Consider the following 57,671-nt stretch of genomic DNA (forward strand, 5'->3'; position numbering starts at 1 on the left):
GGCACTTCGTACCGCTCTCCCGACGCGGCCGCGCCCATCAGCGCGTGCATGTGTGCCGGCTTGGCCCCACAGCGGATCATCGTTTCCACCGTCGCTTTGACGATCCCGTTGCGCGCGCCCAATCGGCCAGCGTGAACGGCGGCAACAATGCCGGATACGTCGTCGGAGAGAAGCAACGGCACACAGTCCGCAGTGAGTACAACTAAGGCTAAGTCACGTTCGGTCGTGACCATCGCATCCGTTGCTTCGATTGGGCTTGTCATCGAACCATTGACGACGGTGACCGTCGGGGAATGAATCTGTTCCATGTAGAGAACACGATCCATGGGAAGCCCCAGAACCCGAGCAAAGTGCTCGCGGTTCTCGGCGACGGCAGCTGGGTCATCGCCGACGTGATCGCCGAGATTGAATGATTCATAGGGCGCACGGGAAACCCCGCCGGCTCGCGTAGTCATGACTTTGCGAACGCGACGGGGTTCTGGAGTGGGATTGTTAATCGTCACGCCATCCTTCTGTTTCTTTACGACTTCTTTCCGATGACCCGGATTCTTCACACTGGCCCGAATTCTTTTTAGGAGAAGGGCAGATCCAGATCGTCATCGTCGTCGTCATAGTCGTTACGGGAGTCATTCCCCCGCTGCGGCTGCGTCCCACCACGCTGCAGATCGGATTGCTCCTCGGAGAAGCTATGCCGACTACCGGAGGTAAAAAGTCCGCGGTTCGCCGCAGACTGGTAGGAGCCACCGTTGCTCTGGGAACGTCCGTTCGATCCGTCGGCCTGTCCATAAGGCTGCCGGGAACCGCTCTCCCCTGAGCCACCGATCGGTTGCGATCCGGCGGACGCTCCAAAACCGCGGTCCGCAGAGCTGTGCTCACGGCGCTGGAAGGAGGACGTCATCTGCTCACGAGCACCCGCGGAACCCGACGATGACGCGCTCGCCGGCTGGCCGGAAAACACGTCGCGAGCATTCGATTCCCGTGGCGCAGGTGTCGTTTGGGAATTCGCCGGCTGGGCAGCATGAGCACCGCTTGACTGCTCGGTGCTGTCGTCGAACCCGGTAGCGATCACAGTGACTCGGACTTCGTCGCCGAGGTTTTCGTCGATAATCGTTCCGAAAATGATGTTGGCGTCGTCAGAGGCCAAGTTGGCAACGACATTGGCTGCATCGTTGACCTCGAAGAGGCCGATGTCAGAGCCACCCGCGAAGGACAACAAGACACCGTGGGCGCCCTCCATGGTGTTTTCCAACAGAGGGGAGCTAATGGCCAGTTCGGTCGCTTGAGCAGCACGCCCTTCACCACGAGCAGCACCGATTCCCATCAAGGCCGAACCAGCATCCGACATGACTGAGCGAACGTCGGCAAAGTCAACGTTAATGACGCCTGGGGTGGTAATCAGGTCGGTGATGCCTCGGACACCATTGTGGAGAACTTCGTCAGCCTGGCGGAAGGCTTCCATCATGGAGACGTTCTTGTCGCCCATCTGAAGCAAGCGGTCATTCGGAATGACAATCAACGTGTCACACACTTCGCGCAAAGCTTCGATGCCCTCAAGAGCCTGCTTCGTACGACGCGGCCCTTCGAAGGTAAATGGACGGGTCACAACGCCGACGGTCAACGCGCCTTGCTTCTTCGCGATGCTCGCGACCACCGGGGCGGCACCCGTTCCGGTTCCACCACCTTCACCTGCGGTGACGAAGACCATATCCGCACCCTGCAGGGTGGATTCAATCTGGTCACGATGATCCTCGGCAGACTTCCGGCCTACCTCAGGGTTGGCGCCAGCCCCCAGGCCACGGGTCGCTTCGCGGCCGATGTCAAGCTTGACGTCCGCGTCAGTGAACATAAGCGCCTGAGAGTCGGTGTTCACGGCGATGAACTCGACTCCCTTGAGGCCATCTTCAATCATGCGATTGACAGCGTTGACGCCGCCGCCGCCAACGCCAACCACTTTGATGATGGCGAGGTAGTTATCCGATGTCGTCATGGTTGTAGGGCTCGCCTTTCGTTACACGATCTATCGCTATCGAACTGTACGGTCTGCGCAAAGACTACAGGATGTTGCCACCTTTATTGCAGAGGCGCAGCGGCCCGTAGCAAAGAATTTTATTTTTTACGTTTCTATAATGCTTGTGAACAGACCAAACACGTGGTGACTAATCCATTCGGCGTGTCGCAAGTCTAAACCTCAACTTTAGGCTTTACCTGCAGTTATGGTTCACACTATTCCTTGACTGAGACCTGAGCCGGGTTGGAAACATCCCATACACGTCCTTCTCGCTGAAGCACGGCCTTCGTCGCTTCTGCTTTAGACGACGCATTATTACTCGTTCCCCATTTCACTGTTTTCTCGTCTTTGAAAACTAACGAAATATTATTTTCATTCTGGGCATCAATATGGTCAATATCGCCGACGATACCCGGCGCGTGCTCGTGAACAGCCTGGGCGACGTGTGCCACTGCACGTGCAGTCTCCTCATCGGGAGAAGTGTTCCCATCCAGCTTCAACGCCCCGTCCGGGTGCGGAGAAACGTCGAACTCTCGCCCGTTATCGTCGAAAAGATGATCGCCATCATCGTCCACATAAAACGCGACGGTTGCTTCCTTCACCGAAATCGAGATAGTCCGCGGCCAGGAGCGCTCCACCGTGGCCTTCGTCACCCACGGCAATCCGACAACGTGTGACGCTGCGGCATGAGTATCAATCCGGGTCATATTCTGACCCTCGTGGATCCCCGAGGCGGCAATGATGTCCTCTTTCGAGGTCTGCTCATTACCTTTGACGGAAAATGAGGACACGGTCAAGATGGGAGCGATCCGGAGAACCACCGCGCCGACCACAAGGAGAAGCACGATGATGAGAGTTGCTCCCCACCACCGGCGTCGACGTCGGCGACGGCTCTCACCCTGTGATTCTTTACGGCCACCGGAATGAATGACACGTGAGTGCTCCCTCTCTTCGTCAGAGTCGACGGGGGAACCAAAGTTGTCGATGGGTACGCTGCGCCCCGGCTGTCTGCCTTTAGCGCCAGCGTTTTTACGCGACGCTTTTCGTGAGCCTCTCACTAGTTCTTCCTACTTACCTCTCACCCAGGTCACGTTGTAACCTACTGCACCGGTTCATGCAGTGCCGCAACAATTGGATCTGCCAGCATAGTCACGGTTCCTGCGCCCATAGTCAAGATGATGTCCCCCGGCCCAGCGATGGTGCTCACCATGCGAGGAACCTCGTCGACTCGATGGGCGGCGTGCGTCGGAATAGTCATCTGATCAATGATCAGGTCACTCGTCACTCCCGGAATGGGCTTTTCACGGGCACCATAAATGTCCATCACGATGGCCTCGTCGGCGAGGGACAAAGCCTCAGCAAATTCCGAAGCGAATTCCTCAGTTCGGGAATACATGTGGGGTTGGAAGACGACAATCACCCTGCGGTGGTGGCCTTCCACAGAATCCATCGCCTGAATCTTGTCCCGCGCCGCGGTCAACACCGCCCGCACTTCGGTCGGGTGATGGGCATAATCGTCGTAAACAGAGGCTCCCTCGTAATAACCATGCACGATGGTCCCATGTGATTCGAACCGACGACGCACGCCCTGGAAGCCGTTCACGCCACTCACGGCGCGCTCACGGTCAGCTCCGACAAGAACCGACGAGACAATTGCAGCGACAGCATTGAGAACCATGTGTTTCCCGGGGATATGCATCGCAACGCGGTGCGTGCTCGTGTCCGCCTCATTCGGCTCGCCACCTGGGTTCTCAGCCGACGCATGCGTGGGCAGAGAAATACGGATCAGCGCATCCGTGCGGTCAGGCTTCGGGGTGATCTCCGTAATTTCGGCACCCACCGGGATCGACGGATGACGCGTACACGCATCACTCGTTCCATAACCAATAACGTTTATTCTGTCCCCTTGCTGCACAATCCGCTCACCCAGTGCCGCAGCGTGCGGGTCATCCACGCAGACGACCAAATATCCACCGTCGACAATGCGGTCCGCAAATTCGTCGAAAACGTGAACATACGATTCTTCGGAACCATAAAAATCGAGGTGGTCCGCCTCAATGTTGGTCACCACCGCAACATTGGGTGAATAGGTCAACAACGACGCGTCGGACTCATCTGCTTCAGCAACGAACACTGAGCCCGTGCCATGATGCGCATTCGTCCCGGTCGTGGAGAGCTGCCCTCCCACGGCGAAACTGGGATCCATGCCCGCCTGTTGCAGCGCGATAACTGCCAGCGACGTCGTCGAGGTTTTCCCGTGAGTCCCGGCAATGAGTAAAGCATCGTGGTCAAGCAGAAGTGCGCCTAAAACGTCGGACCGCGTGACCACGGGGATTCCGCGTTCACGAGCGCTCACCAGTTCCGGATTGTCCTGGGGAATAGCAGCAAACGAGGTCACCACACATGTCGGCGTATCGCCCGTCAAGTCCAGGTTTTCCGCCTTATGTTCCGTGGCAATCACAGCTCCGGCGGCTCGTAAAGCCAGGATGGTGAGCGAGTCTTTCATGTCCGACCCGGTGACCGTATATCCGCGGTCTAACAAGATCCGGGCCACCCCAGACATGCCCACACCGCCGATGCCCACCATGTGGACATGGCGAAGTTCATCGGGGGTTATTGCATGTGCCGGATTGACACGTCGGGCATGACGCTCTAAGTGCATGGTGTGCCCAGCGTCCTTCGTCTGCCCGCTGGTTTCGTCGCTATGTGCCACTACTTCGCTCCTTGACTGTGAACAGGTAATTAGGGGAACAGCTACATGGACGTCATCGAGCTGCTGCAATAACGCGTTGAGCTATGTCATCGGCGGCATTGGGGTTGCTGCTTTTGGCCGTTTGCTCCGCCATCACCGTTAAGGCATCAGGGTTCGTGATCATGGGAATCACCTTGTCGACGATGGTCTGGCTGGTGAGGCCGTCGTCGTTAATGAGTATGGCCCCTGAATTGTCGACGACGGGCTGGGCGTTCAACGCCTGCTCACCATTGCCATGCGGGAGTGGCACATACACGGCCGGGAGTCCGACAGCGGACACTTCTGCGACGGTCATTGCCCCCGACCGGCAGAGAATCATGTCTGCGGCGCTCAAGGCCAGATCCATCCGCGAGATATAGGGGACGCCGATATAGGGCGGAGTTCCATCTTGGTGATCAACGTCTATTGAGTTTTTCTTCCCATAGGCGTGGAGTACCGAGACCCCCGCCTCACCGAGTTCGCGTGATGCACCGGATACGGCGTTATTGATGGACCGTGCCCCCTGGGAACCACCTGTGACCAGCAAAACTGGCGCATCGGGATCCAAACCGAAATACTCACGGGCCTCTGCACGAAGTCCTGACCGGTCGAGCGAGCTGATCTCTGAGCGGACCGGGATCCCCACGATCTCCGCGGAAATACCTGATCCTTCGACGGCAGCTAGCCCCTGTCCCCCTAAGCGAATTCCCAGCTTATTGGCCATACCGGCTCGCGCGTTCGCCTCATGCACGAAGAAGGGGATGTGGAGGGATTTGGCCGCGAGGTACGCGGGGGCCGACACATAGCCACCGAAGCCGATAAGAACGTCGGCGTTGACGTCGCGCAAAATGTCTTTTGTTTGGGTGACCGCCCGACGAACACGGTGTGGAACAGAAAAAAGTGCTTTATTAATTTTGCGTGGGATTGGTACTGGGTCAATCATCCGCAGGTCATAACCACGTTCGGGGACCAGAGTTCCTTCGAGCCCCTTCGTCGTCCCTAATGCTGTGATCCGTGCAGAGGGCACACTGCGACGAACCGCGTCAGCAACTGCCATCGCAGGCTCGATATGACCGGCAGTGCCACCACCCGCAACAACAACGGAAAGCTCTCCGTCCGTATCCTGTGACCTCTTCATACACCCACCTAGGAATAGCGCTACATCATCGACGTAGCCTTATTTGTGCCTTAAAAACGTGTCTCATTCATATTAACGACGAGTCCCGTCGTCGAATGGCCCAAAGGAACCATTCGACGTACCGTAATCAGATTGATATGTACGCCGGCTGCCGTTTCGGGACCGCCGACGAGGCGCACGGTCATGGGCCCGGTCTCGTCGTTGGCTGGCGGATCCCGAGCTTGGCTGCCTATTGACCTCATTACGTCGACTGCGGGGCGATCCGTTCCGACGAGTCACCGGCTCTCCGAACCTTTGGACCTCGTGGTGTCTGTCAGAGAGCGAACCGCGGCGCGACGACCCCGAACGACCACCGGATCTCCCTCGCGGACCGGCACCCTTCCGAGAACCGTTGCCATTCCGCGATCGCGGATCGTCGTCGTCAACCCACGGGCCTCGACGCAACGTTGAAGGATCAAACGCACGCGGTTCCGGGAAACCTAATAATTTATCGACGACGGGGCGGCCGTAGGTCTGCATCGACGACACTGTCTCAGGCTCATGTCGGGCGCAGTTAAGAAGCAACCCCATCGATACCAATGTGATGATGGCCGACGTTCCGCCGGATGAAATCAACGGCAGCTGAATACCGGTGACGGGAAGAAGCCCGGTCACGTAACCAATGTTGATAAACGCCTGGATGACAATGCCTGTGGTGACCGTCGCAGCCATGAGGCGAAGGAAAGGATCCGCCTGGTTTAACGCGATGCGCATTCCTACCCAGCCCAAGAGGGCGAAGAGAAGGATGACGATGCTGGCACCGAGGAATCCCATTTCTTCACCGACAACGGCGAAGATGAAGTCGTTTTTCGCCTCGGGGAGGTAAAACCACTTGGCACGCGATTGGCCTAGACCTTGCCCCAGGAAAGAGCCGTCGCCTAGAGACAAAAAACCCTGGTAGCTCTGGTAGGCCGTGCCTTGTGTATTGGGGAACTTACCGAAAAGGGTTTCTCTAAACACTTCGACGCGGTTGGACCGATATCCGGCCGTCAAGGTCAGAAGAACAGCGAGGCCCAAGCCGCCGGCGATAATCGTCGTCGTGACCCACTTGGGCACACCCACAAACCAAGCCAGAGCGAGGAAAACGATCATGACCGACGCGACCATGCCGAGGTCACGTTCAAGGGCAACAAGAACGATCACGAGCACCACGATCGCGGTGAAAAATCCCAAGACCTGGCGGATTGAACGTGCGTATAGCGCCCGCTCGGACAGAACTGCAGAACCCCAGACCGCGATGGCTAGCTTGGCAACCTCTGACGGCTGAATGGTGACAGGGCCCAGGACGAGCCATGATTGGGATCCCATCTGCTGGAGACCAGTTCCCAGGCCTGGAATCAGAACCAAAATCAACAGAATGACCGCAAGGCCCATAGCCCAGGGCGAAATTTTCTTAATGGTGGCCGGGGACATTCGGATGGCGAAATACAGACCGACGAGGCCAACCACGACCATCCCGGCTTGTTTGAAGAAATCCGTCCACACACTGTTGGAATCTGCCAGCGACGATGCCATCGAGCTGGACAGCACCATCAAGAGCCCCACACCGGTCAGAATCGCTGTGATCGCGGCAAGGATGTAGTAGTCAAACTTCGGCGTTGATGTCGCAGCATCAATTTTGCCGACGACTCCTTCCCACCATGATCGTGCACGGCGGGATTTCGTTCCTTGGTCAGATTTCACTGTCACGATCCCTATCCTTCTTTACCGCGCCCATAACGACGAGCAGCTTCAGCGAAGAGGTCGCCACGCTGGCTCATCCCCGTGTACATGTCCAAGCTAGCGGCAGCGGGCGCGAGAAGCACCGTGTCACCAGGTTGTGCCAACCGGGAGGCTGCCTGGACGGCTTCATTCATCGCGATCACTGGATCAGTCGACGTAATGACGGTCAAGGGAATGCGGGGATGAATGGTAGCGAGACTCTGGCGAATGATCTCTCTATCCTGCCCCAAAACAACCGCGGCCGAAATACGGTCGGCATTCTTGTGAATGAGATCATCAATCTGGGCGCCTTTAAGCTGCCCACCTGCAATCCACACACATGACTCCACCGCACTTAAAGCTGCGTCCGTCGCGTGAGGGTTGGTCGCCTTCGAGTTGTCGATCCATCGGATGTCTCCAGCTTCAAAAACGACTTGTCCACGGTGCTTTTCGACGACAAAGGAAGAGAGCGCGCGAGCTATGGCGTCTGGCTCCACGCCCTGTGACCGGGCGATGGCTGTGGCTGCGAGCGCGTCTGCGACGCCAGCCGGACCGGGGGGAGAAATTCTTGTCGCATCTGCAATATCCACGCCCTCCGAGTGAGCGGGGACGCATGCACGATCAACGATCTTGCCGTCGATCACCCCAACTTGCCCTGCGCCGGGCTCCCCCATCGTGAATTCGATAACACGACGAGCCGGAGTGTCACCGCTAGAAGAGGTTGAAGAAAGTTCCATGTACCGCTCAGCTTCGCGGCACACACGCTCATCATCCGCATTGACGACGATGACTGACCCTCGGTACACCCGCGCTTTATCCGCCGCGTAGGCATCCATCGAGCCATGCCAATCAATATGGTCTTCTGCAAGATTTAAGACGACACCGGCATCAGGGGTGAGCGTCGGCGACCAGTGAAGCTGGAAACTGGAAAGCTCCGCGACCATGACACTGACCCGCGGAGTCTGTGTTAGCGCAGTCCCGACCGCTACCCCAATGTTCCCCACTGCCTCAGCCGCTGCTCCGGATTCGACCATCATCGATGCGAGCATCGACGTGGCGGTTGTTTTACCATTCGTCCCGGTGACGGCTAACCAGGTGCGTGGTTCTCCAAAACGGCCATCACGATCGGCACACCACGCCAGTTCAACGTCACCAATGACCGGAATTCCTTGCTCCTGCGCGTCGCGTAGCAGGGGCGTGTCTGGCCGCCATCCTGGCGACGTCACGATCAGCGAGGCTTCGTCGAGACGAGAATGAGCCTCCTCGACGGTCATGGCAGATCCGCCGTGGCGGTCTGCAAGCTCACTTGCTGCAGTGAAGTTGCTATCGATGATGCACACCGACCATCCGAGTTGTGTGGCTAGGTCAGCTGCGCCTCGGCCCGATACCCCAGCGCCAGCAATCCACACTGGACCTTGAGGTTGAGGAAGATATGACGATGATGTCTGGACGTGAGACATAATGATGTTCTCTTTCCGTATGGGGTCTCGGGTTTGATTAGGTCCACCCTAACCAGTCAGCGTAAAACATACTCACCCCAGCGACGGCGAACATCGCCGTGAGCAGCCAGAAGCGGACGACCACGGTCGTTTCCGCCCATCCTCCGTTTTCGAAATGGTGGTGGATGGGTGCCATGCGGAATGGCCGTTTACCTGTTGACCGGAAACTGACAAGTTGAATAACAACGGAGATCGTTTCCGCGACGAACAAAGCGCCAATAACGATCATCAGCAATTCGGTCCGCGAGGTCACAGACAAGCCAGCAACCAGTCCACCCAGGGCCAGCGACCCGGTGTCACCCATGAAGATTTTCGCCGGGGCCGCATTCCACCACAGGAAACCAAGGCACGCGCCCAATCCGCACGCAGCCAAAATGGAGAGGTCTAGGGGGTCTCGCACCTGGTAGCACGCGACCGACGCGTTAGAGGCACACGAGTTACGGAATTGCCAAAAGGTCATGATGGAATACGCGGCCATCACGATCGCAGTTGTTCCTGCAGCGAGGCCATCGAGACCGTCGGTAAGGTTCACGGCATTCGACCAGGCGGTCACCAAAATGTAGATGAACAGCAGGAATATGAGGGTCCCGATGATGCCGCCGCCAATCGCAATATCAAAGGTATCGATATCGCGGACGAAGGATAGCTTGGTCGAGGCAGGCTTCAGACCATGCTCATTGAGGAACAGGAGACACAGCACCCCGAAACCGATGGCGAGAACGGCTTGGCCCAGCAGCTTTCCTTTTTTGTTCAGGCCAAGGTTCCGCGCCTTCGCCAATTTGATGTAGTCATCAAGGAAACCGAGGAAGCCCATCCCCACTGTCAGGCCGAGAACTAACAAACCTGACGCTGTGGGTTTGTAGCTCGACTGGGTAAACACAGAGGCTAGGTGCGCAAGAAAATACCCACCGACGATGGCGACGATGATGGCGATACCACCCATCGTGGGAGTTCCGCGCTTGCGCAAATGCGATCGCGGGCCTTCCTCACGGATTTCCTGTCCCAGGCCTTCGTCGGAAAAACGACGAATCAAAATTGGGGTAAAAAGTATTGCAATAATAAAAGAAACGGCGCCGCCGATGATGATATGAACCATTACTCTCCGTTCCCTTCATCCTGACCGGACAAAAGCCCTTCCGTGACTCTCCACAGTCCATCTGAGTATGAAGCCTTGATGAGGACAACATCGTCCGGACGGACTGACGACCACACATTATCGACAGCTGCATCGACGTCGTCCACATGGGTGACATCAACGCCCGACTCCTTAGCTCCGTGCGCTAAAGCCCGCTGGTTAACACCATTGCCGACGACAACAACGTGGTTGATCTTGTGTCGGCCCAACTCTTCGCCGATCGAGTAGTGCTCGTCGGTGGCGGAGGCTCCCAGTTCGCCCATCTGACCTAGGACCGCCCAGGATTGGGCATCTTCGCGTGCCTGAACAGTGGACGCCAATGCGGCAATTCCTGCCCGCATCGAGTCAGGGTTCGCGTTGTACGAATCGTTGATGATGGTTACTCCGTCACGCCGGTTGCGCACATCCATCCGATTGGCGCTCGCGGCGGTGTGGTGCGACAGCGCAGTGGAGATCTCATCCACGGACATCCCGACGGCAAATCCCACGGCTGCGGCTGCGAGAGCATTCGCAACTTGGTGCTGCCCATAAACCTGCAGTTGTACGGGGGCGGGCTCCCCCGTCGGCATGGTCAAGGTGAAGGACGCACGGGCAGAGCTATCGAGAACAACATCAGTGGCGATGACAGCGTCATGTCCATCGGCTGGGTTATCACCAGCTTCGCCAGACTTCACCGAAAAAGTGATCACACGGGCCGAGGTCCGTGGTGCCATGCCCGATACCAAACGATCATCGGCGTTAAGTATGGCAACGCCACCGTCGTCAGCTGACGGCAACGCTTCGACGAGTTCACCTTTGGCTTGGGCAATGGCCTCGCGGGATCCAAATTCGCCCAGATGAGCGGTACCAACGTTAAGGACTGCACCAATCGTCGGAGGCGCAATCCGCGCCAAGTGAGCGATGTGGCCGATTCCGCGGGCACTCATTTCAGCGACTAAGAATCGCGTCGATTCGGTGCATCGCAAGGCGGTGTAGGGGTGCCCAATTTCGTTATTAAAGGACCCGGGTGGTGCCACCGTCTCCCCTTGCGTCCGAAGGATCGTCGCAATCATGTCCTTTGTCGATGTTTTCCCGGCGGAACCCGTCACACCGATCACACGTAGGCCATGGTGAGCGACTAATTCGGTGACCGTGTGGTGGGCAAGCTTGCTGAGGGCAGCCAATGCCGCCTCGCCTTCCCCATCGCGGTCATATTCCAGCGCAGTGGCATTAGTTTCCACGTGCTCAACGTGAGGAATGATGACGGCAGGTACACCCATATCACGTGATAGCAGGGCGAGGGTAGCACCGTCTTTAATGGCTTGGGCGGCGAAATCGTGGCCATTGACTCGGGCACCCGGCAATGCCAGAAATACTGAACCAGGGGCAATCTTCCGCGAATCGAATTCGACGGGCCCTGGTACTACCGCGTCGGGGTCAATATTGACAAGATATCCGCCGGTAATATCCGCGAGACGCCCCGCCGTCATGGGAATCATGGTTGGCTACCTCTTTCACTACGCCCGTACATGTGATGGCACATAACTACTTTTATTTCTCCACCGAGCTATTGAGTTTATCGTCGATGCTTCGCCGCGTTTCGACCCGATCGTCAAATGGATGAGTTGTATCACCAATCAGCTGACCAGTTTCATGCCCTTTACCTGAGACAATAACTGCGTCACCGGGCTGGGCCCATTGGATCGCTGCACGGATCGCTTCTCTGCGATCACCGATCTCACGGATGGTAGGCCGATGCTCCGAACCCTCTGTTTTTACTTTATTGTGAGGTTCGTCCGCACGGTCAACACTTGCATGGTCAGCAACTTCCTGCGCCCCTGCCACGACTTGTTGCCGTATGGAAGCTGGATCTTCACTACGCGGATTATCATCGGTGACAATAACTAGATCGCTACGTAGCGCTGCTTCACGTCCCATGATGGGGCGTTTCGAATGATCCCGATCTCCGCCGGCCCCCACGACAATGGCAATCCGGCCCCGCACATGTGCACGAAGCGTATCCAAGACGGCCGCAATCGCCCCCGGCTTATGGGCGTAATCCACGACGGCCATATAATCCTGGCCACAATCAATACGTTCTAATCGGCCGGGCACGGTCACCGTCGAGAGCCCTTCAATGGCGTCCTCGGCTTTCATCCCGGTCTTCACGAGAAGCCCCATCGCCAACATCGCATTAGCGACGTTAAAACGGCCGGGCATCGGTATATGTAACGTCATCTCATTCGCGCCGAAGCCATACAGCTCGGCGGTCTGCACACCGTTATCCATGACGGAGGAAGGCCCAGCCCACACATCCGGCTGAAGCGATGCGTCATGTTTCGACGCAGCTTCCGTCGACACTGTGAAAGGATGAGGCAGCATCGTCGCTAATCTCTGCCCCCACGCATCATCAATACATACGACGGCGGTCTCCGCATGCAGAGGCGAATCCTCCTTGAAGAGCCGAGCCTTGGTCTGGAAATAATCCTCCATCGTGGGGTGGAAATCGAGGTGATCCTGGGACAAATTAGTAAATCCCGCGACGGAGAAATGGGTTCCCAAAACACGACCCAACGCAATCGCGTGACTGGAAACCTCCATGACCACGTGCGTCACGCCTCGCTTTTTCATCATCGCGAAAAGTGCTTGAAGATTAGGAGCTTCGGGGGTGGTGAGAGTCGAAGGAACCTTCTCCCCATTAATCCTGGTACCCGTGGTACCGATCAGCCCGGTTGAAATGCCGTGATGAAGGAGGGCAGCTTCGACCATATAACTCGTCGTGGTCTTACCTGCTGTCCCGGTAATACCGATCACCGTCAAGTCGCGGGAAGGATGATCATAAACAGCCGACGACACCGCCCCGAGCACGGCGCGAACATCATCAACGACGATAATCGGCAGGTCCTCACGCGTGACCTTTTCTACCCCATCGTGATCAGTCAAGACTGCTGCTGCTGATGAGGAGTCCGCAAATTGTGCGCCATGGACATGGAGTCCAGGTACTCCGGCAAAGAGCCCACCCTCTGGCAAAGCTTGAGCATTAAGCCCAATATCCGTGACGACGAGGTCCGGGTCATCAGCTCGAATGAGGCGGCCACCCGATATTTCCGCAAGTTCTTGCAGCGTTGCCATGACAATCTCCTTGATCACGATCTAGACGGCGAAGGATAACGCGATAAACGATGTTTCCGACAGTAGAAATCTTGAGCTACCCTGCCTGCAACAAGAGGGTGTCACCTGGTTCTTTCGACGGCGGAACGTTGTAGCGGTTAAGCGCCCACGATGCGATGTCGTGGAACAGCGGCGCTGCCGACTGACCACCTTCACCATGAACGCCACGGGCCGGGTTATTCAGCATGATGGCAACGACGAAGCGTGGGTCGTCGGCCGGGGCAATCCCGGCGAATGTGATCCAGTACTTCGAATTGGAATATGCACCGGTGTCCGGGTCAACCTGTTGGGCCGTTCCGGTCTTACCTGCAATTTGATACCCATCGATGGCCGCGCCGGGTCCTGTCCCCTGCTGGTTTCCGCTGTCCTTCTGGACAACCCCGCGGAACATGTTGCGGACCGTTCGTGCCGTCTGGGCACTCACCACCCGCGTTTCGGCGGGAGCGTCAGTGGATACTTCTTTTCCGTCGGGGTCTTTAATGCTCTTCACGATTCGGGGTTCTATGCGCACCCCGTCATTGGCGATGGTTTGGTAGATGCTCGCCATCTGAAGGAGGGATGTTGAAAAGCCCTGGCCGATGGGGAGGTTCGCAAATGTACCGGCGGCCCACTGGGAGCGCGGAGGCAGAAATCCGCTGGTCTCGTTGGGCAGTTCGACTCCCGTTGCCTGTCCAATCCCGAATTTATTCAGGTAATTATTAAACGAATCTGGCCCGACCCGCTGCGCAAGCATCAAAGTTCCGACGTTCGACGACTTGCTGAAAATACCTGTCGTGGTGTACGGAGTGACGCCGTGATCCCACGCATCCTTGACAGTGACGCCGGAATCGTTAATTGAGCCTGGCACCTGCAGTACTTCGTCGGGCGTGGTTTTTTTATCCTCGATCGACGCGGCGGCGGTGATGACCTTGCCGACCGATCCCGGTTCGAAGGGATTGCTTATCGTCCGATCACCAAACTGCTTGCCTTCTTTCAGCTGCTTCTCGATGTCGCCGTTCGGGTCAATCGTTCCCGTCGTAGCCATGGACAATACGTGGCCTGACTTGGCGTCGAGCACCACCGCACTAGCGTCCTCTGCACCGGAATTGGCCTTGGCTTGTTCCAGACTCTGCTGCACGAAAGTCTGCATGTCGTTATCCAAGGTCAGCTGATAGCTATCGCCATCAATCGCCGGGTGTTCATCGCGACGAGAACCAGGGATTGCCATCCCTTGGGCGGCTATATCGACGGTGTAACTCCCGTTCGTCCCCTGGAGGTCAGAGTCCTGCGAGAGCTCTAACCCGAACTGTCCCGATCCGTCCTGGCTTATCTTGCCGAGAACATTTTCGCCGATAGCGCCATTCGGGTACTGGCGGACGTCTTGTCGCTCCGCAGTGATCTCTGGATACTTCTTAACGATTTTTTCCGCTTTATCAGGATCCACGTTGCGGACCAGAACGGAATAATCATCATCGGAGGTTAATTTCTTCTCAATATCCTCCGACTTCACATCATCCGCTTTGCCGTCGTCACCAATCATCCGAGGAAGATCGTCGGCAATATCCTTCATCCGCTGGTCAGGATCTGGGTAACTATCGGGGTTAATCTCATGCCGCTTCTCCATGAAGCTGCGCAGTTCATTCGGATGCACGGACAGCAGTGACGATTCCATGGTGTAGGCAAGATCCTCACCATTGGTGTCGGTGATAGTCCCTCGTCGGGCCGGTTCGGCGATTTTTACCCGACGCTGTTCTTGGGCCTGCGACGACAAGTTCGGTCCGATGATGAGCTGGACCCATACAAGCCGCAAAATAAGGACGATCAGTAAAGCGATAATGATCGCCCGAAGAAGATTGAGGCGCCGCATGGCTGCCTTGGCGCCTGTTATTAACGATGTCCCCGCCATGCTGTTACGTAGCGGTGCATCAGGAGAGCTCCCTGTTCTGGGATTCCGGGGCCGACGAGATGAACTGTTACTCATGGATTCTCCGGTCCCCCTTCTCATGCCTCATTTACCTGATCACCACATACTTTCTACAGATTACTGCCGCCACCTCAAGGTGGGCGATGTTCCGCACTCGCATCCGGAGCCCTCGCAAAATAGTACACAAGCAACCTGACACATCCGGTTCACCTCACACCGCCCAGTCTGACCTGCGACGATCCACAGATCAGATCATGTCCGGACAGTCCTAGGGAGTCGGCGCGGCAGCCTCGCCAGCCGGTGCAGCTTCCGGCGCAGGGTTGGCGCCTTCCGCCTGGCCTGCAGGCAATGGGGCTTCGCGATCAAGTCCTTCACCCTGACTAGCAGCCTGGTTATCGCCCCGCGCCGCTACTGCCCCAGCCGTATTGTCCTGGTACGGAGCCAATTGCGCTGGTCGATTGTTGTCACGGCCTGACGAGGAAGAAGACGTAGCAGACCTTGACGTATTTTTCGTTTTCTCGGGATCCGACGAGGCCTTCGCCTTGGGATCCGCACCGCTATTAATGTCGTGAATCTCATGAGTCTTTGAGGGATCGGCGGCTCTATTCTCAACCACGGAACCGTCGGGATTGACGGTCATAATCCCCGGCTGATCAGGAACAACCATGCCGTCCTCCGAGGCCTTCTTGGCGACTTCTGAGTCCGAGCTCGCGTTCTTGACGTCGCGATGCAGTCCTTCCAACTCGTTATCCAGAGTTGTCTTCTGGTCTTTCGCTTTCTGAATGGCGAACGACTGCTGCGTCGTCACTCCGGAAAGGTACATCGTGACACCCACGCCGACGCCGATAAACAAGATACATACGACGATGAACTGGATCGTGGTCCTCTTGACTCGTCGTTCTTCGGAAACGACGCGTCGGCCTCGGACGGAAATGACCTGACGAGATCCCATTCTCTTCGCGGCGCTCGTCCTCTTTTTCCGTGCTACGGACGTACTCGAGGAGCGGAGGCTATTTCCTTCCCGACGCGACCGAACCGGCGTTTCTGCTCGTCGGTCACGTGAGGTGGTCCGCGTCAACATCGCCGTAGAGGCACGCCCCGCGGTATCGACGTCATGATCGTGGCTTGCCCGTCGAGCTGCTGTTCCAGCCCCTGTCAAGGTAGTCATTGTTCTCCTTCGACGTCTTCGCGGTGTGAAATGCTCTGTTGTGCGGAAGAGACCAGCTGTTCTCTTCCCATTAGGCGGGCCTCGTGCCGGAATTCTGGTCGAGCTGAATATGTGGTGGATGATCCCGAAGCCCTCGCTGGAGTACTGCCCGGCGGCGGGCTCGAGTGCGAGTAGCCCGTTCTCTCTACGGCACGGACGCGGACCGAATGTGCGCGCGGATTCTTATCATTCTCCTGCTCATCGGCCTTTTCCGAACCCCGCGTTACCAAGTGAAAATCGGGGGCACTGTTGGGCAGATCGATAGGAAGTCCCGGAGGGGTCTTCGATTCTGTCAGCTCCGCCAGTTCCCTCTTTACAATTTTGTCTTCAAGGCTTTGGTAGCTCATGAACACTGCCCGTCCACCAAGGTGGAGGTAGGAGCAGACTTTCGGAATGACGCGACGCAAAGCATCCAGCTCAGCATTGACCTCAACGCGCAAAGCTTGAAAGGTCCTCTTCGCCGGATGGCCCCCATGACGGCGGGCCGACGCCGGAATTGTTGCGTAGATCAGTTCCACTAACCGCTGCGACGTGGTCCAGGGTTCCTTCTCACGTTCACGAACAATGGCGCGAGCAAGAGGCCCAGCAAAGCGTTCATCGCCATATGTTTTTAAGATGCGAGCCAGCTCGCCGTGGCTATACGTATTAAGGACATCGGCAGCGGTTTTGCCCGTCGACGTATCCATCCGCATGTCCAGCGGACCGTCGTCGCGGTAGGTAAAACCCCGGTCCACCTGATCTAGTTGCATCGACGACACCCCAAGATCAAAGAAACCGGCGCTAAGACCGTGAGCGTGAAAAGCGTCGACAACTGGGTGATGAGCATCGTCTAATGCCTCATCGAAGTTGTCGAAACGGGCATGCACTGGGTAGAACCGGCCCTGGAATCGAGACAGCCGCTCAGTGGTTCGGGATAGTTCCTTCTTGTCTCGGTCAACCCCGATGACCATTGCCGACGGGAAACGCTCCAGGAAAGATTCGGTGTGCCCGCCAGCTCCGAGGGTGCCGTCGAGAATGACGGATGGTGCCGACTTCTCTGATGGTTCTGTGACCGTGGGAGCTATCAGCTCAACCATGCGTTCCAGCATGACGGGAACGTGACCATGCGTACCAGTGTGGCGGTCGGCCATTGTCCCCTCTTTCATCGTCGCGGTCAGAATATTGGGTGGTCGTGGTGATGGAGAGGAATGTAAACAGGGCCCTACCCGCTCAGTGCCTGGTGTTGGGGAAGTACATCAGGATCTAAACGGGCAGAGGCCTGCACACATTCCTTACACTCGCTGTAGATCATTGCGACGGTCGACCATGTGGGTGGTGAACTCAAGGAGTCCTTAGAGGAAGTCCATGAAGGCAGCGTCGCCACCGTTGGCGTAGCTTTCTTCATGTTCGGCTTGGTACCGATTCCACGACTCCGCATTCCAGATTTCGACGAAGTCAACAGAACCAATCACGACGCATTCTTTGCTTAACCCTGCGTAGCGACGATGATCAGGCGAAATCGTTATTCGCCCATGACCATCAACAGATTGTTCATCCGCGCTGGCCGCTAAGTTACGCACAAATGCGCGAGCCTCCGGGTTCGTTCGAGATGCAGCAGCAGCTTTACGAGCGCGTTCGAGGAACACGTCCCGCGGGTAGATGGCTAGTGAATGGTCTTGGCCTTTCGTCACCATCAAGCCGTCTGCTAACTCATCACGAAACTTGGCCGGAAGAGTCAAGCGTCCTTTGTCGTCCATCTTGGGGGTGAAAGTACCGAAGAACATGACCTTCGGACTCCTTCCCTCAACATCGACGATCCACATCCAGTCGAGTGCCATGTCGTTATCAGCGCCGGCCGCCAACAACGACAGTCATCTACAGAATTAGTGCGACGGACTTACCTTGTCCGCCAATGGCACCCACTTTAACCCACTCTGCCCCACAACGCACCATTGGCACGACGCTTTCAGCAAATCTTTAGCTTTTTTTCATTATGACAACACGACCCAATCACGAGCCGCACTGTTGATACTACGCTATTTTACTCCGTTGACGTGCATAAACCCGTGATAGATTGGTATAACAGCCGACGCTAGGAACGTCGATCAAACCTCTTCGCAGGGAGTCGCCATTCAACCCCGACGAGGGCACACCCGCGCCGACCGCACGCAATGTGCAGCCGAAAAACATACCTGAGTCGTGCCACTTCCAGCACATAAGTCCATTCATTCCCCATCAGTCAGAGAAATAACGACATTTTTAGCGAAAAGCTGAGAATCAGCGAGCCAGAGTGGGGCAAAGTGGGGGAATTCTAATTACTGAACCGAACATACGGGTTATACGACAAAACTGTTGGTGGTGGATGTGATCTGCTCAAGACAGAGCACACCGTCGGATAGGAGGATCGGCTCGATAAGCTGCCGGTAGTCACTGGTGGTTTCGCGTGCGCATCACCACCAGGTGATGGCGTGGTCGATTCTTGAACAGGGAACCACGACATCATTGCCTCGTAACACAGGTCGGGTGCAGCACCGTGTATTTCTGGTCAAAAGAGGCGGATATATGGTTGCCGGGCACATATTTTTCATTTCTGCCTAGATCACAGGCCAGAAATCACCGGGCTCGAATACACTTTCTGTCGTATTACCCGAACATACGAAAAAGCCCTGGTGGTGAGCTTGTACACTCACCACCAGGGCTGCAGTGTCTTGTTAGACAGTTTTACGTTGTATGGGAAGCCTTGCGCCGAAGCTTCGACCCCCATACGCAAAACTCAGTTCACATATGGGAATCACAATGAGTTTTAGCGCTCGAAACGTCGACGGAAATTCTCTTCCATGCCGCCCGGTCGGCTACTCAAAGACGACTTACGAGCTTTCCGCTGCTTCTTCGCCGTTTTGTCGGAACGATCCCCCACTGTGAGTTTCGACGAGCGGTCACCACGTAATCCGATCACGCCGGCGGCGAACATCACCAAGAACCCGGCAACCGACATCACAACAAACCACAGGCTCGCTTGCGATAGAGCTATTCCGCCTACAAGTAAGACGAGGCCAAGGACCAGCAGAGCAACGACTTTGACGAAGGCGCCACCACGCTGGATTGACCCGACGTTTTTACCAAAGTCTGGGTCTTCCTGATACAGAGCATTCTCGATTTCGTCGAGGACACGCTGCTCTTGCTCTGAGAGGGCCACAACTCCTCCATCTTCCATGAAAGTACCGTTTTCTACCTGGCATAACGCAACAGGTGCCAAAACAGTTCCGTTTATAACCTCATTGTAACCACCATGTACCCCCATTTCTCCACCCCGGTGCACGCAACAATGAATGCCGTCATTTTCAATCCCCGGAAGGCGCTACCCACACCCCTTTTGAGTCAACTTCGTTAAGCCCTCCAGGCTTTAAGCTGCAGCCGGTATCCATGCATACCGATCATTCACAGCAGCGCGGAAATCCAAGACGAGCTGCTCAAAATGCTCGATATAAGCAACCGTCAGGGAGGGGGATAATCCCAACCGGACTCGTTCCTTGATAGGCGAATACTTTCGGAAGACATCTGCCCACGGGCTCAGCTGTCCGCCATAACGTGCAAGCAGAGTCCACGCATCACCCTTGGGCTTCCTTTTACGGCTCGCGATAGCATCTTCAATAACAGCTCCAGCGAGTCGGAGCGCTGCGTAATAAGAGTCCAGCAAGCGTCGTTCCAATTCATCCTGGCTGACGTCGTCAGTCTTGTTAGCCAGTAATGCATCCGCTTTCCTGAGAAAACTTACCGTTGCCGCGTTCATCATCATCCACTCCTTGGAGCCGTCGTCTCTACACTTTCGAGCAAGCACTGCAGTTACCGAACAGCGTCGCTACCCAGCGATGTCTTTTTCGAGCGCCTATTTCCTTGTTGACACTTGACACACTACGAAGAGGTGCGGACATAAGAGTCGAACAAAACTAGAAAATTCGCACATACATTCGAAATCGACAGCAGGTAACTCCCCGCTTCTCCCGGTTAACTCCCCCACCCCGGTTCGCGCATGGTTTCATTAAAGAATGCCCATCACTTTCACGACGTTGACCGCAGCGCAATTTCGTCGACGAGTCCCCGAAATGGTCTCTATTTATATCCGTGCGATGGGCTACAGCTCCACTATCTCGGGCGCGCGACAATCGGCATGGAACACACACTCGCGATATCTTGGCTTCCACTCCGTGGCTGCTATCGAGCATCCCGCAGGAGAGGAACCAAATCCTAAAGATCCCACACAGCCTATCCGTGGTTTTATCTACGGTTATCGGGGCGGCAACGGACAATGGTGGAATACGCAGGTCAAAGCAGCTCTCATGGTTGCCGGAGTTCCGCCGTCTCTACGCATTCAGCTCCTGGACAACTACACGGAACTCACCGAAATTCACGTGGACCCGTCGTGGCAAGGTAACAATATTGGCCGACGATTGTTGACTATCTTTGCGGACAGCCTCACGAGCCAGCGGCTGCTCCTGTCCACCCCCGAAGTCACCAGTGAAAACAACCGCGCATTCCACCTCTACCGACGACTAGGATTCACCGACGTCGTTCGGAATATGCACTTCCCCGGTGATCCGCGTCCGTTTGCAATCCTTGGCAGCCGGCTACCCCTTGGGGACAACTCATCACTGATTTAACAACGCACTGTAGAGGTCATCGAACCGCATCATGACCGTGATCAGTCCCCCACGCCGGAGCCATCCCTAAATTGTGCAGCACTTCCTGCGTCGCACGCGCAAAGTTCAACGTCATAAAGTGCAGGTCAGGCGCACCTTCACTAATCAGACGCTCCGCCATCGCCGTCGTATGAGCAATCCCGATCTTCCGAATTTCCTGGCGGACGCGCGGATCAGAAGGATCACCAGTGGCAGTAGCTTTTTCCAGCCGTTCCTCAAGATCTGCCGGAACACGGCACCCCGCCAATTCACGCTGCCTGCGAAGAGACTTCAGCGAGGTGATCGGCATGAGCCCAGGAATCACCGGTTTAGCACCGTGAACCGGATCCGCCGCAGCGAGTCGATCCCGAAGACGCAGGTAATACTCGACATCAAAGAACATTTGAGTAATGGAATAGCTCGCGCCGGCCCGAAGTTTCGCAATCGTATAGGCGGTGTCCGAATCCAGATCGGTGGCACGATAGTGCTTATCAGGAAACGACGCGATACCAATCTCAAATTGCCGCTGTGTATCGCACTCTTGAATGAGCTTGATCAGGTCGATGGTATATTCCAAACCACCCGGCGTGAGGACCCATTCACCCGTGGGATCTCCTGGCGGATCTCCGCGCAACGCCAAAATATTCGTTAGTCCGCATTCCTGATAGCTTGCGATAATCTCCTTCAACTCATCCACCGTGTGCTGCACCAACGTCAAATGAACGAGCGTCGTTAGGGGAGTATGTGCCAGCTCCTGACCGATCCGAATAGTACGGCTACGGCTCGAACCACCTGCTCCGTAGGTCACCGACACAAAGCTCGCACCAAGATCGTGGAATGTCGCCGCGGCATCATTGAGACGACGTTCCGCAGCGTCATCACGCGGGGGCATAAATTCCACGGAAAACGGCACAGGGCCCGGCGTCGGCAAGGAAATAGCCTGGGAAATCGGGACTTGTTGATAAATAGGCCGAGGTGGACGATTCGTGGGCGTATGCGCCGAGTTGGGCGAGGACATAAATAGGTATCTTAGAAAAAGAAAGGTGCGACAACCAGTAAAACTGTCAGGTAATGGCGCGACAAATACGTCGGTGTTGGATCCACGGTGTTGGTCATGGTGATCAACCGGGTTAGCTCGGCGCGTCCATGGTGTCGTGTAGTTTTACCTTTATGCTCCTCAACCGCCCATATCCCATACGTGAATCGTGAGTGAGTTCGCTATCGTGACTGATCAAATAGGTGCTACACCATCTATGCCGCGTTCTGTTGACGACGTACCCCGCTGTGTCGTCGCGCACCTTAATGAGTTCTTCATGGCGCGTCAGTCAGCCATGAAAGCCATTTCCCCCGTGGCAGACGAAGCAATGACCGCCCTCACCGATTTTACGATCAACGGCGGCAAACGGATCCGGCCAACATTTGCCTGGTTGGGGTGGATGGGATCCTTGCACTTGACGTTCTCGGACGCAGCAGATCATCCGGATGCTGACGCCGTCCTGCATGCGGTCTCCTCGTTGGAGCTCTTGCAGTCCTGTGCTCTGATCCACGACGACATCATCGATTCATCGGCAACACGACGCGGAATGCCCACCGTTCACGAGCACTTCAAGCAGTCACATTCAGCCCACGCGTGGCATGGTCGAGGAGAAAACTACGGGAATGCGGTCGCGATTCTCATCGGCGATCTAGCCCTGAGCTGGGCAGATGACATGTTCATGGAGGCTGCATTACCTCCCACCCAGCGCGATCGTGCGTGGCAGCCCTGGCAAGACATGCGCACGGAAGTGGTTTGTGGACAAATCATGGATGTCACTGCTGAGGCTCAGGGGGACGGTTCGTTGCGTACAGCAGAGCGGGTCAACCGATATAAGACGGCGGCATACACCGTGGAGCGTCCACTCCATATTGGAGCCGCTCTGGCGGGAGCACCGCAGGACACGGCGACAGCGCTGCGCACTTTTGGACGTGACATCGGTGTGGCGTTCCAGTTACGCGATGACCAGCTGGGTGTTTTCGGCGATCCTGAGGTCACTGGGAAACCTTCCGGAGATGACCTGCGCGAAGGAAAGCGCACCACCTTACTGGCTCTCACGCTGGACAATGTCTCGGAGTCGGATCGCGAGACAGTGGAATCTAGTTTGGGCCAGCCCTTAAGTGAGCGGGACGTTGATCATTTACGCGCGATTATCAAAAAATCCGGCGCCTATGACCGCGTTGAAAAGCAGATCGATAGCTTAGTGACATCCGCCGTCCACGCGCTCGCCGACGCGCGCATATCTGACGACGCACACCGCGCATTGAGGTCGATGGCTATTTTCTCGACGGAGCGCCGTCGATGAGCACATCTTTTCTTTCTCATTACTTGTCGACGCCCCGGCGCGCGGTATCAGGCCGAACCGACCGTGTAGTTGTGGTGGGGGCTGGGTTGTCTGGACTGGCTGCGGCGGTGTTGCTGGCTGGCTCCGGGCGTTCAGTAACGGTGGTGGAGAGAGAGGACCACGTGGGCGGACGCGCTGCAACCGAGACGGTCTCTACTCCCCTGGGAGATGTCCGCGTCGATACGGGAGCGACGGTGGTGACGATGCCGCGGCTCGTTGATGAGATTCTGGCATCTGTGGGGCTATCGACGGGTGACCTCGCGCCTGATTTTTCATATCAGCGTTTGTCTCCGGCGTATCATGCATTGTTTTCGTCGGGCCGACATCTCGACGTCTTCGCTGACGGAGTTGGTGAGGAGGACGCTCAGGAGGCAGCTGCCGGGAGCGATAGCCGGCTGGACGATGAGATCCGTCGGTTTGCCCGAGAGAAGTTTGACGACGTACCCCACCGCAGCAGCAATGCGAACCGCGATGAGTTCACTGAATCCCGTGTTACGGGTGTGCGGGGTTATCGCCTGTGGGCGCAGTCAATGTTCGACGCGTGCTTTTCGCACTTGATGAACGCCGATTTTGATTCAGTGTGGGACCTTGTTCGCACCCGCGAATCGACGCAGAGTTTGGCGCGAGTTGCGCGTCGTGGTGGCTTCGGCTCCTTGGGCCGGGCAGCAGAGCGCTACCTCTCTGATGATGAACTTCGGAAGGTGTTCTCATTTCAGGCTCTGTACGCGGGGGTTCCGCCCAAGAAGGCTCGTGCTGTGTACGCAACGATTTCCCATATGGATACCGGGATGGGGGTCTTCTATCCGACTCGTGGGCCACATGGTTCCGGGGTCGGCGCCCTATGCGACATTCTCGCAGCGGCACTCAAGCAGTCCGGCGGTGAGCTCATGCTCAACACACGGGTCACTTCATTGAGCCACGCCTCTCACGGAGCCGGATCCTCCACACCTCATTCCGACAGAATTCATGCGGTCGAGACAACTCAGGGCACGTTGCCTACCGACGTCGTTATTACGACATGTGACATCCCTGAGCTCGATACCATCTCGGGCCGACGGGGCCGTCGGACTATGAGGTGGTCTCCCTCCGCATTCGTGATGCACGGCGCCATCCCTCGTCAGGTCGCACGCCACTGGCCTGGTGGGCACCACACCATCTCTTTCGGGAAGGAGTGGGATCGTACATTTTCGGAGATCACGGCTCCTCACGGTCGTGGCCGCCTCATGTCCGATCCGTCGCTCTTGGTTACTCGTCCTGCCTGTTCAGCACCGGATTTAGTATCGACGTCGACGACGTCGCCTCATGTTCCTATTGAACCGGTCAGTGTTTTGGCACCGTGCCCCAACACTGAATCAGCCCACATCGACTGGTCGTCATTGGCTGCCTCCTATCAAGAGGATCTCCTATCCGTCCTGGAAGACCGCGGGTTCGAGGGCATCCGTGAGTCATTCGCCGTCGGGAAAGTGGATACACCCGAAACATGGTCTGCACTCGGGATGGGCGCAGGAACTCCTTTTGCCCCCGCTCATCTTTTCCGACAGACGGGGCCGTTTCGGTTCCGCAACTTCCCCGTACGTTCGTTTTCTAACCTGATTCACGCTGGTTCAAGTACGACACCTGGCGTTGGGGTCCCCACTGTTATCCTCTCAGGAGCGCTTGCAGCTGCTCGAATAACGCGAGGTGATCATCCATGAGCACCCCTTCACGCACGAACCCACTGCGTCGACCACTGTGGTTGGGGACGGTCGCGTCGATACTTCTGATGGTGTCGTCATGGAGTTCCGGGGCTCAGCGCACCCGCGGGGGAATCGTCCGGATGCTCAATCTGGACTGGATCATGTATGGCCATGTCAAGAACATCGGCTTCATCTTGTCCTGGGTCGCGTTGGGGCTGCTACTGTACTGCTGGTGCCTGTGGGGTCGTATTGTCTATCACGACAACACCCCCATCCGTGAATCGGTAAAGACGCTAGTGGGGTGGATAGTTCCGCTCCTTTTCGCGTCCCCGATGTACTCACGCGATGTCTATTCCTACCTGGTCCAGGGGTCAATGGTCCGCGATGGGTTTGATCCCTACAAGGATGGGGCTGCCGTCAATCCTGGGCCGATGCTGCTGGAAGTCAGCCCAGATTGGAGAAACACCACCACACCATACGGGCCACTTCATTTATGGATCGGCGACGGAATAACAACCCTAGTTGGATCCAATATCACCATCGGCGTTTTTCTCTACAAGTTCATCTCCGTCGCAGGATATGCCGCTATTGCATGGGCAGTGGTATCCATTACCCGGCATATCGGTGGGAATCCCGCGGTGGCCCTCTGGCTCGGTGTTGCCAACCCTGTTGTGTTCCTCCATCTGGTGGGAGGCATGCACAATGAATCAGTCATGGTTGCCTTTTCCTGCCTTGGGCTGGTTCTGGCTTTACGACGCCACCCACTGTGGGGTGCGCTGTTCATTGGCATCGGTTTTTCCCTGAAAGCGACGGCCCTCGTGACCCTCCCCTTCCTCATCTGGATCGCGATGCGGCAACGAGGAATCGCCCCCTCCACATGGTCACTCCACGACCCCCGAGGAACATTGACGCCACTGAAAAAAGCCGTTCCCGCATTCGTGTTCTACGGGATCACGACTGTCCTGATTGTATGCACGGTGTTGACCGCCATCACCTATGCGTCGGGGACCTCGTGGGGCTGGGTGTCTCAGCTCAGCGGAAATACGAAGGTCATCAACCTCTTAGCGCTCCCCAGCTTCCTGGCCCAGTTCACGGCCGCTTTCGCAGCCTCGTTCTTCTCCGGCGCGACCTTCAACTCGGTGCTGTCGATCTACCGGAGTATCTCGATGATCATCATGGTTGTCCTCCTGGTCGTGGTCTGGTGGCGATTCCGCCAGACTCCGCGCCGGGCCATTGAGGGCGCAGCATGGGCGTACTTAATTACGTGCATCTTTAATGCCGTTACGCTGCCGTGGTATTACGCTGCTGGCGTCGTTCTCGTCGGTACTTTCCGGCCATCACCACGGGTTACGCACTTCACTGTTATTGCCTCGCTCATCGTGGCGGGATCGTTCACAGGGTCTGGCAACAATTGGTTGTACAGATGGTCCTGGATGTGGATCGTGATAACGGTCGCCTTCGTTCTGTATTTCGCCGTGTTCCGAGGGGACGAATCAAAATCCCATCGCTTGGGCACGACGCATGACCTCGCGAGCTAGGTGACCATGGAGTGCGTCGATGGGGCGCCCTGGCAGGGTTTCGTCGTCGGTAAACAGGTAGTTCAGTATCTCGTCATTGGAGTATCCGCCGTCGGACATGAGGGCAATGAGACCGGGGACGTGTTTATTGATGGTCACGCGCTCACCGGGCTCGGGGCGGCCTTCGTCGTTCAGCCCGTTGAAGAAGCGTGCTGGAATTTGCCGCTGGTGATCGCGGTCAATCGCGATAAGCTGGCCTTTATTAATAAGATCCCGAACCCGGCTGACGGGCTGGTGGAGATAGTCCGCAACCTCTGCGATAGGGAGGACGATTTCGCTGGCGGATAGGACATCGGGAGTTCTTGAGTTTTTCTTCACGGTTTATACCGTAGCTGACAATCCCTAGTAATTTGGTGAGTGGAAAGCATCGGGCCGACACAACGGGCTAAGAGAGGATAACGACCACGTGCCTACATTGAGCCATGGAGATCTGGTTGACCGCCGTTATCGCGTGCAATCACTTATCGCTCGTGGCGGGATGGCCGCGATTTATCGGGGCGTTGATGAACGTCTCGATCGACCAGTGGCGCTCAAAATTCTTGACGATCGTTTTGCTCACAATGATCAGTTCCGCACCCGGTTCGAGCGAGAAGCGCGGGCTGCGGCGCGGTTGTCCCATCCATCGCTCGTTAATGTGTTTGACCAGGGTGATGATGGCACGAGTGTGTTCCTTGCCATGGAGTTGGTCGACGGTGGGACATTGCGTGAACTCTTACGTGAGCGTGGCCCGATGCCCCCTCATGCGGCGACAGCTGTCATGGAACCGGTCCTAACTGCCCTTGGATTAGCACATTCTGCGGGGCTAATTCACCGGGATGCGAAGCCCGAAAATATCTTGATTAGCGACGATCACCAGGTAAAACTGGCTGATTTTGGGCTGGTTCGGGCGACGGCTGAATCCTCCTTGACGACGACGTCGGTGATGATGGGGACTGTTGCCTACTTGTCCCCGGAACAAGTGCGGGGCGGAAGTGTCGATGCCCGAAGCGATGTCTATTCGGCGGGTATTGTCCTCTACGAACTTCTGACGGGGACGACGCCTTTCCATGGCGACACGTCGCTGGCCACAGCCTATATGCGGCTTGATCACCCTGTGCCTCGTGCCTCTAAGGCCATTGATGGTGTTCCGGCGGAGTTTGACCAGCTGATATCCCGGGCAACTGCTCTAGACCCTGAGGATCGTTTTGCTAATGGGTCGGAATTTCGCACGGCAGTTATGCAGGTTGCCGACGAACTCCGGCTCCCTTTGTCTTCGTTCCGTGTTCCGGTTCCGATTGATTCTGCGTCGCATCGGTCTCGGGATGCGGCTCGGGAGGCTGAATCAGTGCAAACACCCGATGGTGGGGATACTGGTGCGCGGCAGGATATTGCTCAGGGCACGCCTGACGACGAGGGGGAAACGGCCATCGTCGGAAATGTAGGAAATGCCGCTCCACCGAAAAATACGGTTGACCACGATGGTTATGCGGGCACCGATGGCTCGACGGCGGTGTTGTTTCCCGATTACAAGCCCAACCGGTCAACCGGTGATATGGCCTCCACGCGGATTGATTTTCCGGAGCGTCAGCCGTCGGAACCGGAACCTTCCCATGTGGCGTCGTCGTCGGGAGGAACCGCGACACCTGCTCCGGGGTCAACTGCTAGTCACCGCACGTCCGTGGTGAATGACAAACCACAGGTGGGAAATCACTCACGCCTCGGCTGTGCTTTGTGGACCATTGTCGCGCTTATCCTCGTCGGCGCGGTCAGTCTCGGAGCATGGTGGCTGGGTTCCGGCCGGTACGGGGAGATTCCGCCGGTGACCGGGTCTGACGTTTCAACCGCCCATCACGACATCACTGAGGCGGGTTTTGAGGTCACTGAAAAGACGGAATATTCCAATACCGTTCCCTCGAAGACGGTTGCGGCGTCGTCACCCCAGGCCGGCAAGCGAGTGACAAAGGGAACGACCGTGACATTGACCGTCTCTGCAGGCCGTCCGACGGTTCCGGAGATTCCAGCAGACCGGTCAGTAGAGGTCTACACACGGACTCTCTCTGAGCGGACGTTGTCTACGAAGACAACGAAGTCCGACTATTCTTCCGACGTCCCGGAGGGGCAACTTCTTTCCGTCTCCCCCGCTCCGGGGAGCACGGTCGGTGTGCGTTCCTCAGTCACACTCACTGTCAGTAAAGGCCCTAAGCCTGTTTCCGTCCCCGATGTCTCAGGAAAATCCGAAGATGATGCCCGGCATGAACTAGAGAAGGTCGGCCTTCATGTCGGTGACGTTTCGACGGACGACTCGGCAACCGACCTCCGCCAGCGGGGCAAGGTGACTCGCACCGATCCTGGTGAAGGAACGGAAGTCAATGAGGGCTCGGCGGTCAACCTCTTTGTTGCCCCTGATGTTGCGGTTCCACAGTTGATCGGTTCTACGGTCAAGGAAGCTCGTGCGAAGGCAGAAAAAGCTGGGTTGAAGATCGACGCTGGCGATGCGAAGAGCAATGACCGTGTTCTGGTTCAAAATCCCCTGCCCGGTTTTTCTGCCGAACGTGACTCGGTGATCACTGTCAAAACTGTGAAGACTCTCTAGTCAGATGAGCTCGAGCTTGTCCCTGTTCTCGAGTACCATATCCACGTCCTCGTGATCATCTTCAGCTCAGCACAACGCGTGCCTGCGCGTTATAGCTTCTTGTCATGAAAAGGGCTTTCGTGTGTCCCACCATTTAGACTCTGCTTCGACGTCGGCACGTTCTGAGTTTTCCGCGTCTTCCGAAGAAGACCAGGCATCACAGTCGACGCAGACCGATCCTGCTGAGGCCGCAGCGCCCACGTCCCCGTTGAGTGAAGCAACGGTGAACGACTCAACGTCGGATGAATCACACGCCGACGACGGTGCCTCCTCGGACACCGTCTCGGAGACAGTGGCAGCTAACGGCAACGCGAGAGTTACAGCAACAATGGAGTCTGGCGAGACCTCGCGTCGGAAATGGGACCGGAAAGCTCTCATCATTGATGGAGCCTTGACTGCCGCATTTGTGATAACTCGGGCCGTGATGTGGTGGCTCGACCACCACATCGGTGACTACTGGATGATCGACACCCCGGTGGATTATTACTTCAAAGGCCTCGACGACCCAGGTTCTGGGGCCATGCAAGAGTATCCCGTACCGGTCATGTGGATGGTCACCGTCTTGAAGTGGCTGACCATGATCTTCTCCTCCGCCGACAAGATCACGGTATCCATCTGGATGTTATTAGTCGTTGACGTCGGGTTTTTTGCCTGGCTTACTGCCAGCCGACGCTGGTGGGGTGCCGGATTCTGGGTTCTCTTCGGGCTGTTCTTCGGACCTTTACTGTGGACCCGCTGGGATATCGTCCCCGCTGTGCTCGTGGCCGCCACACTGGTCACGCTTGTTCGGCACCCGAAGGTCTCAGGCGTCCTCTTAGGGTGTGCGGCCATGATCAAACTGTGGCCGGCCATCATCGGCACGGCACTCGTCGGCTGGTGGAAGAGCCGGCAGACATGGCAACGGATCGCGTCATTCGCAACCACGTGCGTCGTCATTGCAGCTTTGTCCGTGTGGGGGCATGGTTTCCACCGCATCACGTCGGTGTTCAATTACCAGGGTGATCGCGGTCTTCAGATTGAATCCATCCCCGCAACTGGCGTGATGTGGGCTGCCCACCACGGCGAAGACGCGCTGAGCATTTCATACGCGGCATCGCAGTCGTTTGAAGTGTTCGGTCCCTCGGTGTCTCGATGGGAGACGTTCTCGACGATCCTGACCGTCATTATGGTCCTCGTCTGTGTATACCTGTGCGTCGCCGCGTTGATCGGAGCGAACGGTTTCCGAAGCATGTTCCCGCGCGCCGCGGACGGCGCATTGACACCGCCCCAACAACGCATGCTTGTCATCGAGAAAACCACTGACAATGGCTGGTCGGCGCGGCGATCGGCATGGTTGGCGCTGATCATCATCGGGGCCGTGCTGATCTCAAACAAGGTGATGTCCACCCAATACGTTTTGTGGTGGGCCGCTCCCCTCGCCGTGTGCCTTGACTCAGTCCATGGCAGTCCGGCGTCGGCAAGCAAACAATCAGCATGGAGTCTGCGGATAGCTGGTGGTCTCATGCTGGTCATCGGTGGTTTGTCGCAGTGGATTTATCCCGTTGCCTATAACTCGATAATCAGCAACGACGATAACCCCTCGGTCATGATTCTGGTCGTCCGTAATCTGCTGATCATTGCGGTTTTCCTCATGTTGGTGGTTGGATTCGCTAAAGAGCCTTCGGTCCGTCTTGTGCGTCTCCGCGATATCTCGAACATAATTCACCGACGGTACGCTCGCGGACAGTGGCGGAACATCACCATCGAACGCACGCCTATGTCCAGGCGCTATCACGCGAAACACCGCCTCCGTCGGCTGGTTATCACTTCCCGTAAACCCAACCAGATTGAGTCCGACGACTCGGCGCAGAGTGCTCATGAAAATGTGAGCGCAGATACGTCGACGGCTGTCGCTACCGGTGCCGATATTAGTGCAGATACGGACACTGCTACAGATACGACGCAGCACGTGGACGGAGAAGAATCTGGTACACCGCCGGTCGACGACGAAGAAGCCACGGACGAAGAAGCCATGGCCGACGACGAAGGAGAATCGCAGAAGTCATCGCGGTCGCACGCGTGGCAGGGTGTTGGCCAGCGTATTCTCAATTCCGAGCTCACCGGTGTGTGCCTGATCGCGGTGGGTGTCTATGCCCTAGTGCAGACCATCGTCGGTATTGCATTGGCTTACAATGCAAAGCTCTTTAATTCGTCTTTCTCGGACCAGATTCAATCGTGGGATGCACAATGGTTCACGAGAATTGCTGAATTCGGTTACCGCGGGGGCGAAGCGATCGACGGGAATCCGCCCGAATTCCGCACAGTGGCTTTTCTTCCTGGAACACCGTGGTTACTACGAGCCACCCATGCCATAACCGGATTGGATTGGACCGCGGCTGGCTTGCTGATGAACGCCATCATCGGAGCCATTGCCACATGCCTGCTCGCCGCTATCATCCGTAAATTCACCAGCTCACTACTTGCCGTTGTGCTCGCTGTGGCGGTCTTCGCTGGTTTCCCGATGTCAGTGACGTACATGATGGCGTACTCGGAGGCGCTCTTCGCGCTCTGCACGTTCCTGTTTATCCTGGGCTACTTGAACAAGGATTTCTCTCTCGCTGTGACAGGTGTGTTCATGGCCTGCCTTGTCAGAATGACCGGGTATGACCTTGCCATTGCATTCGCAATCGGGGTTCTGCTGCATGATCGTCGCAATGTACGCGCATGGATTTGTGTTGCCGTCGCTCCCCTCGGCGGAGCCATTTATATGCTGTGGGCAGACCATCTTGCGCGGGACGCCGGCGGCTACTTTGCCGTTCAAAAAGACGGCTGGGGAACGCAATTCGATTTCGGGAAGACCACACTTCACGATCTGCCGAGGCAGATTTTCGCCCTCGAGGGTGTTGTCCCACTGTGGGGTTCGCTAGCCATCCTGGGGACACTCACCCTCATCATTGTGGGTATTATCAGGCGTTTCCCCTTCATGATGTGGCTCTGCGGCACAGGGGTGGGCCTCAACGTGATTCTGTCGTCGGGGTACTTCCACTCGCGACCGCGCCTACTGCTCATGGCAGGCGTGCTACTCACTATTTGCATGATCGTGACGACGGTTCGACGATGGCCAATCCTGACCACGGCCTACACCGTCGTCATCGTCTGGGTCGGAGTATGGCTGTCCGAATACATGCTGACTCAGTGGGCCTACGCCATTTAGTCGTAAGTACGTAGACCAAAAAAGGTGGGGCGGTCGTATGCACCACCCCACCGAATGAGCCTTAATTACGCAACATCTCTGCAACCAAGAAGGCTAGCTCCAACGATTGCTGCGTGTTCAACCGTGGATCACATGCCGAAGCATAGCGGCCAGGCAAGTCCACATCAGTGAGGTCTTGCGCGCCACCCACGCACTCGGTGACATCCTCACCGGTGAGCTCAATGTGGATTCCGCCGGGATGCGAACCGATGGCCCGGTGGACCTCGAAGAATCCTTGAACTTCGTCGATAACACGGTCGAAGTCGCGCGTCTTGTACCCGTTTGAGCTCGTGAATGTATTGCCGTGCATGGGGTCACACTGCCAAATCACTTTATGACCAGTGGCTTCCACGGCCTCGACGATCGGTGGCAGCACCGTCCGGATCTGGTCGTAACCCATCCGAGACACCAAAGTAAGACGGCCTGGCCGCCCCTTGTATCCCTTCACGTGGCCCGGCGCGTCGTCCGCCACATCCGGATCGAGCTTCTCTACGTAAGCGACCGCTTCCTCAGGCGTCGTCGAGGGCCCAATCTTGAGTCCCACTGGGTTGGAGATCAAGGCAGCGAGGTTGACGTGGAAGTCGTCAATACCCCGGGTTCGTTCACCGATCCATACTTCGTGTGCTGAGAGGTCATAAAGGACTGTTTCTCCAGCTGGATCCTGGCCCAGGCGCAACATGGCGCGCTCATAATCAACGACGAGGGCTTCGTGGGAGCAGTAGATATCGGCCGTGTGCAAGTTCGAGTCCGATACCTTACATGCCTCCATGAAGCGCAGGCCATGATCAATTTCTGATGCCAGGGCTTCATAGCGCGCACCTGCCGGGGAGGTCTGCACGAATTCGCGGTTCCATTCGTGGAGTTTGTGCAAATCCGCAGTCCCGGATGCCGTCAAGGACCGAACGAGGTTCATTGCGGCGGCGGCATTCGCGTAGGCGCGAACCATCCGAGCGGGGTCGTGACGACGCGCCTCTTCCGTGGCTTCAACGCCGTTGACTAAGTCGCCTCGGTAATTCAGCAGCCCCTGGCTGTCGTAATCAGAGCTGCGGGGTTTAGCGTATTGCCCCGCGATCCTCGCCATTTTGACGACTGGCATTGACGCACCGTAGGTCAACACAACAGCCATTTGCAGCAGGGTTTTTATATTGGCGCGAATGTGCGGTTCGGTATTGGATTCGAATGTCTCCGCGCAGTCCCCACCTTGTAATAAGAAGGCTTCGCCGAGCGCAACATGTCGCATCTGCTCTTGAAGTTTGCGAATTTCCGCAACCACGACAATCGGGGGTACAGACTCCAAAATCTTCCGCACATTGGAGGCATCCCGCTCATTCCAGGTGGGTTGTTGGAAGGCGGGGCGGGAGATCACATCTTGGAATCTTTCTTCTAAAACACCAGGTAGAGGCGGTAAATCAGGGAGGTCATTAACCGGTAAATCTATTGTCCAGCTCACAGGGGCAAAGTCTAGCGTAGCTTTGCGTTATGTACTGAAAAGCCAGCGAGTTACCCCAGAATGGTGACGACTCTCCCTTGATGCCTGCCCCTACTTCAATTCCATTCCCGTTTTTTCTTTAAAGACCCGCGCACACACTTTGAACTTGGCGACGTTGTGCCGCGCATCAGCTAAGGCATCATGTGCGTTTTCCGGGACCGGAGGCAGAGCTGGCTTGCCGACGAAGACCCACGCATGCTTCATCTCTCGGGTGAACCTGGGGATATTCCTCGGCAGGTCCTGCATAATGCCCCACAGCTGAACCAAACAGATGTGGTCATACGCCCCCACCCACGCCCACAAACGAACGTGGTCGTCGTCGCCAAAGAACTCTTCTAAATCGCGCCGGATCGTCGATCTGTTTTTCCATAGTGGCGACGACGGGTTCGGGAGATGCGGCAACACGTGCTTCTTCACCCACGGATTGGCGCGGGAGAGATCGGCGTCGGTAGATACTGCGTAATATTCACGGCCGTCACTGGCAACAATGCCAATAGAGACGAGATCTATAGTCTGACCATCTTCAATAAATTCGGTGTCATAAAAATAATCCATATGACAAGGCTAGTACGTCATGGATAACGTGTTCAGGTTGTTCTGTGTCTGAACGACGGTGGCCATCGTCGGCAACGAACATCAACAATGAAAAAAGACCGACCGGGGTGCCGATCAGTGAGGTTCCGCCACGACTGGGATGCCAGGTAGACTCTGAGGCCATGCGTGTCCGCGGTAGTTGTGAACGAATCGTACATTTTTTATCTGAGACGTGGGTGGGCCGGCTCGTGGTCACCGCCGTTCTCGGGCTCGTTCTGTACTACCACTTCTTCGATGTGTTCGGCGACGGAGAATTTCGCTACCACATCGACCTCGATGTGTATCGGTCAGGAGGACAGGCTTTTGTCCGCGGTTTCGGGCTTTATGACCGCGATTATCCTGTGCGCGGCATTAATCTTCCATTCACCTACCCTCCCCTGGCGGCCATCCTCTTCAGTACGCTGACGTGGTTTTCGCTCAAAACTGACACCCTGTTAATGGTTTTCGCCACGGCGGCGATGACCTGGTGGTGTGGTGCGGTTCTGATTAACCACTTCACGGACCCTGTGCGCACGTCCGGTGCCGGCGGTAAATCGGCTCAGCAGACCACGACCAGCTCATTTAAGCGGGCAGGGTGGCTGTCCTACATGATTCTTCCGTTGGTTCTCCTGGGTGAGCCTTTTACGCACACATTAAGTTTCGGGCAGATCAACGTTTTCCTTATGGCCCTCGTGCTGCTGGATACCGCCGTGAAGCGCACTTGCTGGCCTCGAGGCATATTTATCGGATTAGCAGCCGCCATCAAATTAACGCCCGCCGTGTTTGGCCTCTTCTTCCTCGTTAAAAGAGATTGGAAATCAGCCATCACCTGCGCCGTCTCTGGGGCGGCGTGGACCGCGATCGGCTGGGCAGTTCTCCCCCACGATTCAAAAGATTATTGGACCGTCGAAATTCACAATCCTGATCGGATCGGGGGGTTGGCCTATGCCGGTAACCAGTCTCTACGAGGAATGATCGCCCGTTTTACGAATGACGACACTCTCCAGTCTCGGTGGTGGGTTGTCCTTAGTGTGTTGACATTTGGGCTCATTCTCACTGCCATGCTGCGCCTGATGCGTACGGCATCCAGGCTTCAATCCGATCCTGGCGCGGGTAATCGGCTTTCTGCCACCGGCCCCCGCTATGACGGTCAGAGTTTCACCATCGCATTAGTGGCTGCCACCAGCCTTGTTGCACTCCTTCTCTCCCCTGTCTCGTGGTCGCACCACTGGGTCTGGTTCTTGCCGTTCGTCATTGTGACCATGAATGCGGCCTGGAATTCGCGGCACATTATTCCTCGTTGGCAGAACAATGTGCTGTGGGTTGTTGCGGTAGTGGGCTTGATGATCTCCACGGTCACGCCATTCCATTGGTTCTTCCCCAACTCGGAAAACCAGGAGCTTCAGTGGTCTTTGATTCAAAAGATGGTCGGAAGCGACTATGCTCTGTGGGGCTTCCTCTTCCTGATTACGATGGCATTATTCCCACGAGCTTTTACCACTGAGAAAAGCTAGTAGCCTGTGGCTTTCTCATTCACAGGGTTCCGACGTCCACCGCGCCCGGCCGACGCAGCCAACGGCGGCAGAGAAGACTCCACGCACACCATCGATAGCCGACGAGTGACGCGGGGTTCGGGCCAAAGGCCTGGCTCAACTATATGGGGTTGGGTCCTCGTCGGCGGATTGTCATGTGTATCGCTGTTCTTCACGTTGTGGACGCTACGGTTCACACGTGATCTTGATAGCTCTGCCTATTCCGATGGTGGCGGATACAGTCTCCACCTGGGCGACTCTTCAGGGATTGTGTTGCCCCCGCGAAACCTCGTTGACCTCGAGGTTTACCGAGCGGGTGCCCGTGCGATCGTTCAGCATCACGCGCTGTATGAGGGCACTTTCTCAACTAGCGAGCGTTCTCTCCCCTTTACCTATCCCCCTTTTGCCGCATGCGTGATGGTGGGGCTACTTGTTCTACCCACCGTCGTCGGGATGGTGTTTCATTCTGTGCTGTCCCTCGGCGCACTTCTTCTCACAACCTCAATCCTCACACGAGGGTGGAAAACCCAGTGGCGGTATCTCGCGGCCGCCACGATCGTCGTATCGGAACCAGCCCGTGCGACGTTGTCTTTCGGGCAGATCAATTCAGTGTTGCTACTCATGGTTGTGGTTGATTGGTGGATTCTCTCCGAAGCTCCACCAGGGTCCCGACGTCGCGCAGTGGCAGGTGTGCTGACAGGGTGTGCCGCTGCCATCAAGCTAACTCCTGCCGTTTTCATTCTGGTTCCGCTTCTTCGCCGGGATGTCTGGTCAACAGCGCGGTGCGCGGTCTCCGCGATGGTGGCAACCGGTATAGGTGCGTTAGTCGCCCCCCATGACACCTGGGTTTACTTCCGTCATGTGTTGTGGGCGACGGATCGGATCGGCGACCCGACGATTATTTCCAATCAATCGGTTAAAGGGACGCTGGGACGACTCGCCACGTCAGTGGCTGACTCTCATGCGGCTGCTGGTGCGTCGCGGCCAATGGCCATCGTCTGGGCGCTGATTGTGCTTGTCCTAACGGCTCTCCTCATCACGAGGAATTGTCGTCGCCAAAACGACGTCCAAAGCCCAGGCCAAATCAATACTGGTCGAGCTATTCTTCCTTCGGCGGTGGGGCTTTTCGGGCTCCTCGCCTCACCAGTCAGTTGGACACATCACTGGGTATGGGCCTCACCGGCCATAGTCACCCTGTTCACTATCACTGGGAGCAGTAATCTTCCCGCCACGACGCGTTCTGATGCGGTGGACTCGCCTCACAGCAGTCAGCATTCCAGGTCTCGTCGAGCCAAATGGTATGCAATACCAACTGAGACCGGTTCAGGAATTTTCCTCATGGGAACTGTATGGTGGGCAACTCTGGTGTCGCGGTGGGTGGACGGCCCCAGACCGGAGGTTTTCGCCCAGCTACTCTCCCATGGTGGGTTCATCAATAACGTCATAGACGCACTCTTATCAGTGTTCATCGGGTGTCTAGAAAATAGCTATGTGGTGTGGGCTGGATTCGCATTTGTCACCTTGGCTTCTGTAGCCTGGTCACCTGCCCAACGACGGAGGAGAATTACACGTACATGTCAGCTTCATCGGTGACACGTCTGTCTCGTTCGCGTCGCAACATACTCGCTACCCGCCGTGCACCAAGCAGCGCGGCTGACTCGACGTCAGCACCTCACGACGGTACAGAATCTTCCTCTACTGGTGTGTCGGTACGACCTGAGGCCGGGGTTACACCACAAAGTTCGGATAGCGCAGTAACCGCGACAAGAACTGACACGACAGAAACACCCACACCGCGCAAAAAACAGAGACTCCTGTGGCCGGACATCGGCAAAGGCATCTCCATCTTGGGCGTGTGTTTCCTCCATGCCACGATTTACACCCCCGACGGCGTATACACCGCCGCAAACGCGGTTAATGACTGGTTGGGCCCCGTACGCCTACCTATGTTCTTCATGGTGTCGGGCCTGTTTTCGTATAAGGTCCGACGCCAGACGCTCGGAGAACTCTGGCACTCACGTCTCCGCTTTTTGCTAATCCCTTACCTTGTGTGGGCACCACTAGAGCTCTGGTCCAAAATGTGGGCCAACAATTTTGAGATAGATACTCACGAAATTGTCACGTCAGTGGTCCACGGCGAATGTGGCCTCTGGTTCCTCCACTGCTTAGTTCTTTTCACCCTAGCCGTCTGGGTAACAAAATGGCTGCCTGATCATTGGGCACTTGCGGTCAGTGTTCTTCCATGGTTGTGGCAGATGTGCAACCCTGTCACGCCGACACAGTCGCACATTTTCAATTACATGCCGGTCTATTTCGTCGGCGTATTCATGCGGCCGGCCTTGCTCGCGTTAGCGCGGAAATGGCGGTCACCATGGTGTTGGGCGGGAAGCTTTGCTCTCTTTTGGTGTACGAAGGTGGCCTATTCGCATTTCGGTGAGAGTTACGATCACCTCGTCGAGATGGGAATTGCTCACAACGACGCTGGCCAGCTCGATGTTCTGTTTTCGTCCATCCGAGCACTGGGGGCACTTCCGTTATCAATCTTGGTTTGTGCGCTCGTGGCACAGATCCCCCTTCTAGCGCGCCCCTTGCAATACATAGGGCAGCGGACTTTGGTCATCTATCTGTTCCACATGACCGCGATGAACCTGACGTGGGATCGCGCCCTCTATGTCTACGGCATCCGCGAGGACGTGACCAACGCCAGTGACAACGTCCGAATGGCGTGTATCATCGGACTGTTCATCCTTTGCCTGGCGTCGGGTTGGGTCGTCGAACAATGTAAGCGATTGCCCGTCGTCGGCTGGACGATCCGCCCATCAATCCCCTTTTTCCACTTCCCCCTCCGGGAGCGCAAAGCAGCATCCGCATCGTAATACGCCTCCGTCGACCTTACCGCGATGCCTAGGGCCCCGTTGAGGCAGCCGCCGTCGATCCGGCCCAATGTTGGTAGGGCCCCGTTGGACGAGGCCAGCAGACCAGCCGCCTCGCGGCAAGGCTAACGTCATCAGGCTAGTTTCTTTGCAAGGGACCTGATCTTACTTGGGCTCGCTCCCCCGTAAGTACCCTTTCCCCTCATTCAAGGCAGCTTTCACATCCGCTGCATAAAAGTCATGGACATATTCCTGGCCACCGAGTTGATGGAGTGATTCCATAATGTCGTCGGTAAATGTCCTGAGGCGCTCGTATTCGTCCTCAATATGCATGTAATCCAACGGATCAAGAGGCTCCCCCACGGAGACTCCTACGCGAACCGGCCGCGGGAATAAGGAGCCAATAGGGTTAGCTTTCCGAGTGTTGATCATCGCGACAGGATAGACATTCTGCCCTGACTCGAACGCCAGCCGCGCAATCCCTGTCTTCCCACGGTATAACCGGCCATCAGGCGACCGGGTTCCTTCCGGGTACATGCCCATTAGGTCGCCACGGCCAACCACTTTCAACCCCGCGTTTAATGCATCCTGAGCGGCCTGACCGGATGAGCGGTCGATCGGGTACTGCCCCACCGACGAGAAAAACCAGGCCTGTATCCGGCCCACGAGCCCCGGCGTCGTAAAATACTCGCTCTTAGCAAGAAAAGTGATCTGACGCGGGCATAGCAGCGGAAGATAAAACGAATCCATCACCGAGAGGTGATTGCTAGCCAAGATCGCTGGGCCCTCCGAGGGGATCCGGTCGATGTTCTTCGTAAACGGCCTGTTCCATACCCGAAGAAAAGGACCGAAGAGAATGTATTTAAATGTCCAATACCAGCGATTATGCATGACTTTCCTTGAAGCTATCTCGAGCCAAATCAGCGACCCCAATCATACCGGCTTCTGCCCCTAATGTTGCCGTTTTGATCTCCGCGAGTGGCCGATGCCCTGCCCCCACCACATTATCGGTATAAGCCCGAAGAGCACGGGACATAAAAAGATCAGAGTCGGTGGAAACGCCACCCCCGATGACGATCAGGGACGGGTCGAAAAAGTCCTGGACCATGGCCAGACCTCGGCCCAACCAAAGGCCAAAGTCATCGACCACGAGCTTCGCTAGGGGATCCCCTTCTCGGGCAGCGAGAGAGACATGCCGGCCGGTGATTTCATCCGGGCGGGTCCGGTAGTCGCGAAGTAGGTCAGAGTCTAAGTCAGTATGGGAACCGATCATTTCGCGAGCGGTCGTCGCCATTGCTGTCCCGGAACAGTAGCGTTCCAGGCAACCCCGCTTACCACATGAGCATTGACGACCATCGGGGACTACGCAGATATGACCGAACTCGGGCGCGGTGCCGTACGCTCCCCGATAGATCTCGCCGTTCACCATCAACGTACCGCCAATACCGGTTCCGATGGCAAAGAGCACCCAATTGTTCTCATCATAGGCGCTGCCGTAGCGATACTCGCCCCACGCGGCAGAATTAGCGTCGTGCTCCAAGCGGACGGGAAGACGAAGCCGCTCCTCCAGACGGTCGACCACCTTCGCATCGCGCCAGGGAAGGTGGGGTGCGTACCGGACTGTTCGACAGTCCGGCGTCAAGAACCCGGCTACTGCCATCCCTACCGCAGCGATGTGGTGCCGGCGCTGTAAGTGTCGGACAATCTGCACCACACCGTCTTCCAGCGCATGTGATGAAGCCGGTGTCGGGATTTGCTCCGAATCGATGATTGTCCCCTCGTCGGTAACAACCGCACCACGCAGGTTCGTACCACCAATATCAAAGCCGACAGTAAGCGGCCGGACAGAAGCGTGATCGGACATCAATACCTTTCGTTGAGGACCGCCGAAGAAAGAATCGTCTCAGCCAGTGGATAATGGCCTACTTCCGACGACGTAACTGGCGAATGGCTAACTTATTCAATCTAGCCCGTCGAATAAAACCTGGGCCAATTGCGGCCCCCTCACGGACCACGACCACTCCTTTTGGATGTATTCGCGGCCCTTCTTCCCCATCGCTACAGCGCGTTCTGGTTCAGCAAGCAGCCCCGCGACGGCATCCACAATCTCATCGACATGTCGGCCATTGACAACGATCCCTGTTTCCGAGGGACGAACTGTCTCTGGTGCTCCCCCACCGTCTCCTGCGACGACGGGCACGCCACATGCTTGGGCTTCAAGAAAGACGATGCCTAATCCCTCAACATCCAGTCCGCCGCCGAGCGTGCGGACCGGCATTGCGAAGACATCAGCGCACCGATAAAAATTCGGTAAAACATCAAAAGGAACAGACCCCGTCGTGATGAGAGAATCACTGACTCCTAAGGCTGATGCACGATCGCTGAGCGACTTTCTCCCTTGACCAGGCCCAACAATGAGAAGTTTCGCTGAAGGGATATACTTCCGGATGCCGGGGAGAGCTTCCACAAGCATGTCTTGCCCTTTTCGCGGCACAATCCGCGAAATGCATACAACGAGGGGGCCGTCGCCTAACCCATATTGCCGACGAACACGGTCGCCCGCCTCCTTATTCGGCGAAAAACGGACGATATCAACCCCGGGTTGGAGGGATGACCACGTTGGGTGGGGGCCGAAGGCGCGACGTGTTCGCATCTGGGCATATTTGGACACGTAGGTCAGCATGTCGACACGCCCGCCGATCAGGCGAAGGACTTGTCGCGCCCCTGGGATCATCGACCAGCCGATTTCGTGGCCATGCGTCGAGGCCACGATCCTTCGGGCACCCGCTCGACGGGCAGCTGAGCCCATGAGGGCGAGTGGGGTACTCGCACCGAACCACACAGTGTCAATTGACCAGGCGCGGATAATTTCTTGCATCCGTCGGGCTGTCATCGGGGTGGGCAGCATAACCCGACGCGGCCAACGAATGATGGTAAAAGGAGCGTCGCGGTCGAAGGCCTGAGTTGCGCTATCATCCTGGGTGGAGGCGAAAACGATCAATTGCTCGGGGTCGAGAGTCTGAGCAAACTCGTGAAGGTACGTCTGAATCCCACCCACTGTCGGTGGGAAATCATTGGTGACGAGCAAGACCCGACGAGAGTGACTCATGGGCTCACATTCTATGAAACATCGCTGCTCTAGTAGCGACGGGCCCCGTACACAGGCATCGAGTTTACTCCGACAACCTGTACAGGGATCCCGTAATCGGCAGCGTGGACGACCTTGCCATTGCCGATATAGAGACCGACGTGGGTGGCCCCTGGGTAGTATCCGATGACGTCACCGGGTTGAAGATCGTTCATGGATACGGGCGTTCCACCAGCCATCTGAGCGCCGGAGGTGCGAGGAATAGTCTTTCCCATTTGGCGGTATGACCAGTACACCAGTCCTGAACAGTCGAACTCATTCGGCCCGGCCGCGCCCCATGAGTACGGAGCACCGAGCTTCAATAGGGCCGCATTGACAGCAGCGTTAGCCGATTGCTGGGCGGCTTTGATTTGGTCCTTACCCATGCGAATCGGGTTGTTCTTATCTTCCCACCGCCGACGCTCTTCAGCGGAGAGGTTATCGATCGCAGCCTTGATTCGAGCAGTCTGAGCTTTAAGCTCGTCCTGCTTGGCGAGCAGCTCTTTTTCCTGCTTATTCAACTCATCGGAAGCGTTCTGAGCAGCGTCTTTGGCTTTTGCGGCGACATCTCGCTCTTTATTCGCCGCACTTGACTCACGTCGGTACTGATCGAGCATATTTTGCCGTCCGGTGGCAAGGGCGCTGATATACGATGCCCGGTCGATAGCGTCCTGTGGGTTCGCCGCACCGATATAGGCAGTGGTGGGGTCAATGCTGACTTGCCGGTAGCGCGACAACGCGATCTGATCCACCTTGGAGCGAATCGCGCTAGCTTTATCCGACGCCGTCCGTGCCGCGTCCGACTTGCTATCGACGTCGTGCTGGGCTTCCCTCAGCGTTTGATCAGCGCCTTTGATCTTTTCTTCAAGCTCTTTGATTTTTTCCGACGTCCGCTCGGTTTCGCGCGAAACCTCAGACATCTGCGCGAAAAGATCGTCTTTATTCGCCGGTGTCGCTGCCGAGGGGGCAGGGTCGGCATGAGCGGGAATCTGGCCAACTACCGGAATGGCAAGAAAGGCTGGGAGGGAGGCCGCAGCTACCACCATTCGAGTACACCGCGACGGCAAAACCATAGTGAGACGCACGGTGATACTTTTACCAGTTCCGCGTCAAAAAATCACCTTGACCAGTCAAAATGTTAATAAAGTTAACCGTGTGGCCAATGCGGTTAATACCTACCGGGATTAACCAACCCTATCGACGTCGCCCATGCCGCGCGAACCAGCACCGAGCCCGCCAGATCTCGTCAGTTCTTTATATAACAAAAAGCGCCCAGATCACCAGGGCGCTTTAATCCTCAGCTGTACTTAAGCAGCCGGAAGGTGTTTAGCCACTACAGTCGGCCGTGTGCAACAAGCTCGTGCCGGGCTCAACAGTTCGCGTTACGCGTAGCGGGCAGCCGAGTAGGCCTGCATGGAGCTCAGCGGAACGACAGACACGACCTGACCTTCCTGCGGAGCGTGAACGACGTTGCCGCCACCGACGTAGACGCCGACGTGGTTTCCGCCGTAGAAGCCGACGATGTCACCGGGCTGCAGCGCGTCGAGCGCAACAGGGGAGCCGCCCGCCAGCTGAGAATTCGAGGTCCGCGGGATGGCGATGCCAACCTGGTCGTAGGCCCACTTCACGAGACCCGAGCAGTCAAACGCTGCGGGGCCGGTAGCTCCCCAAGCGTAAGGGGATCCCTGCTTGGACTGAGCGGCGTCGGCAATCTTCTGACCAACGCTGCGCAAGGTCTCGATCGGATCGATGGCCGGAGCTTCAGCCGGTGCACCCCCAATGTTTGCGGCGGTAGCGTCGGCGTTCGGGATGTTAGCCTGCGACATGTAGTCGTGGATCTGTTTGTTCAGCGCGTCCTGTGCCTGCTGAATCTGGTCCGGAACAGTGACCGTGTACTGAGTGTTAGGAATCTGAACCTCAGCAGCAGATGCGTTGGCAGCGCCTGCGATTGCGGTAGTCGCGCTCAAACCCACAGCAGAAACTGCAGCAATTTTGCGGCCGGTGGAAGCGCTCAAGCGGCTACGGTTAGCCATTCGTGTTTCTCCGATGCGTGTCGACGGTCAAATCTCAGGCGGCACCCGCCGCTCTGTAATGTCTCGAAAAGGTTACGAAATGGATACGGTCTATGTCCAACTCGAAACCCGGGCAGAGGGTTCATTCACCCCAACCGCCATTCTGTAACCGAAACGTTATTTTCGGGCCGCCTTCTACAGCACTATGGTCACCTTAACCCACAAGCCCCTCTTGCGCTGGGAAAATTCCTCAACCTGAGAGCTATCAATCACTCTAAGGCTCCCCGGAGTGACGCTCCCAATAATCCAAAATATGATATCTATCACAGTTTTGTTACGAAACCTCATCTCTCCCACAGAACTCACGCGTTTCAGCCTTCGATGGGCCACATCGCACATATATTTCGTCGCTACTCGAACTATGACTCTCCCCGGCTTTGCCGCATACCTCTGTGTCCCATGAGCGTTGTACCCTCTCACTGTGAACCGCGCCCGCACATCACTCGTCCCACATCATGGTGACTCCGTGAATTCAGAACACCCGTCATCTGACGCGCAGGCGCATTTCCCCGTTTCTCCGACATTCAACCAGGACATCGCCGACTCCCTGATCGTCAACACAACATTCGTCGTCGTGGACCTCGAAACCACGGGTTTCTCCGCGCACGAGGACCGCATCATCGAAATCGGAGCGGTGAAGATTCATGGCGGCGAGGAAATCTCCCGCTTTTCTACCTTCGTCGATCCGGGTCGGCTCATCCCCCCGCTCATCACGAATATCACTGGAATCAGTGACGATGATGTTAATGGAGCACCAGAAGAAGCCCAGGCAGTCAAGGATTTCCTCGAGTTTGCACGCGGGACGGTTCTTGTCGCCCATAACGCCCGCTTCGATATTGGTTTCCTCCAAGCTGCATCAATGCGCGCACACATCACGTGGCCACAGCCAACTCACCTGTGCACATTGGTCCTTGCCCGAACGATGCTGGACCGCTCTGCCGTCGGGTCATTCAAACTGTCGTCTCTCGCGCGTCATTTTCACGCCACGACGACCCCCACGCACCGCGCGCTCCATGACGCACTAGCCACAGTGACTGTGTTCCACGGTCTTCTTGAGGAGCTCGGGTCCCACGACATCATTCATGTCGGGGATATTCCCACGCGCCCCAGTCGTGGGGCTGCTGGTGCGTTGGTCTCCCAGGTACCGACCCCCCCGATGCCACGTCGATTTCGCCGTCTCCCAACCGCTACCGCCGCCTCATTGAGAACGTCCCCTCCGGCCCAGGCGTCTATATTTTCCGTTCACACTCGGGTGAACCGTTATATATAGGTACGGCAGTGAACCTACACCGTCGGCTCAGACAATATATAAATGGCAATGACAAACGACGCCTGATCCCGCATCTTCTTCCCCAGACTCGGAACATCGACACGATCGAATGTGCTCACGGTTTTGAGGCTGAGGTTCGAGAAGCAACGCTGATCGCTAAATTCCGCCCGCCGTTCAACCGACGTTCTAAGGAACCGCGCCAGTATTGGTGGATTTCCGGGGCTCGTCCGCGCGCGCACGACGTTTCGCGAGCCACTATCTCGCGCGACCCCCGCTCTCCTAATGCTCTCGGTCCCTTTCAGACGCGCCAAAAAGCGACGACTGCGGCACGATTGCTGGGCATTGGAGCTCCGACAGCATCCGGGCTCCCCGTCGACCAGGCCATTCATTGGCCACCGTCGTTATCAACTGCAGAGGAACGGATTGCTACCTTTTTAACCCCTGAGGGAGTCTTAGATTCCGACGGCGTTGCTACTTCCGGCCCGGCTTACCTATCCGATGATATCCCCACCGGCGGCCATTCATACCCCCTTCAGCCCCTCGAGGAAAGCAGCGAGAGTCAAAGGAATAGACCTGACTACTACCAACAATTAATTAATGTGGTCACCGACTTGGCGTCGGACGGTCGTTTCCAGCGCGCAGCTCTCACGCGGGATGCCGTTGCAGCCTTACTATCGACGACGGCCACCGCGCAGGCCTACCGCGCGCTCGCCGCAACTCCCGAGATGAGGTTGACAGCTCCTGATGGCGAAGGTGGATGGAACCTTGCCGTCGTCCGTTACGGGCGGCTGGCGAGCGCGGGGCACGTTGCCAGAGGAGGCGCTCATGGGAACGCGGTGGATTTACTCCTCGCCCATGCCACGCATGTTGAGCCGGATTCTTCCCCGCTCGGAGGGGCGAGCATTGAACAATTACGCGTGATCCGGCGGTGGATGGAAAAACCCGGAGTGCGGCCAGGTCCTGGCTGCGAGGGATGGTTCATGCCGGTCTTGGGCGCTGGACGATTTGCCGCCTGGATAGATAAAGCTCAGAAGGCCACCGAGAGCTAACGGAATATATATACGCGAAACCCCGCTTCCCTGTTAAGGAAGGCGGGGCTAGTGACGTGCGCGTGAAATTACCTTTGCACACCGCGGTGCGGGGCCGAGACTCACTGCTCGGCGGACCCACTCCGTGGAATGCCCGGGTTATTACTTATCGTCGTTTTTATACTGCTCGCGGTTACGCGCCTGCAGCTCTTCGAGCATCTCTTTCTGTTCACGCTCATTCTCATGCTCGATCTCTTCCGCACGGTCCGCTATGTCTTGCGAATCCGGCGTGAAGAACGTGCCGCGACCCGGGTGGCCGGAGTAACCGAGCTGGTTCATCTGCTTCGGAACCGGGGCACCTTCGTATTCAAGCGGTACGGCGTGGCCGTGTTCATCAACCGGGCCTAGCGGCTGGTGAACTTCAATGAACCCACCCGAAGGCAGAACTTCGATCGTGCCGGTTGCGACGCCATGCTCCAGGACCTCACGGTCAGAGCGCTGCAAGCCGAGGCAAATACGGTACGTGCAGTAGTACACAATCGGTGGAACGATAACGAGACCGATACGTCCAACCCACGTCATAGCATTCAGCGAGATCTGGAAGTGGTAAGCGATCAGGTCGTTCATACCAGAGATGGTCAACAGGAAGTAAAAGCTGATGGCCATCATGCCGAGCGATGTACGAACCGGAACATCGCGGGGGCGCTGCAAGAGGTTGTGGTGCAGGTCGTCGCCAGTGAGCTTTTGCTCGATGAACGGGTACGTAACCAGCAGGACAACCAGCACGAGCAGCATGATCGCTACCCAGAAGATAGCAGGGATTGTGTACCGACCGATGTACAACTCCCACGCAGGCATGACGCGTGCAGCACCATCTGTCCACAGCATGTAAATATCAGGCTGAGAACCTGCTGACACCTGAGCCGGGTTGTATGGACCCAAGTTCCAGATCGCGTTGATCTGGAAAATGCCGCCGAGCAGAGCCAGAACACCGAAGGTGATGAGGCCAAAGCCGATACTCTTGACGGCGAAGACGGGGAGAATTCGCACGCCCACAACATTGTTCTCCGTACGTCCAGGTCCGGGGAACTGCGTGTGCTTCTGGTACCAGACCAAGGCAAGGTGCACAGCAATCAACGCCAGCAAGATACCCGGAATGATGAGCACGTGTGCAATGTACAGACGGTCAATGATGATGTCGCCTGGGTAATCACCGTTGAACATCATCCAGTGCAACCAGGTACCGATGATCGGGAGACCAAGGATGATGGCCGACATAATACGGAGACCAACACCTGACAGGAGGTCGTCCGGCAGCGAGTAGCCCATGAAGCCCTCGGCCACCGACAGGAGCAGAAGCACACAACCAATAACCCAGTTGGCTTCGCGTGGCTTACGGAATGCTCCGGTGAAGAAGATACGGAACATGTGCACCGTAATAGACACGGCGAACATTAGGGCTGCCCAGTGGTGGATCTGTCGGATAAACAGACCACCGCGAACCTCGAAGGAGAGGTTGAGGGCTGTCTCATAGGCGCGGGACATTTCCACGCCGTTGAGCGGTGCGTAGGCACCGTCGTAGATGACCTTGCTCATCGACGGGTCGAAGAACAGGGTCAGGTATGTTCCGGAAAGGAGGAGGATGACGAAAGAGTACAGAGCAATTTCGCCGAGCATAAACGACCAGTGGGTCGGAAATACCTTGTTGATCTGGCGCCGAACCCCGGAGGACATGGTGTAGCGGTCATCCATGTTCCGCGCGGCTTGCGCCATGTGCGATGGATAAGTCTTAGTGGTCATGAACGACGCTCCCAGAAGGCCGGGCCGACGGATTCAACGAAGTTACCCTTTGCGTAAAGGAATCCCTCGTCATCCACAGCAATGGGCAGTTGCGGAAGAGGACGTGAGGCTGGGCCGAATACTGGCTTGCCGTAGTGCAACGCATCGAACTGTGACTGGTGGCACGGGCAAAGAATTCGGTTGGTTTGCTGCTCGTACAGCGATGTCGGGCAGCCAATGTGCGTGCAGATCTTCGAGTAGGCGTAGTAGTCGCCGAAGTGGAAGTCTTCCTGCCCCTTACGCTGAATGGCGCGCTTGGCGTCACTGTGGCGCAGACGGATCAACATGACCGAGTTACGCGAACCATGGATGGACTCCATGTGCGCCTCGTACACATCGGCGTTCTTGTCGTATTTGTCGTGGTCGTTGACGACATCCTCGAGAAGCGGGAAGACCGTTTCCATGGCCCCAGCGTTCAGATCCTCAGGGCGAAGCCGCACCAAGCGGGTAACGCCGCGAGTCTCGTACGTCTCGCCAGTAGCCTCATAGCCACCTTCGTGCTTTTCAGCTGTGACGCCGGTGTCGCGGCCTAGGTAAACTTTTTTGCCCTTCTCTGTGAGGGTCCATCCCGTCGTCCACAGAGTGCCGTCGCCCTGGACGTCCATGCCTTTGGCCTTGGGCTTCCAGGGGTTCTTAATCATCCCGCCGATCGGGAAGATTAATGCGAGCCCTGCGGCAACGGCGCCGGTTCCCATGATGCCTTTAAGCACCTTGCGGCGACCAAGGGTGGATGTTTCCCAGGAATCGTTGAGGAGAGCCACGAGGGTCTTCTGGTCAACTTCATCCGACGGGCCGTCGTGACGACGCTGAACGGAAATTTCCTCGGGGATGAATTTCTTGGTGAACTTGACCGCTCCGATGCCGAGGCAGAGAATCGCCAAGCCCATGCACGCCCCGAATAGCGGAGTGTAGAGGGAGTAGAGCCAGAGGCCGTCCTCCCCTAGCCCCTTGTACTTCCAGGGCCAGAACAGGTAAACAGCGATAAACGCAATGGCGAAGACTGCGCCTAGGAGGAACCACAAGCCGACGCTGCGCGCGGCGCGTTTCTCCTCAGGGTCGTTGTCCATGGGGAAACGCTGTTTACGGTAAGCAACGGTAACGTCGTCAAGCTCGGTACCGAGGCGAGCGAGCTCGTCATTGCTCATGGCGGCGAGCTCTTCGGACGTGTATTTCTTCGTTATCTTGTCACTCATGACCGCGTTCCAATCCATAGTGCCGCGCAGACCATAACGGTGACGCCGCCGATCCATATCAACAAACCTTCAGTGACTGGACCAATACCGCCCAGGCCGTATCCGCCCTGTGTCGGGGTGTCCTGCTGAGACTTGATGAAGGCGATAATGTCCTTCTTCTGGTCTGAGGTCAGCTGGCGATCGGAGAACTTTGGCATGTTCTGAGGGCCGGTCAACATCGCCTGGTAGATCTCTTGCTCATTGGCAGGATCAAGATCAGGTGCGTACTTACCACCGGAGAGCGCGCCGCCCTTACCGGTGAAGTTGTGGCACGATGCACAGTTCAAACGGAACAAATCAGAACCGCGAGCGACGTCCTCAGCTTTGATGTTTCCGTCATAGTGTTCGCCACGGAGAGACTCCATAGCGATGTTCCCGTCCTGATCGTGAACGATGTCCGGTCCACCACCGCGGGACTGCACGTAAGCTGCCAAAGCCAGCGTCTCTTCTTCTGAGTAACGGGCTTTCTTACGCTCCACCTGGGCTTCGTTGCGGGTCATCGGCATGCGGCCAGAGTGCACCTGGAAGTACACAGCGCCTGCACCAACACCGGTGAGTGCTGGGCCACGGTCTTTAACGCCCTGGAGATTGGCGCCGTGGCAAGTGATACATGCAACGTCGTAAATATCTTTACCCTGCGAGACGAGGGCTGCCTGGTCTTTATCAGCGTTGGCAGTCTGAGCGTCAGGGGTTAGGGCATCAGCGAGAAAACCTGCGCCAGTAAGGCCGAGGGCCAAAGCTGCCGTACTAGCAAAAGTACGACGTAACTTTCGGCGGCCACGGACCTTCTTGGCGTGGCGCACGGTGTCGGTTCCGGTCTCCACCGCGGAACCCGACAACGTGCCGGAATTGTTGGAGTTAACCATCATTTTCCCTTTATGTCGTCATGGAAAGTGAGGGCGGTGTGGTGGCCAATAAGGCCAGGCCCGGCCTACTGAATGAAGTAGATAGTGATGAACAGCCCAATCCACACAACGTCAACGAAGTGCCAGTAGTAAGACACCACGATGGACGCTGTCGCCTGGGCGGGAGTGAACTTGGCTTTGTAGGTACGCAAGAGCACAATCCCGAAGGCCAGGATCCCGGCAAAAACGTGGACAGCGTGGAAACCGGTCGTGATGTAGAAGCACGAACCGTACACACTGTGTTGGATCGTTGTTCCGTCAAGGACGAGGTGCGTGTATTCGTTGACCTGACCAGCCAAGAACACGAGTCCCATAACGGCAGAAAGGGCGTACCAGCGGCGAAGGGCGAAGACATCACCTCGCTCTGCCGCGAACACGCCCCACTGCGCCGTAAACGACGACGCAACCAGGATGATCGTAAAGAACAAAGCCAGGGGCACGTTCAATTCGACATCCGCCGGGGGCCAATCTCCGCCGGAATTTGCGCGCGACACAAAGTACATCGCGAACAGACCAGCGAAGAACATCAATTCCTGAGACAGGAACACAACAGTTCCGACACTGACCATGTTGGGTCGGTTCAGTGTCGCAACACGCTGTGGTGCTGCCATACCTGAGTTTCCTACTGCGCTCGTCACGCATGTAATTATGACTGACAGCCCCCTCCAAGGTCACTTTTATACTTCGGCAAGTATCGGGAACTCTTAAAATCCCAGCTCAGAACCATGATAAAATTAGGGGGGGAACCCTTATTGGGGGTAACGGGAACTTTAACCCGCTTATTACCGACGGCCCCTTTTGCGGACACCTGTCTCATGGTGCAGTTCAACCAGAACCGGCGGAGACAACCGTCGGAGATTATCCCTTTGGAGACGACGCCCTCGGAGAATCAGCGCTCCGGTATCGTCATAGAAAACGTATTAAACATATCAGTACACGAGCATGGAGCACACATGACGACGAATTGGGTTGACCTTCTCAACCACATAGCCGGCGGGCGCGATCTGACCTCCGATGAAGTTTCAGCCGCGATGCACTCCATCATGAGCGGCGAGGCATCGCCCGCCAAGATCGCTAGCTTTATCTACGGAATCCGAGTGAAGGGAAGCACCCCGACAGAGCTCGAGGCGGCTGCGTCGACAATGCTGGACTTTGCCCAGCCGGTTAAACTACCGTCCACCCCCGAGGATGATCGTGGGCCTGCTGTCGACATTGTCGGTACCGGCGGGGATGGAGCCCACACGGTCAACGTTTCGACGATGGCGTCGCTTCTGTTTGCCTCGATGGGTATCGACGTTATCAAGCACGGTAATCGCGCGGCGTTGTCGCGGTCTGGCGGAGCAGACATGCTGGAGGCTCTCGGCGTCCCGATTGACCTCTCTCCCGACGACGTGACACACATGCTGAGCCAGCACCACTTTGCTTTCATTTTTGCGCGCACCTACCACCCAGCAATGAAGTACGCGGCACCGGTGCGCTCGGATATCAAGGTTCCTACACTGTTTAACCTTCTAGGCCCCATGACAAACCCTGCCCGACCGACCGCGGGGCTTATCGGGTGTGCGTTCCCGGAGATGACCTCCGTCATGGCAGACGCGTTCGCGCGGCGCGGTGACACGGTGCTCGTCGTTCACGGGCAAGACGGATTAGATGAGTTTTCCGTCTCTGGTCCCACCGATGTGTACGTGACACACGATGGTGGCGCCGAACGCTACGAGTTTGATCCTCGCGATTACGGATTCTCCTACTATCCGGTGAGGGCAATCCGGGGCGGCGATGCGGACACCAACGCTCGTGTGGCTCGTCAATTATTCTCTCTTGACCCCGTTGCCGATACGCCAACAACCCCGCTCCCCTGCGATATGAGCGCTGTGGAAAACGCCGTGCTTTTCAGCGCTGCTGGGGCACTAGTGTCCGCGCAAGGGTTTGGCAAGGAATCGTTCCGCGATGCAATGGGTGAGGCGCTCGGCCGGGCCAAGGCGGCATTACATGATGAGGGAACTAAAGATCGTATCCAGCGCCTCGTTTCAGAGAAACGCCCTTAGCAGAGCACCCCCCCTGCACCGACGGCTAGCTCGGCGCTAGCCGCGCCATCTGAGACAGCAAAAGCACCCGCGCCAGGAAGGACGCACGGGTGCTTTTTGTGGATGAAAATTAGCTGCGGGGCGCTAACCCCGCCAAGTACGGACTAGTGCTTTTCCACTGGTGTTCCGTACTGCAGGTTCAGTTTGACTGTTGCCCAGACGGTGATCACGGCGCCGATGCCGATCATCCAGTAGGCCAGGAAGACAACACCATAGCCAAGCACAGCGATGCCGCAAGTCATGGCGAAGGGCCAGATGGAGTTGGGGCTGAAGAAGCCGAATTCACCGGAACCATCAACCTGCTCTGCTTCCTCCCAGTCCATCGGCAGGACATCCGAGTGGCGTTCTGTGATGTGGAGGTACACGCCGAGCATCAGCGTCATCAAGGCGCCGAGCAATAGTCCGGCCGATCCTGCCCATTCGATACCGCTGATGTAGCCGTTATCGTTGATGAACTTGGTGGCCAAGACGTAGATCACAGTCATGATCACAAGGAAGACGGTGATCGCGTAAAACAGTCGCGATGAGGATTTCATAACGGTGTACTCCTAGTTCTATGACTGCTCGGCTTGGTTGTTGTCGACGTAGTTGTCGTTCGCTTCGCGCGTATCCTCACGCCCAGGTAGGAACGGGTGGGTTGAGGTTGCGTACGGTTGCTCGCCGATCGCCTTCAACGCATCAGTATTCGACGCGCTCGGATTGTCTTTACGGAAGTTCATGTAGTCACGGAACTTATCCGGGCTGACAACACGGATCTCGAAGTTCATCATGGCGTGGTAAGTACCGCACATCTCGGCACAACGTCCGACGAACGCGCCTTCCTTATCGATCTTTTCGATTTGGAACTTGCGGTTGGACTTGTTCGCTTCGGGGTGCGGGAAAGCGTCACGCTTGAACAAGAACTCGGGAACCCAGAAAGAGTGAATAACGTCAGCTGACGCGAGGTCGAACTGGATGGCTGTCTGGGATGGCAGGACCAAGACAGGAACCTCGTCAGTAGTTCCCACGGTCTCGATCTTGTCAAAGTTCAGGTAGGATAGATCGCTCTTCGAGTTACCATGAATCGGGTTCGATGCGCCCTCTTCACCACGGCTGCTGCTTTCGATCTTCTTCGTGCCATCAGCAGCGGCCTGAGCGGAATCGTCTCTCCCCTCGTAGGTGTTCCCACCCATCAAGGAGCCATCGACCTCGTTATAACCAAATTTCCAGTTCCACTGGAACGCGGTGACATCGACCTTAACCTTCGGGTCTTTGTCCATCGCTGTGACCTTATCTTCGGTCTGCACAGTGAAGAAGAAGATGACCATCACGATGATGATCGGGACTGTGGTCAAAACAAGTTCAAGCGGGATGTTGTACTGCGTCTGACGCGGGAACTCTTTTTCACCCTTCTTCTCTTTCCGCCTCGCACGGAATGCAAAGGACGAGTAGAACATCAAGCCCCACATGATGATGCCCACGATCCAAGCTGCTACCCAGATCCACACCCAGAAGTTCCCAATCTCCTTGGCTTCAGGGGTGATGCCGTCGGGTACGCCGAATCGCAGAAGCTTAAAGAAGCCGTTATCGGGCGGCGCTACGCTACATCCGGACAGCAAGTAGCCACCGGCTGCCAAAACGCCAGCTAGTCCTAGCTTGCGCGACCAATTGCGCATTTTTCGGTGTTCCACGTGTGTTTGCCTTCCTGATCCACACCAGGTTGAAAAAACGCTGGGATTCATTCCTCTTTTAGCTAGGGTAACCCATAACGAGGGATAAACCATCATGGATGGGCGTCAAGAGTTCCCACCAGACTGGAAAAAGCTGCCAGTTTTACCCCCGCGACTGCCCGACATCGGCAAGCATTAAATCGTAGCTTTGTTCCCAACCGATCGTCGTTAACGATTTACGCTGGTATTTTCCTGTCAGAATTGTCAGCATCCTCACAGCTTTCCTGTCGCGTGCGTTACATCATCAAGAAAATGTTATTCGCGTCACAATTCCCCTACATTGGGTCAGCCCGTTGTCCACTGGATGAACAAATACAGGGCCGTCGCCGAGGCAGCTCGCACTTTCCCACTCCACACGACTAGAGTCGAGGAGAATTCCGTCGCTAACACTGTCTGCCCAGAAGAAGTCACATAACGGGCTGTTCGGATCGGGCTGCTCAGTGTTGTACGGATATATAAAAGGTATAGAACAGAAAGGCCTTATTGAATGTGCGGTTTGCTCGGACTCATCGCCGCTAGCGGAAATGCGGAGGATTTTGTTCAAGCCACTGGTTCATCACTGACCTGCATGCGTCACCGTGGCCCGGATGAGGATGGCACCTGGAATGACGCCGACGTGGTCTACGGATTCAATCGGCTGTCCATCATTGACCTCGCACATTCCCATCAGCCTTTACAGTGGGGCCCGGAAAACCAGCCCAACCGGTACGCGCTAACCTTCAACGGCGAAATCTACAACTACAAAGAGCTGCGCTCCGAGCTGAAGTACAAGGGATATACCTTCGCCACCGACGGGGACAGCGAAACGATCGTCGTCGGCTATCACCACTGGGGACGAGACGTCGTTCACCATCTTCGTGGAATGTTTGCATTTGCTGTGTGGGACTCGGTCGACAAAACGATGTACCTCGCTCGTGACCAGTTCGGCATTAAACCGCTCTACTGGGCAACTACCGACAAGGGCACCCTTTTTGCATCCGAGAAGAAATGCCTGCTCTCCATGGCAGACAAAGCTGCCATCGATCTGTCGCTGGATAAGCGCGCCATCGAGCATTACATGGACTTGCAGTATGTCCCCGAACCTGAGTCCCTGCACACCGGGATTCGCCGACTGGAATCCGGTTGCTGCGCGACAGTGAAGCCCGGTGAAAAGCCGGAGGTACATCGCTGGTTTACTCCTCGCTTCCCCGAAACCTCGGTGAACAAGGAGAATATCGATTCCGAGATTTCAAAGATCGAGTATGCCCTCGAGGATTCTGTTGCTAAGCACATGCGTGCCGACGTCACCGTCGGATCGTTCCTGTCTGGCGGAATCGACTCGACGGCCATTGCGGCGCTCGCGAAACGCCACAACCCGAACTTGCTGACCTTCACCACCGGTTTCGAGCGAGAGGGGTATTCGGAAGTCGACGTTGCCGCGGAATCCGCGGAAACGATCGGCGTCGAGCACATCGTTAAGGTGTTCTCCCCCGAGGAATTTGCGGAGGCGTTCCCCCGCATCATCTGGTATTTAGATGATCCGGTGGCAGACCCGGCCCTCATCCCTCTGTATTTCGTCGCGGCGGAAGCCAGGAAGCACGTCAAAGTTGTTCTCTCTGGCGAGGGCGCCGACGAGCTCTTCGGCGGATATAACATCTACCATGAGCCGCTTTCTCTTGCCCCGTTCGAGAAGATCCCGTCATTTGCCAAGAAGGGTCTGCGGACCCTCGCACAACGCCTACCTGATGGCGTGCGAGGCAAGTCGTTGTTAGAGCGAGGTACCACTCCTCTTGAGGAGCGTTATTACGGCAACGCCCGATCCTTCTCCTTCGATCAGCTCCGGCGCGTGATTCCGTGGGCCAAGAAAGAGTGGAACCATACGGATGTCACGACTCCGATTTACGAAAAGTCGCAGGGGTGGGATCCGGTAGCCAGGATGCAGCACCTTGACCTGTTCACCTGGTTGCGTGGCGACATCCTGGTCAAGGCTGACAAGATGACCATGGCGAATTCCCTCGAGCTCCGTGTGCCGTTCCTCGACAAAGAGGTCTTCAATGTCGCGCAATCATTGCCGACGAGCATGAAGCTGGCTCATGGCACATCGAAGTGGGCATTGCGCCAGGCGATGGAACGCATCGTTCCTCCGCACGTTCTTAACCGGCGGAAGCTTGGGTTCCCTGTCCCGATCCGGCACTGGTTGGCCGGCGACGAGCTCTACGGCTGGGCAGAGGACATTATCACCTCATCGCAGGCCGGTGAGATCGTCGACCTCGGAGCCACCCGCTCCATGCTGGAAGAACACCGCTCTTCCATGACCAGCGGATCTGGCCCTGACCATTCCCGCCGCCTATGGACTGTGTTGGCATTCTTAATCTGGTACGGAATCTTCGTGGATAAGTCGATCACCCCGGACATCCCAGAGCCGACGTACCCGGTCGAGATGTAAAGCGGCGCCCGTTTACATATGAGAAAACGCCGGCCACAGCTCATTGTATGGTCGGCGTTGAATATTAACTACGAGCAGACTGTTGAGCCTCGTATTAGTTGAACGATTCTCCGCACGCACAAGACCCCTCGGCGTTCGGGTTATCAATCGTGAAGCCCTGCTGTTCGATGGTGTCCGCGAAGTCGATCGTCGCGCCGGTCAAATATGGTGCACTCATGCGGTCAACAACCAGGTTGACGCCGTCATAGTCATCGACGAGGTCACCGTCTAAGGTCCGATCGTCGAAGAAGAGCTGGTAGCGCAGGCCAGCACAACCACCTGGCTGCACTGCAATGCGCAGTGCTAACTCGTCGTTTTGTTCTTGGCTCAGCAGAGACTTTGCCTTAGCTGCAGCGGCATCAGTCAAAATAACGCCAGTTGTCTTCTCCGGTGCAGTCATGCACTTCTCCTAACACGAAACAGGATGCTCTTTGAAGCTACCTCAAATGATTAGTGGACACTACCGTACTCCACATCACAGCAGAACGCACTGTACAGCTAAATTATTTCACACGGCATAAGAGTCCCCCTTGTCGCGGACATCTGACACCTTGGGCACACCTACCCTCGCCTTATTCACAGGGTCGAACCCCTTTTCTTATATCCTTGATCGCGTGAAGATGCCATGGACAACGTCGAAAGAAAATCAGTCGAACGATGGCTCTGCGTCAGAATCATCGACGACGAAGTCATCGCGGTGGAACCGTAAGCGTAAAGGGTCAGTCAGCGTCACTGCCGGTGGTAGCAAACCCGCCTCAACCAGCAGCAGTGCAGCAGACGGAAACTCCTCCGACAGCGATAGCAGCGGTAGCCAGTCGCAGGATCGCTCCACCC

At 56.6% G+C, this 57,671-nt stretch carries 46 protein-coding genes (2 of these 46 running past the window's edge); 14 read left to right on the forward strand and 32 right to left on the reverse strand.

Annotated features, from left to right (window positions below):
- The 16 genes from pgeF to ACWORE_RS03955 all read right to left on the reverse strand — a co-directional run.
- A protein-coding gene (pgeF, locus tag ACWORE_RS03880; protein ID WP_296138483.1) for a peptidoglycan editing factor PgeF crosses the window boundary here: on the reverse strand, nucleotides 1-455 show its 5' portion. The gene continues 247 nt to the left of window position 1, outside the view; the window shows 455 of its 702 coding nt (coding positions 1-455); it begins with the start codon at nucleotides 453-455; its stop codon lies off the left edge, out of view.
- A 116-nt stretch (nucleotides 456-571) separates the two neighbouring features.
- Nucleotides 572-1,987 carry a cell division protein FtsZ gene (ftsZ, locus tag ACWORE_RS03885; protein WP_296138167.1) on the reverse strand — a complete coding sequence of 472 codons (1,416 nt, stop codon included), beginning with the start codon at nucleotides 1,985-1,987 and terminating at the stop codon, nucleotides 572-574.
- 236 nt (nucleotides 1,988-2,223) lie between these two features.
- The gene (locus tag ACWORE_RS03890; protein WP_406605884.1) at nucleotides 2,224-3,066 is read right to left on the reverse strand and encodes a cell division protein FtsQ/DivIB; all 843 of its coding nucleotides are present in this window, start codon (nucleotides 3,064-3,066) and stop codon (nucleotides 2,224-2,226) included.
- Nucleotides 3,067-3,107: 41 nt separating this feature from the next.
- The gene (gene murC, locus ACWORE_RS03895) at nucleotides 3,108-4,670 is read right to left on the reverse strand and encodes a UDP-N-acetylmuramate--L-alanine ligase (protein ID WP_455303111.1); all 1,563 of its coding nucleotides are present in this window, start codon (nucleotides 4,668-4,670) and stop codon (nucleotides 3,108-3,110) included.
- Nucleotides 4,671-4,773: 103 nt separating this feature from the next.
- Nucleotides 4,774-5,877: an undecaprenyldiphospho-muramoylpentapeptide beta-N-acetylglucosaminyltransferase gene (gene murG, locus ACWORE_RS03900; RefSeq protein ID WP_406605883.1), complete on the reverse strand. Its 1,104-nt coding sequence runs from the start codon at nucleotides 5,875-5,877 to the stop codon at nucleotides 4,774-4,776.
- Between the two features lie 72 nt (nucleotides 5,878-5,949).
- Nucleotides 5,950-7,605 (reverse strand): putative lipid II flippase FtsW, encoded by a 1,656-nt coding sequence (ftsW, locus tag ACWORE_RS03905; RefSeq protein ID WP_455302710.1) that lies wholly within the window; start codon nucleotides 7,603-7,605, stop codon nucleotides 5,950-5,952.
- 5 nt (nucleotides 7,606-7,610) lie between these two features.
- The gene (gene murD, locus ACWORE_RS03910) at nucleotides 7,611-9,080 is read right to left on the reverse strand and encodes a UDP-N-acetylmuramoyl-L-alanine--D-glutamate ligase (protein ID WP_455303112.1); all 1,470 of its coding nucleotides are present in this window, start codon (nucleotides 9,078-9,080) and stop codon (nucleotides 7,611-7,613) included.
- Between the two features lie 34 nt (nucleotides 9,081-9,114).
- Complete coding sequence (gene mraY / locus ACWORE_RS03915) at nucleotides 9,115-10,212, reverse strand: phospho-N-acetylmuramoyl-pentapeptide-transferase (protein ID WP_455302712.1); 1,098 nt, start codon at nucleotides 10,210-10,212, stop codon at nucleotides 9,115-9,117.
- The gene (locus ACWORE_RS03920; protein WP_455302714.1) at nucleotides 10,212-11,729 is read right to left on the reverse strand and encodes a UDP-N-acetylmuramoyl-tripeptide--D-alanyl-D-alanine ligase; all 1,518 of its coding nucleotides are present in this window, start codon (nucleotides 11,727-11,729) and stop codon (nucleotides 10,212-10,214) included. The genes mraY and ACWORE_RS03920 overlap by 1 nt, the downstream gene beginning before the upstream one ends.
- Before the next feature lie 52 nt (nucleotides 11,730-11,781).
- On the reverse strand, nucleotides 11,782-13,362 hold the full coding sequence (locus ACWORE_RS03925; RefSeq protein WP_455302716.1) for a UDP-N-acetylmuramoyl-L-alanyl-D-glutamate--2,6-diaminopimelate ligase: 1,581 nt from the start codon (nucleotides 13,360-13,362) through the stop codon (nucleotides 11,782-11,784).
- A 76-nt stretch (nucleotides 13,363-13,438) separates the two neighbouring features.
- On the reverse strand, nucleotides 13,439-15,361 hold the full coding sequence (locus ACWORE_RS03930; protein WP_455302718.1) for a peptidoglycan D,D-transpeptidase FtsI family protein: 1,923 nt from the start codon (nucleotides 15,359-15,361) through the stop codon (nucleotides 13,439-13,441).
- A 211-nt stretch (nucleotides 15,362-15,572) separates the two neighbouring features.
- Entirely contained in the window at nucleotides 15,573-16,472 is a 900-nt protein-coding gene (locus ACWORE_RS03935; protein WP_455302720.1) for a hypothetical protein, read from the reverse strand.
- On the reverse strand, nucleotides 16,469-17,641 hold the full coding sequence (gene rsmH / locus ACWORE_RS03940) for a 16S rRNA (cytosine(1402)-N(4))-methyltransferase RsmH (protein ID WP_455302722.1): 1,173 nt from the start codon (nucleotides 17,639-17,641) through the stop codon (nucleotides 16,469-16,471). The genes ACWORE_RS03935 and rsmH overlap by 4 nt, the downstream gene beginning before the upstream one ends.
- A 201-nt stretch (nucleotides 17,642-17,842) precedes the next feature.
- On the reverse strand, nucleotides 17,843-18,274 hold the full coding sequence (mraZ, locus tag ACWORE_RS03945; protein ID WP_455303113.1) for a division/cell wall cluster transcriptional repressor MraZ: 432 nt from the start codon (nucleotides 18,272-18,274) through the stop codon (nucleotides 17,843-17,845).
- Nucleotides 18,275-19,293: 1,019 nt separating this feature from the next.
- On the reverse strand, nucleotides 19,294-19,686 hold the full coding sequence (locus tag ACWORE_RS03950) for a DUF3040 domain-containing protein (protein WP_406606045.1): 393 nt from the start codon (nucleotides 19,684-19,686) through the stop codon (nucleotides 19,294-19,296).
- Nucleotides 19,687-19,893: 207 nt separating this feature from the next.
- On the reverse strand, nucleotides 19,894-20,286 hold the full coding sequence (locus ACWORE_RS03955) for an SAV_6107 family HEPN domain-containing protein (RefSeq protein WP_296138192.1): 393 nt from the start codon (nucleotides 20,284-20,286) through the stop codon (nucleotides 19,894-19,896).
- Nucleotides 20,287-20,536: 250 nt separating this feature from the next.
- On the opposite strand from ACWORE_RS03955, the gene ACWORE_RS03960 reads away from it, so the two are divergent.
- Nucleotides 20,537-21,148, forward strand: a complete 612-nt coding sequence (locus tag ACWORE_RS03960; protein ID WP_012731380.1) for a GNAT family N-acetyltransferase — start codon at nucleotides 20,537-20,539, stop codon at nucleotides 21,146-21,148.
- A gap of 16 nt (nucleotides 21,149-21,164) precedes the next feature.
- On the opposite strand, the gene ACWORE_RS03965 is transcribed toward ACWORE_RS03960, so the two are convergent.
- Nucleotides 21,165-22,184 (reverse strand): methylenetetrahydrofolate reductase, encoded by a 1,020-nt coding sequence (locus ACWORE_RS03965; RefSeq protein WP_455302725.1) that lies wholly within the window; start codon nucleotides 22,182-22,184, stop codon nucleotides 21,165-21,167.
- A 235-nt stretch (nucleotides 22,185-22,419) separates the two neighbouring features.
- Between ACWORE_RS03965 and ACWORE_RS03970 the strand changes: the two genes are divergently transcribed.
- Genes ACWORE_RS03970 through ACWORE_RS03980 form a run of 3 tightly spaced genes read left to right on the forward strand, consistent with a single transcriptional unit; the run spans nucleotide 22,420 to nucleotide 26,758 of the window.
- Entirely contained in the window at nucleotides 22,420-23,505 is a 1,086-nt protein-coding gene (locus tag ACWORE_RS03970; protein WP_455302727.1) for a polyprenyl synthetase family protein, read from the forward strand.
- Nucleotides 23,502-25,238 carry a phytoene desaturase family protein gene (gene crtI, locus ACWORE_RS03975; RefSeq protein WP_406605872.1) on the forward strand — a complete coding sequence of 579 codons (1,737 nt, stop codon included), beginning with the start codon at nucleotides 23,502-23,504 and terminating at the stop codon, nucleotides 25,236-25,238. The genes ACWORE_RS03970 and crtI overlap by 4 nt, the downstream gene beginning before the upstream one ends.
- Nucleotides 25,235-26,758 (forward strand): alpha-(1->6)-mannopyranosyltransferase A, encoded by a 1,524-nt coding sequence (locus ACWORE_RS03980; protein ID WP_455302729.1) that lies wholly within the window; start codon nucleotides 25,235-25,237, stop codon nucleotides 26,756-26,758. The genes crtI and ACWORE_RS03980 overlap by 4 nt, the downstream gene beginning before the upstream one ends.
- On the opposite strand, the gene ACWORE_RS03985 is transcribed toward ACWORE_RS03980, so the two are convergent.
- Complete coding sequence (locus tag ACWORE_RS03985) at nucleotides 26,714-27,115, reverse strand: Rv2175c family DNA-binding protein (protein WP_455302731.1); 402 nt, start codon at nucleotides 27,113-27,115, stop codon at nucleotides 26,714-26,716. The two genes, ACWORE_RS03980 and ACWORE_RS03985, sit on opposite strands and share 45 nt — an antisense overlap.
- Nucleotides 27,116-27,203: 88 nt before the next feature.
- Here ACWORE_RS03985 and ACWORE_RS03990 point away from each other — a divergent pair, with 88 nt between their 5' ends.
- Nucleotides 27,204-29,369, forward strand: a complete 2,166-nt coding sequence (locus ACWORE_RS03990; RefSeq protein ID WP_455302733.1) for a protein kinase domain-containing protein — start codon at nucleotides 27,204-27,206, stop codon at nucleotides 29,367-29,369.
- A 121-nt stretch (nucleotides 29,370-29,490) separates the two neighbouring features.
- Nucleotides 29,491-32,601, forward strand: a complete 3,111-nt coding sequence (locus ACWORE_RS03995; protein WP_455302735.1) for a glycosyltransferase 87 family protein — start codon at nucleotides 29,491-29,493, stop codon at nucleotides 32,599-32,601.
- Between the two features lie 61 nt (nucleotides 32,602-32,662).
- Here ACWORE_RS03995 and ACWORE_RS04000 read toward each other — a convergent pair whose 3' ends face one another.
- Entirely contained in the window at nucleotides 32,663-34,090 is a 1,428-nt protein-coding gene (locus ACWORE_RS04000; RefSeq protein WP_455302737.1) for a class II 3-deoxy-7-phosphoheptulonate synthase, read from the reverse strand.
- Between the two features lie 90 nt (nucleotides 34,091-34,180).
- Nucleotides 34,181-34,684: a polyadenylate-specific 3'-exoribonuclease AS gene (locus tag ACWORE_RS04005; RefSeq protein WP_012731372.1), complete on the reverse strand. Its 504-nt coding sequence runs from the start codon at nucleotides 34,682-34,684 to the stop codon at nucleotides 34,181-34,183.
- 44 nt (nucleotides 34,685-34,728) lie between these two features.
- On the opposite strand from ACWORE_RS04005, the gene ACWORE_RS04010 reads away from it, so the two are divergent.
- From ACWORE_RS04010 to ACWORE_RS04020, 3 genes are read left to right on the forward strand one after another with little or no spacing between them, the layout of a single operon-like run.
- Entirely contained in the window at nucleotides 34,729-36,216 is a 1,488-nt protein-coding gene (locus ACWORE_RS04010) for a glycosyltransferase 87 family protein (RefSeq protein WP_455302740.1), read from the forward strand.
- Nucleotides 36,217-36,222: 6 nt separating this feature from the next.
- Entirely contained in the window at nucleotides 36,223-37,827 is a 1,605-nt protein-coding gene (locus ACWORE_RS04015; RefSeq protein WP_455302741.1) for a glycosyltransferase 87 family protein, read from the forward strand.
- Nucleotides 37,809-39,110, forward strand: a complete 1,302-nt coding sequence (locus ACWORE_RS04020; RefSeq protein WP_455302743.1) for an acyltransferase family protein — start codon at nucleotides 37,809-37,811, stop codon at nucleotides 39,108-39,110. The genes ACWORE_RS04015 and ACWORE_RS04020 overlap by 19 nt, the downstream gene beginning before the upstream one ends.
- A 162-nt stretch (nucleotides 39,111-39,272) precedes the next feature.
- Here ACWORE_RS04020 and ACWORE_RS04025 read toward each other — a convergent pair whose 3' ends face one another.
- The 5 genes from ACWORE_RS04025 to ACWORE_RS04045 all read right to left on the reverse strand — a co-directional run bounded on the left by ACWORE_RS04025 (nucleotide 39,273) and on the right by ACWORE_RS04045 (nucleotide 44,267).
- Nucleotides 39,273-39,998: a lysophospholipid acyltransferase family protein gene (locus ACWORE_RS04025; RefSeq protein WP_406605865.1), complete on the reverse strand. Its 726-nt coding sequence runs from the start codon at nucleotides 39,996-39,998 to the stop codon at nucleotides 39,273-39,275.
- Nucleotides 39,991-40,971, reverse strand: a complete 981-nt coding sequence (locus tag ACWORE_RS04030; protein ID WP_455302746.1) for an ROK family protein — start codon at nucleotides 40,969-40,971, stop codon at nucleotides 39,991-39,993. The genes ACWORE_RS04025 and ACWORE_RS04030 overlap by 8 nt, the downstream gene beginning before the upstream one ends.
- Nucleotides 40,972-41,067: 96 nt before the next feature.
- Nucleotides 41,068-42,216 carry a glycosyltransferase family 4 protein gene (locus ACWORE_RS04035; protein ID WP_455302747.1) on the reverse strand — a complete coding sequence of 383 codons (1,149 nt, stop codon included), beginning with the start codon at nucleotides 42,214-42,216 and terminating at the stop codon, nucleotides 41,068-41,070.
- A gap of 29 nt (nucleotides 42,217-42,245) precedes the next feature.
- On the reverse strand, nucleotides 42,246-43,280 hold the full coding sequence (locus tag ACWORE_RS04040) for an NlpC/P60 family protein (RefSeq protein WP_455302749.1): 1,035 nt from the start codon (nucleotides 43,278-43,280) through the stop codon (nucleotides 42,246-42,248).
- Between the two features lie 336 nt (nucleotides 43,281-43,616).
- Nucleotides 43,617-44,267, reverse strand: coding sequence for a C40 family peptidase (locus tag ACWORE_RS04045; protein WP_296138222.1), 651 nt, complete (start codon nucleotides 44,265-44,267; stop codon nucleotides 43,617-43,619).
- A 505-nt stretch (nucleotides 44,268-44,772) separates the two neighbouring features.
- Between ACWORE_RS04045 and ACWORE_RS04050 the strand changes: the two genes are divergently transcribed.
- Nucleotides 44,773-45,576: an exonuclease domain-containing protein gene (locus tag ACWORE_RS04050; protein WP_455302751.1), complete on the forward strand. Its 804-nt coding sequence runs from the start codon at nucleotides 44,773-44,775 to the stop codon at nucleotides 45,574-45,576.
- An 8-nt stretch (nucleotides 45,577-45,584) separates the two neighbouring features.
- Nucleotides 45,585-46,625, forward strand: coding sequence for a hypothetical protein (locus tag ACWORE_RS04055; RefSeq protein ID WP_455302753.1), 1,041 nt, complete (start codon nucleotides 45,585-45,587; stop codon nucleotides 46,623-46,625).
- A gap of 141 nt (nucleotides 46,626-46,766) precedes the next feature.
- Here ACWORE_RS04055 and qcrB read toward each other — a convergent pair whose 3' ends face one another.
- The 4 genes from qcrB to ctaE form a co-directional block, all read right to left on the reverse strand.
- A complete protein-coding gene (gene qcrB / locus ACWORE_RS04060) occupies nucleotides 46,767-48,404 on the reverse strand; it encodes a cytochrome bc1 complex cytochrome b subunit (RefSeq protein WP_455302755.1) in 1,638 nt (545 codons plus the stop codon).
- Nucleotides 48,401-49,636 (reverse strand): cytochrome bc1 complex Rieske iron-sulfur subunit, encoded by a 1,236-nt coding sequence (gene qcrA, locus ACWORE_RS04065; RefSeq protein ID WP_455302757.1) that lies wholly within the window; start codon nucleotides 49,634-49,636, stop codon nucleotides 48,401-48,403. Before qcrA ends, qcrB begins: the two co-directional genes overlap by 4 nt.
- Complete coding sequence (gene qcrC, locus ACWORE_RS04070; protein WP_455302759.1) at nucleotides 49,633-50,544, reverse strand: cytochrome bc1 complex diheme cytochrome c subunit; 912 nt, start codon at nucleotides 50,542-50,544, stop codon at nucleotides 49,633-49,635. Before qcrC ends, qcrA begins: the two co-directional genes overlap by 4 nt.
- 62 nt (nucleotides 50,545-50,606) lie before the next feature.
- Nucleotides 50,607-51,218, reverse strand: coding sequence for an aa3-type cytochrome oxidase subunit III (ctaE, locus tag ACWORE_RS04075; RefSeq protein WP_041628783.1), 612 nt, complete (start codon nucleotides 51,216-51,218; stop codon nucleotides 50,607-50,609).
- Between the two features lie 315 nt (nucleotides 51,219-51,533).
- Between ctaE and trpD the strand changes: the two genes are divergently transcribed.
- The gene (trpD, locus tag ACWORE_RS04080; RefSeq protein WP_455302761.1) at nucleotides 51,534-52,625 is read left to right on the forward strand and encodes an anthranilate phosphoribosyltransferase; all 1,092 of its coding nucleotides are present in this window, start codon (nucleotides 51,534-51,536) and stop codon (nucleotides 52,623-52,625) included.
- 143 nt (nucleotides 52,626-52,768) lie between these two features.
- On the opposite strand, the gene ctaF is transcribed toward trpD, so the two are convergent.
- Entirely contained in the window at nucleotides 52,769-53,200 is a 432-nt protein-coding gene (gene ctaF / locus ACWORE_RS04085; protein ID WP_012731357.1) for an aa3-type cytochrome oxidase subunit IV, read from the reverse strand.
- An 18-nt stretch (nucleotides 53,201-53,218) separates the two neighbouring features.
- On the reverse strand, nucleotides 53,219-54,334 hold the full coding sequence (gene ctaC, locus ACWORE_RS04090; RefSeq protein WP_455302763.1) for an aa3-type cytochrome oxidase subunit II: 1,116 nt from the start codon (nucleotides 54,332-54,334) through the stop codon (nucleotides 53,219-53,221).
- A gap of 526 nt (nucleotides 54,335-54,860) precedes the next feature.
- Between ctaC and asnB the strand changes: the two genes are divergently transcribed.
- Complete coding sequence (gene asnB, locus ACWORE_RS04095) at nucleotides 54,861-56,798, forward strand: asparagine synthase (glutamine-hydrolyzing) (RefSeq protein ID WP_455302765.1); 1,938 nt, start codon at nucleotides 54,861-54,863, stop codon at nucleotides 56,796-56,798.
- Between the two features lie 94 nt (nucleotides 56,799-56,892).
- Here the strand turns inward: asnB and erpA are convergent, their stop codons facing one another.
- Nucleotides 56,893-57,237 carry an iron-sulfur cluster insertion protein ErpA gene (gene erpA / locus ACWORE_RS04100; protein WP_455302766.1) on the reverse strand — a complete coding sequence of 115 codons (345 nt, stop codon included), beginning with the start codon at nucleotides 57,235-57,237 and terminating at the stop codon, nucleotides 56,893-56,895.
- 220 nt (nucleotides 57,238-57,457) lie between these two features.
- On the opposite strand from erpA, the gene ACWORE_RS04105 reads away from it, so the two are divergent.
- On the forward strand, nucleotides 57,458-57,671 hold the 5' portion of the coding sequence (locus ACWORE_RS04105; RefSeq protein WP_406606044.1) for a DUF3043 domain-containing protein. Its footprint extends 611 nt past the window's final position; 214 of the gene's 825 nt are visible here — the first part of the coding sequence; it begins with the start codon at nucleotides 57,458-57,460; its stop codon lies off the right edge, out of view.

Source organism: Corynebacterium sp. c7Ub_26 (assembly GCF_053760365.1).

Excerpts from the sequence above, each read along its gene's own strand:
- ACWORE_RS04040 (WP_455302749.1), bottom strand. The coding sequence starts at position 43,280 with ATGGTGGTAGCTGCGGCCTCCCTCCCAGCCTTTCTTGCCATTCCGGTA.
- asnB (WP_455302765.1), top strand. The coding sequence starts at position 54,861 with ATGTGCGGTTTGCTCGGACTCATCGCCGCTAGCGGAAATGCGGAGGAT.
- ACWORE_RS04005 (WP_012731372.1), bottom strand. The coding sequence starts at position 34,684 with ATGGATTATTTTTATGACACCGAATTTATTGAAGATGGTCAGACTATA.
- ACWORE_RS03955 (WP_296138192.1), bottom strand. The coding sequence starts at position 20,286 with ATGATGATGAACGCGGCAACGGTAAGTTTTCTCAGGAAAGCGGATGCA.
- ACWORE_RS03965 (WP_455302725.1), bottom strand. The coding sequence starts at position 22,184 with ATGTCCTCGCCCAACTCGGCGCATACGCCCACGAATCGTCCACCTCGG.
- ACWORE_RS03920 (WP_455302714.1), bottom strand. The coding sequence starts at position 11,729 with ATGATTCCCATGACGGCGGGGCGTCTCGCGGATATTACCGGCGGATAT.
- ACWORE_RS03960 (WP_012731380.1), top strand. The coding sequence starts at position 20,537 with ATGCCCATCACTTTCACGACGTTGACCGCAGCGCAATTTCGTCGACGA.
- ACWORE_RS03925 (WP_455302716.1), bottom strand. The coding sequence starts at position 13,362 with ATGGCAACGCTGCAAGAACTTGCGGAAATATCGGGTGGCCGCCTCATT.
- ctaF (WP_012731357.1), bottom strand. The coding sequence starts at position 53,200 with ATGAAATCCTCATCGCGACTGTTTTACGCGATCACCGTCTTCCTTGTG.
- mraZ (WP_455303113.1), bottom strand. The coding sequence starts at position 18,274 with ATGTTCTTCGGTACTTTCACCCCCAAGATGGACGACAAAGGACGCTTG.
- rsmH (WP_455302722.1), bottom strand. The coding sequence starts at position 17,641 with ATGGCCGACCGCCACACTGGTACGCATGGTCACGTTCCCGTCATGCTG.
- ftsZ (WP_296138167.1), bottom strand. The coding sequence starts at position 1,987 with ATGACGACATCGGATAACTACCTCGCCATCATCAAAGTGGTTGGCGTT.
- ACWORE_RS04030 (WP_455302746.1), bottom strand. The coding sequence starts at position 40,971 with ATGTCCGATCACGCTTCTGTCCGGCCGCTTACTGTCGGCTTTGATATT.
- crtI (WP_406605872.1), top strand. The coding sequence starts at position 23,502 with ATGAGCACATCTTTTCTTTCTCATTACTTGTCGACGCCCCGGCGCGCG.
- ACWORE_RS03970 (WP_455302727.1), top strand. The coding sequence starts at position 22,420 with ATGCCGCGTTCTGTTGACGACGTACCCCGCTGTGTCGTCGCGCACCTT.
- murG (WP_406605883.1), bottom strand. The coding sequence starts at position 5,877 with ATGAAGAGGTCACAGGATACGGACGGAGAGCTTTCCGTTGTTGTTGCG.
- qcrB (WP_455302755.1), bottom strand. The coding sequence starts at position 48,404 with ATGACCACTAAGACTTATCCATCGCACATGGCGCAAGCCGCGCGGAAC.
- erpA (WP_455302766.1), bottom strand. The coding sequence starts at position 57,237 with ATGACTGCACCGGAGAAGACAACTGGCGTTATTTTGACTGATGCCGCT.
- murC (WP_455303111.1), bottom strand. The coding sequence starts at position 4,670 with ATGCACTTAGAGCGTCATGCCCGACGTGTCAATCCGGCACATGCAATA.
- ACWORE_RS04020 (WP_455302743.1), top strand. The coding sequence starts at position 37,809 with ATGTCAGCTTCATCGGTGACACGTCTGTCTCGTTCGCGTCGCAACATA.
- ACWORE_RS03930 (WP_455302718.1), bottom strand. The coding sequence starts at position 15,361 with ATGAGTAACAGTTCATCTCGTCGGCCCCGGAATCCCAGAACAGGGAGC.
- ACWORE_RS04025 (WP_406605865.1), bottom strand. The coding sequence starts at position 39,998 with ATGCATAATCGCTGGTATTGGACATTTAAATACATTCTCTTCGGTCCT.
- ACWORE_RS04045 (WP_296138222.1), bottom strand. The coding sequence starts at position 44,267 with ATGGCTAACCGTAGCCGCTTGAGCGCTTCCACCGGCCGCAAAATTGCT.
- ACWORE_RS04035 (WP_455302747.1), bottom strand. The coding sequence starts at position 42,216 with ATGAGTCACTCTCGTCGGGTCTTGCTCGTCACCAATGATTTCCCACCG.
- ACWORE_RS03980 (WP_455302729.1), top strand. The coding sequence starts at position 25,235 with ATGAGCACCCCTTCACGCACGAACCCACTGCGTCGACCACTGTGGTTG.
- qcrA (WP_455302757.1), bottom strand. The coding sequence starts at position 49,636 with ATGAGTGACAAGATAACGAAGAAATACACGTCCGAAGAGCTCGCCGCC.
- ACWORE_RS03935 (WP_455302720.1), bottom strand. The coding sequence starts at position 16,472 with ATGACTACCTTGACAGGGGCTGGAACAGCAGCTCGACGGGCAAGCCAC.
- trpD (WP_455302761.1), top strand. The coding sequence starts at position 51,534 with ATGACGACGAATTGGGTTGACCTTCTCAACCACATAGCCGGCGGGCGC.
- qcrC (WP_455302759.1), bottom strand. The coding sequence starts at position 50,544 with ATGATGGTTAACTCCAACAATTCCGGCACGTTGTCGGGTTCCGCGGTG.
- mraY (WP_455302712.1), bottom strand. The coding sequence starts at position 10,212 with ATGGTTCATATCATCATCGGCGGCGCCGTTTCTTTTATTATTGCAATA.